This window comes from Mycolicibacterium obuense (genome assembly GCF_055397605.1).
The window spans coordinates 1,587,602-1,645,272 of the sequence record NZ_AP043663.1 but is presented as its reverse complement, the minus strand read 5'-3'; the positions used below and the strand labels follow the sequence as shown (position 1 = coordinate 1,645,272).

Genomic DNA, 57,671 nt, shown 5'->3' with positions numbered 1-57,671 from the left:
CGCCGCCAGGGCGAGCGCGAGGGCGGCGTGGCGAGCGAAATCGCTGACCAGTTCGAGATAGTCGTTACCGAAGGGCGGCTGCAGCGGGCGGCGGGCGACGGCTATGACGCCGAGCATCGTGTCGTCGGCCATCAGCGGCATCACGATCGCCGACCGCTCCCCCACGTCGGTGAACCCCTCGATCGGGTACTGGAACGAGTCGGTGATCAACGGCAGTCCGCGGCGCGCCACGCCGCCCGTGGTGGAGCCGTCCATCGGGACCTGACGGCCGATCACCTCGGCCGCGTACCGGCCCGCGGTCGCGGCCACGACGAGGGTCGCGACGTGATCGGCGGGGAGGTCGGATTCGCTGGGGACCAGCAGGATGGCCTGCTCGGCATCGGCCAGTTCCAGTGCCAGGTCGACGATCAACTGCAACGGTCCGGTCTGCGGGTCACCGGAGAGCAGCGCCGTGGTGATCTCACGGCTGGCTTTTGTCCACTTCGCCGCTTCCCGTTCTCGCTCGAAGAGCCTGGCGTTGTCGATCGCCGACGCGGCTGCGGTGGCCATCGCCCGCACCGCGGCATCCTGCAAGTCGGAGAAGGTTCTTCCTGGTTCATCGTGGAGCAGGTAGAGCGTGCCGAATTGATTGTCACGAATCATGATCGGCACGGCCAGCAGGGCACTGGGCGGCTCGGTGGCGATGCGCAGATCCAGGTAGCGGTTCTGCCGCGAGAGGTCGTCGAGCCGGAGTCCGTCGCCGACCGAGATCAGGGTGAGCCGCCGGAGCACATCCTGGTGAGCGCTCTCGTCGATGCCCGCGCAGACGAACGTCGGCGTCCTGCTGTCACTTTGACGGATCGCGAACACCCCGTAGCGCGCTTCGCTGAGCTCGACGGCCGCGCTCACGATCCGGCGCAACGTGACTCCGAGATCCAGGTCGGAACCGATGCCGACGATCACACGCACCAGCTGCGTGGCGTCGTCGCGCGCTGCGACGAGTTCACGTCTCGTGCTCACCGGTCACCGCCCTCGAACTGCGACGTCATCGGCCCCACGGTACCCACTGCACGCGGAGGGAAACCCGCAGGACACGGCCGCCAGGTCACCGGCACATCTGGTCGACCAGCCGCACAGTAAGTTCACCCCATGACCATCGACCTGGGGACCGCGCTGCGCATGGTTGCCGCCGCCCACGCCGAAGCCGACCGGCAGGACGTTCTCGTCTCGGCCGCGGTGGTGGATGCCGGCGGGCACCTGATCGCTTTCGGGCGGATGGACGGCGCGGAGATCGCCGGGCCGACGCTCGCCGTGGACAAGGCCTTCACCGCGGTCGCGAACCGGATCGCCACATCCGAACTGGCTCGATTGGCAGCGCCCGGCGGCGAATTGTTCGGACTGCATGCCAATGCCGGCGGACGGTTCGTGATCTTCGGTGGCGGGGTGCCGGTCACCGTCGACGGGATCATCGTGGGCGGCATCGGAGTCAGCGGCGCGAGTGCGGCACAGGACGAGGCGTGCGCGATCGCGGGTCTGGCGTGCCTGAGGTGACGGTGCTCGTCACCGGCGGCTTCGGGCTCAGGCGACCTCGGCGTAGATCTTCTCGACCTCGTCAGCGCTGAACTCCGACGTGCCCGGTGTCTGCAGTTTCGCTGCGGCAGCGGCGATCCCCAGCCGCACCGCCTCCGGCAGCTCCCACCTCTTCGACAGACCGACCACGATGCCGGCCACCAACGCGTCACCCGCGCCGACGCCGCTGACACCGAGCACCTCGACCGCCGGGAACGTCTCGCTCGCGGTAGCCGTGACCAGCAGAGCACCATCGGCCCCGAGCGACACCACGACGGCGTCTGCGACACCTCGATCGACGAGTTCGCGCGCAGCAGCCCGCTGGTCTGCTGCGGTGTCCAGGGTGCGGCCCACGCATTCGCGGAGTTCGCGCAGGCTCGGCTTGAGCACGTGGACGCCGGAGGTGACATGGGCGAGTCCGCCCCCTGAGGTGTCGAGGATCAGGGCGGCGTCCTGTGCGGCGCAGATGTCGGCCACGCGTTGATAGAAGTCGGGCGGCACGCCCGGCGGGAGACTCCCGGAGGCCACCACGTAGTGGGCCCCTCGCGCAGCACGCCGTACCGCGTCGAGGCACTGGATCTGCTCGTCAGGTGTCAGGAACGGCCCGGGCAGCACGAACCGGTACTGCTCGCCCGTCGCGCGCTCGTTGACGGTGAAACTCTCGCGCGTCGCACCGAGGATCGGGACCGGCGTGGCCGACACCCCGGTGGCAGCGACGATGTCGACGATGCGGGCGCCGGTGAAACCACCTGCGGTGAAGATCGCCGTGACGTCGGCACCGAGGACATGCGCGAATCGCGCCACGTTGACCCCGCCGCCACCTGCGTCGTAGCGCGGTGTGCGACAACGGATCTTGTCGGTGGGACGGACGGTGTCGGCATCGACGGTGACGTCCAGCGCCGAGTTCATCGTCAACGTGACGACGCGCGGCTCGCTCACAGGCCGGACGGATAGGTCTCGGGCGTTTCCCCGGCAACCCACATGCTGGTCACCTCGAGCGGCTCGAGCGCCGTGGTCCGATCGATGTGGATGATGGCGTCGAACTGATCGCGGGGTCGCACGTGGTAGTAGTGGCTCTGCCGTTCGGTGGCCGGCACATAGATGACACCGATCGCCCGTCCGAGCCTGACGGCGTCCAGCGGTTCGGCGGCCGCCCGGCTGATGAGCGGCGATATCAGGAACTCGGGCGTACCGACTTCGTGGAACAACTCTTCGACGCTGCCGTTCAACGCCGGGCGAACGACCTTGCGCTCCGCCGGACCGCCCCACTCGCTGGCGGCGGTGACCGAGCCGGAGTGCGTGGTGAAACCGATCAACCGCACCCGCTCGCCCCACGTCTGCCGCGCCAGCTGTCCGAGGGTGAGCTGACCATCCGCTCCGACCTCGGTTGCGCGCGCATCACCGACGTGAGAGTTGTGTGCCCACACCACGATCCGGGCTGGCGCCTGATCGCCGTGACGGTCCAGATGGGCCAGCAATGCCTCCAGGGTGTGGGCCATGTGGCGATCCCGCAGATTCCACGAGGACACCCGTCCGCCGAACATCGCGCGATAGTAGACCTCGGCGTCTCGGACCGTCTGCGCGTTCTGTTGGGCGTAGAAGTGCTCATCCTCGGCCGACATCCCGTCGCGGCGAACGTAGTCCAGCATGCTGCGCTGCATCTCCACCAGCTGTTCGACAGCCTGACGTTCGCATGACAGGCCGGCACCGAACGCGGCGGCGAATCCGTACGCCTGGCCGTCGTCGGCCGAGGCGTGGTCGAAGCATGCATACCGATGGCGCGCCCGTTGCGCCGCTGCCGGATCGACATTCTCCAGATATGTCACGACCTCGCGCATCGATCGGTGCAGGCTGTACAGATCGAGGCCGTAGAAGCCGGTTGCCCGGTGCCCGCCGCCTCGCTGCGCAGCGTTGTGGGCCCTGAGCCACCCGACGAAATCGCGCACGGCAGTGTTGCGCCACATCCAGCCCGGGAAGCGTTCGAAGCCGCTCAGCGCCTCGTCAGCCGATCCGTCTGTACCCTCGCCCCGCACGTAGCGATTCACCCGGTAGGCATCCGGCCAGTCTGCTTCAGCGGCGACGGCGCAGAAGCCCTTCTCCTCGATGAGCCACTTGGTGATCTCGGCCCGCGCCTCGTAGAACTCCCGCGTGCCGTGCGTGCTCTCTCCGATCAGCACGATGCGGGCGTCGCCGATCACTTCGTCGAGCGCTTCGTGCGGCGGCACACCGGCGGGAGCGTCGACGGCGGTGCGCGCGATGACCTCGGCCGGCGTCTCGGCCAACCGGATACGCGCGGTCGCGAATCCGGTGGTCGGCGTCGCGAGAAGGTCGCGAACCTCGTCGTCGCTGACCTGGCTGAAATCCCAGAACGATTCTCCGACAGCGTGAAACGGTGTCGGCATGGTGGCGCAGACGACGTCATCGACGAGTCCGGCGAACTCGCGGCACGTGGACTCGGGTGCGGCCGGCACCGCGATGACGAGCTCGCCCGGGTCCATCTCGCGCAGCGCGGACACGGCAGCCAGCATGCTCGATCCGGTGGCCAGCCCGTCGTCGACGAGGATGACCGTCTTGCCCGCCAACTCCAGTGGGGGGCGCCCGCGCCGGTAGGTCGCCTCGCGCCGGAGCAGTTCGCGGCCCTCTCGTTCGGCGATGTCGCGCAGTTGCTGCGGGGTGACGCCCAGTGCGCGGACCACATCGTCGTTGAGGACGACGCGGCCGCCGCTCGCCAGCGCGCCCATGGCGAATTCGTCGTGGCCCGGAGCGCCGAGCTTGCGCACGATGAACGCGTCGAGCGGAACCCCCAGGGCAGCAGCCACTTCCCACGCGACGGGGATGCCCCCGCGGGCCAGCCCGAGCACGACGACGCCCTCGCGGCCGCGGTACGCGCCGAGCAGCCCGGCGAGAACCCGGCCGGCTTCCCGCCGGTCCCGGAACACGCGATGCGGTTGGTCCCTGTGGGCCTCGCGGGTAACGGTCATCCACCGAATGTAGGCACCGTCGTCCCGCATGATCTGCGGGCCAAAGTCCTCACTTCATCCGTCCGTTGGACACGAGCGTCAGTGGCTGAAATGGACGGTGCCGCCCGCGACGAGGGTCTGCTCAGCCCCGCGGCACTCGACCACCACAGGCGGCACGTCGCCCGGTTCGGCGCCGAGAGTCGCGCTGCGTCCGCGGACACTCAGCCGGAGGCGATGCCCGCGGTATCGGAACGGAAAAGTCAGGCGGCCGAGCGATTCCGGCCACAGCGGTCCCACCACGATGCGGTCCCTGCGCAGTTCCAGACCAGTAAAGCACCGTTGCAGCAGATCGATACTGCCCGCCATCGCAGCGAGATGGATCCCTTCGGCGGTGGTGCCGCCCTGGATGTCGACCACATCAGAATCCAGCACCTGTCGGAAGTACGTCATCGCCTCGGCGCGGTCACCGCGAGCCGTCACCCAGGAGTGCACGACGGCGCTCAGCGTCGAACCGTGCGAGGTCCGCGCCCGGTAGTAATCGATGGTCGCCGGAATCTGGTCCGGAGTGAAGGCGTAGCCGAGTCGCTCGAACAACTCGTACAGTTCGTCGGCCGACAACAGGTAGAACAACATCACGGTGTCCGCCTGCTTGGCCGCCCGGTAGTTGTTGACGTTGTCGTTCTCGGCCTCGAGTATCCGATCCAGCCGCTGAAGGTTCCCATAGCGGATCCGGTAGGCGTCCCAATCGAGTTCGCGCAACGTCTCGTATCCCTCGAACTGGCTGATGACACGGTCGTGGAACGGAACGAACATCCTGCGGCTGACGTCTTCCCATCGCACGATGTCGTCATCTCCGATGTCCAACGTCTCCAGCAACGTCAACCGGAAGGACAGCGGTACCCGGTCCAGCGTTTCCAGCGCCCGCAGGATCACCCAGACGACCATCACGTTGGTGTACGCGTTGTTGTCGATCCCGTCGTAATCAGCCCCGGGATAACCGGAGTGGAACTCGTCGGGGCCGATCACGCCGGTGATGACATAGCGGTTGCGGGTGCTGTCGAACCTGGCCAGACTCACCCAGAACCGCGCGATCTCGGCGAGCATCTCCGCGCCGTAGTCGATCAGGAAGCCGGAGTCACCGGTCACCTGGTAGTACTGCCAGATGTTGTAGGCGACCGCGATGCCGACATGGTGCGCGCGATTGCTGGCATCCGGGTTCCACCGACCCGACCGGGGGTTGAGGTGCACATGCGGGCTCTCCTCGCAGCCACTGCTGCCCGATTGCCACGGGAACATGGCGCCCCGGTATCCGCGTTCGCGCGCGGCCAGTCGCGCCTCAGGCAGTCGCCGGTAGCGATACATCAACAGTGCGCGGGTGACCTCGGGCATGCGCAGGTTCGTGACGGGAAAGACGAACAGCTCGTCCCAGAAGACGTGACCGCGGTACGCCTCGCCGTGCAGGCCGCGCGCCGGCACACCGACGTCGAGGTCGGCAGTGTGGTCGGACAACGTCTGCAGCAGGTGGAGCTTGTGCAGACGCGCGATCCGCAGCATGTCGACGTCACCACTGACGTCGATGCTGAAGTACTCCCATAACTGGGCCCAGGCCAGCTGGTGCCTGTGGTGCAGGTCGGCAAAGCTGCCTGCACGCTGGATCTCTCGGACGGCCGCCTCCACAGGTTCGGAGATCCCGTGGTCGCGGCTGGTGAACACACACGCGGTCTTCTCCACGATCGTCTCGTCGCCCGCCGACACCTCGACAGAGAAGTGATGGCCGACGCGGTCGCCGCCCACGATCGGCATGCGCCGGACGTCGCGCGCACCGGTGAGCCGCCCGGCGCATCGCGCGACATCGCGCACGGAGATCGCGATCCGAATCTTCGATTGAGTGGTCTCCGCAGCCAGCATCACCGTGTCGTCGGAGAGTTCCCGCATGTCGGTGACGGCGACGTGGCGCGACGACAGTTCGCGGTAGCGCTCGACGCCGGTGTTGGCGACGCCCCCGTCCACGGTGGATCGGATGTCCAGCAGACCCGACCAGTCCACGGCTCGGATGACCGTGTGCATGGCCGCCACGTGCGGTTGTTCCATCGAGACGAAGCGGCGTTGCGTGACCTCCGTCGTGCGCCCCATGTCGTCGCAGACAGTGAATTCCCGCACCACGGTGGCCCTGCGCAGATCGAACGTCACACGGTAGGACATCGGCGGGCAGCGGTCGACGTCGAGCCAGGCTCCCCCGTCGATGCGATAGGTGACAGGGAGCCAGTTCGGCAGGTTGACCAGACTCTCATTGGTCACAGGTGTGCCGGCCACCGTGTCGGCGAGGCGGTTGTACACGCCGGCGACGTAGTGCCCGGGGTAATGGAACTGTCCGGCGTCGGCCTCGGGCGCCGCGCCACGCAGGCCCAGGTACCCGTTGCCCGTCGTACACAACGCTTCTCGAAGCCGTTCCTCGGCCGGGCGGTAGCCGTCGAACACCAGGCTCCAGGAGTCACCGGCGGTGGCTTCGTCGTCGGCAGCGAGTCGCTCGCCCAGGCGAGACAAGAAGGTGCACACCGCGTCTGGATCGGCGAGACAGAACCGCGCAGAAGATCGCCGTGCGTCATCGACGCCCTGCCGAACGGCGATGCCGATCCCGTTGTGTCGCAGCGCATCGAAGGCGTCTTCGTCGGTGCTGTCGTCGCCGATGTAGATGGGCAACGTCAGGTCCGCTCCGTCGATCTGGGTGAGCAGCCAATCGACTGCTCGCCCCTTGTCCCAGTCGACATCGAGACGGAGTTCGATCACTTTGCGGCCCTGCGAAATCCGCAGACCCTGCGAGCGCCCGATGTCGCGGACCGCGGCGATCACGGCATTGACGGATCCGTCCGGGACGTGGCGGTAGTGCACCGCGAGCGCGAAACCCTTGTTCTCGATGGACACGCCCTGCACGCCACCGAGACGTGCGGTGAGGTCGGGGACGACGGAGGTCAGCGAGCGCAGCGCCGCTGTCGCGCAGGGATTGGTGTAGGGGATACCGTCCGCGGAGGCCAGTTCGACGCCGTGGTTGCCACCGAGCCACACCCCCGTCAGGTCGACGCGCCGGCGCAGATCGTCGAGACGGCGGCCGCTGAGGAACGCGACCGGGCAGCGCGAGGCCAACGCCGCGACGGCCTGGGCTGCGCGCGGCAGCAGGACGGCCTCGTCCGGATCGGGGACGATCTCGGACACCGTGCCGTCGAAGTCGAGGAGCACGACGGGGCGCCGCAACGCCACCAGAGAAGCGATCTGGTCGAAGGACGTGAGGGCGTCGGGCATCGTGGCGACCGAGTCGAAGCCGCCGCGGATGTTGATGACCGTGACATCCGGCACCACCGCATCGGCGTCGGTGCTCACCCGGTGGTCGGCATCCTCTGACCTGTCCAAGGCGATCACGAGCCCGAATCCGGCCTCGCGGGCGGCGGTGATGCCCTGCGGTGTCGGGTCGACGACGACACATCGGTTCGGGGACAGCCCGAGATCCCGTGCTGCAGCCAGCGCCGGACCGTCGCACACCGCCGCGAAGAAAGAATTCAGCCCGGTCGACCCGAGCTTCTCCGCACCACCACCTGCCGAGCAGTACAACGCGGCGCGCACCCCGGCTGCGCGCAGCTCACCCACGAATTGACTGACCCGGCGGTACGGATGGCTGTGGGCCGGGGCGCAGAGCAAGCCGTCGAGTTCGATCAGCACCGCGTCGTGATCCCTCGGGTCGATGAAGATCGTCATCGCCAGTTGCTCCCCTTCGTCGCGCTGCTCATGCCAACAACCAGCGTCGGCCGAGGGAAAGAGGCCGAAGTCCTTCCGCAGGGAAGTGATGTCCAACGGCCCTGCCCATGAGGGACTTTGGTCGAGGCGCCAACTGCCCTCAGGCGCTAGGGCGATCCCGTGGCGGAGGCGCAGGCTCATGCCATGGACGAGGTGATCCCCGATGCCCACATCCGAGACATTCGCACGCTGTCGATCCGCGACGCCGAGGAAGCGGGCGGCAAGGGAGCCAACCTCGGTGAGCTGATGGCGGCGACGCTGCCTGTCCCGCCGGGTTTCGTGCTGCTGCGCAGCTGCTACCGCGACTCGATGCGCACAGGCGGCGTCGACGCCGAGCTCGCCGCACTGCACCGTGAGGCGCTCTCGGCCGTCGCCGATGGCGCGCGCCTGGAGGACCTGTGCGAGCGGATGCAGGCGCTGGTCCACAAGGCCGGCGTCGACAGCGCTCTGCGTGATGGGGTGCTGGCCGCCTACCACGGGCTCGGGCCCCACGCCCGGGTCGCCGTCCGCTCCTCCGCGACCGGCGAGGACGGCGCCGACGCCTCGTTCGCGGGCATGAACGCCACGATCACCAACGTCACCGGCGACACGGAGTTACTCGACGCCGTGATCCGTTGCTGGGCATCACTGTTCAGCCCTCGGGTGATCTCCTACCGGGCCAGCCGCGGCTTCACCGACGATCCCGCCATGGCGGTCGTCGTGCAGCAGATGGTCGACTCGGAGAAGGCCGGGGTGGCGTTCACCGCTGATCCCAGCACCGGCGCGCGCGACCGGGTGGTGATCGAGGCTGCGTACGGGCTCGGCGAAGTCGTGGTGTCCGGCGAGGTGGAGCCGGACACCTACGTCGTCTCCAAGGACACGCTCACACCGCTCGATGTTCGGCTGGGCCACCAGAAGTTCCAGATCGTCCGCGGCCCCGACGGCAAGGACATGCCTGTCGACCTCGACGATGCGCAGGCCGACAGCCGCGTCCTCACTGACGACGAGATCCGCGCGATCGCCCGCATGGCGATCGCCATGGAAGACCACAGCGGCTGCCCTCAAGACACGGAATGGGCGATCAGCGGTGCGGCCACGTATCTCGTCCAGGCTCGGCCCATCACAACGCTCGGGCTCGCGACGCGGCCGGTCGAGGCGCACGGTTCCGTGCTCGTGCGGGGCCTCGGTGCCGCCCCCGGTGTCGCGTCGGGACCGGTACGCGTGCTCACCTCACCGGAGCACGGCGATCAACTCCGGCCAGGCGAGATCCTCGTCGCGCCGATGACGAATCCGGACTGGCTGCCTGCGATCCGGCGGGCGGTGGCACTGGTCACCGATTCCGGGGGGATGACCTGCCACGCCGCCATCGTGGCCCGAGAGCTGGGTGTTCCGTGCATCGTGGGCGCCCGCACCGCGACCACCGTCCTGCACGACGGCGAGTCCGTGACCGTCGACGGCGCCCGCGGCGAGGTGCTCTCCGGACGCGCCGCCAGTGTCGTCGCCCGCCCGCGTCCGAGTGTGGAGGCCGCGGCGCCGGAGGTGACGGCCACCCGCATCTACGTCAACCTCGCGATGCCCGAGTCCGCGGAGAAGGTGGCGGCCACGACCGTGGACGGGGTCGGCCTGTTGCGCGCGGAATTCATGTTGACCGACGCCCTGGGCGGCCGGCACCCGCGCGATCTGATCGCCCGCGGCGAGCAGCAGAGCCTCGTCGCGCACATGGTGTCGTCGGTCGGGCGAATCGCACAGGCATTCGCGCCGCGTCCGGTCGTGTACCGCGCGACGGACTTCCGCACCAACGAATTCCGCAATCTCACCGGCGGATCCACCTACGAGCCCGTGGAACACAATCCGATGATCGGCTACCGCGGCTGCTATCGCTATGTCAAGGAGCCCGACCTGTTCGCCCTCGAACTCGAGGCGTTGGCGAGGGTGCGGGAGCAGTCGCCGAACGTGGCGTTGATGATCCCGTTCGTCCGGACCCGCTGGGAACTCGAGGAGTGCCTGGGGTTGGTGGATGCGAGCCCGCTGGGTCGGCAGCGCGGCCTGCACCGCTGGGTGATGGCCGAGGTGCCCTCTGTCGTGCACTGGCTGCCCGAGTACATCGGCATGGGCATCGACGGTATCTCCATCGGCAGCAACGATCTGACGCAGCTGGTGCTGGGAGTCGACCGGGACTCCGAGGAGTGCGCCGAACTGTTCGACGAGGCCGATCCCGCCGTGCTGCACGCCATCCGACGAATCATCGGCATCGCCAACAAGTTCGGCATCACGTCCTCGCTGTGCGGGCAGGCCCCCTCCACCAATCCCGCGTTCGCCGAGCATCTCGTCCGGTACGGCATCACGTCGGTGTCGGTGAACCCGGACTCGGTGGAGACAACGCGGCGCGTCGTCGCCGCCGCTGAGCGCCGCGTACTGCTCGACGCCGCACGATGACGGCCGTGCCGGCGGCGCCGGCGAGGAGTCGGGACACCATCGCCGGCGTGCCGGCCACCGAGGCGCTCGCAACGCTGCACACCTCGTGGGACGGGTTGACGGGCTCCGAAGCCGCGACGCGACGTGCCCGATTCGGACCCAACGTGGTCCGCACCCATCACGTCAGCGCGCTCGCCGTCCTGCGCCGTCAATTCGCCAACGCGGTGCTCGGCCTGCTGGCCGCGACAGCTCTGCTGTCCTATTTTCTCGGCGACGACGCACAGGCCACCATCATCGGTGTCATCCTCGCGCTCAGCGTCGGGCTCGGCTTCGTCAACGAGTACCGCGCGGAAAGAGCCTCCGCAGCGCTACATTCCGCGATGCGTCACGCCGCCGTGGTGATCAGAGACGGCCACGACGTGCGTGTCGACGTCGCAGACCTGGTGCCCGGTGACGTGATTCGCCTCGCGCTCGGCGAACTGGTGCCTGCCGATGTCCGACTCCTGGAGGTCAACGGCCTCGAGTGCAACGAGAGCATCCTGACCGGCGAGTCCACCCCGGTCGAGAAGACGGGCGAAGCGATCTGTTCGGGTGAGCAGAGTCCGGCCAACGTCGCGTTCATGGGGACGGTGGTCAGCGCCGGTGAGGCCACCGCCGTGGTGTTCGCGACCGGCGCCGAGGCCGAGTTCGGTCGCATAGCAGTGGGATTGGGTGAGCGGCAGCCGGAGACGGCCTTCCAGATCGGTCTGCGCCGGTTCTCCTACCTGCTGCTGCGCGTGGCGCTGACACTGACCGTCGTCATCGTCGTGACCAACCTGCTGCTGGGCCGTCCCGTGATCGACTCGGCGCTTTTCGGGCTGGCCATCGCCGTCGGAATCACCCCACAGTTGCTGCCCGCCATTGTCAGCACCAGCCTGGCCACCGGATCGCGGCGCCTGGCGGCGGCCAAGGTGCTGGTCAAACGTCTCATCTGCATCGAAGACCTCGGCGACATCGACATTCTCGTCACGGACAAGACCGGAACCCTGACCGAGGGGCGGGTGGAATTCGTCGATGCGGTCGAGCCCTCGGGTGAGCATTCCGACGCGGTGGTCGACCTCGCACTGATGGTCACCGATCTCGACCCGTCGACCGGCGGGGTCAGTGCCAACGATCTCGACGCGGCGCTGTGGTCCGGACGGCAGCCGCTCACCGATGTCTGCCGACTGGCATATCTTCCGTTCGACCACACCAGCCGCGCCGCAACGGCTCTCACCGAGTCGACGCGCGGCCGACTGCTGGTGGTCAAGGGCGCGCCGGAACAGGTGCTGGAGCGCTGCGATGGTGTCGGGGCGCAAGCCCGTCACACGTTGGCCGCGTTGTTCGAGGACGGCAGACGCGTCGTCGCCGTCGCCTCGAAGGACGCCGCGGGGGCCAACGGAATCAGAGCCGAGGACGGCACCGGGCTCAGACTGGATGGTTTCGTCGTCTTCGCCGACATCCCGAAGGCGGCGGCCCGCGAATCGCTGAACCGACTCGCCGGCCTCGGCATCGAGGTCAAGGTCGCGACCGGTGACAACCCACGAGTTGCCGAAAAGGTCTGCGCAGAGCTGTCGTTGACGTCGAAGGGGACATTGGTGGGGGCCGATCTCGCACAGCTCAGTGATGCAGAATTGACCAAGGCAGTGCGCGAGCACACGATCTTCGCGCGTATCACACCGACGCAGAAGGCCCGCATCGTCTCGTCTCTGCGAGCCACCGGACGCTCCGTCGGCTTCCTGGGTGACGGAGTCAACGACGCGCTGGCTCTGCATTCTGCGGACGTCGGTATATCGGTGGATTCCGCGACCGATGTCGCCAAGGATGCCGCCGACGTGGTGCTTCTCGAGAAGGACCTCGGGGTCCTCGCCGCCGGGGTCGCCGAGGGACGCCGAATCTTCGCCAACACCGTCAAATACGTGCTGATGGGCACCTCGAGCAATTTCGGCAACATGTTCAGCGCGGCTGCGGCCTCGGCTGTGTTGCCGTTCCTGCCCATGCTGCCCAGCCAGATCCTGCTGAACAACCTGCTCTACGACGCCTCGCAGCTGGCCATCCCCGCCGACCGGGTGGACGACGCACAACTGCGTGCACCATCGCACTGGAACATCGCGTTCATCCGTCGCTTCATGCTCACGTTCGGTCCCGTCAGTTCACTGTTCGATTTCCTGACGTTCGGACTGCTGCTGGGCGTACTCCACGCAGGGCCCGTCGAGTTCCGCACCGGATGGTTCGTGGAATCGCTGGCCACGCAGACTCTGATCATCTTCGCGATCCGCACCAGGATGGTGCCGTTCTTCCGAAGCCGACCGGCAGCGGCGCTGGTCGCGACCACCAGCACGGCGATCGCCGCGGGCGTGCTCCTCACGCTGTCCCCCGTCGCCGGCCACCTGGGATTCACGCCGCTTCCGTGGCAGTTCTTCGCTGCGCTGGCGGGGCTGACCGTCGGCTATCTGGTGCTCGTCGATGTCACCAAAACCGTGTTCTACACCGAGCCCACTCGACCGCCGGGCGAACCTCTCCGCACCCGTGGACACGCACATCGGGTACATCGACGCGCCTCGCGGTTCAGTCACTCGGACAGACTTCCGCGGTCTCAATTCTCGCGGCGTTCGGCGATGAGTGACCAACGGCCCTGAACAACCGCCGAGGATCGTCTTAACCTGCTCCTAGAACGGAGACCACTGCCGAATCACTCGGTGCGTCATCGTGATTCTCAACTCACGAGGGAGGAAACGGTTCATGTCGTCGAACCGGGAATTCGGAATTCTGGTCGCCGTCGACGGGTCTCCGGAGTCGCATGCGGCCTTGCGCTTCGCCGCACAGGAAGCGACCCTTCGTCGCCGGCCCGTCACGGTGATGCACGTCGTGTCGCCGATAGTCGTCACCTGGCCGATCGAACCGGTCGTCACCGACTTCTACCAGTGGCAGGAGGACAACGCCGCGGATGTGCTGAGGCGCAGCCAGGAGACCCTCCAATCGCTCGGAGACACGGAGCTCGACGTGCGGATCGAAGTGCGTCACGACGGCATCGTGACCGAGTTGTCGAACGCATCACGCGACGCCGACATGATGGTGATCGGCAGCCGCGGCCTCGGACCAGTGGGCGGTGTGGCTCTCGGTTCGGTGAGTCGCGCCATGCTGCACCACGCGGAGTGCCCGGTCGTCGTCGTCAAGGAGGGTGCGGTACGGGCAACAGATCGCAAGCTCCCCGTCCTGCTGGGAATCGACGGGTCACCTGCGTCCGAGGCGGCGACGGCGTTCGCGTTCGAGGAGGCGTCCCGGCGCGGCGTCGACCTGATCGCCTTGCACGCATGGAGTGATGTCGCGGTGTTCCCGATCGTCGGAATGAGTTGGCAGCAGCGCGAAGACGAAGGTCACGAGGTTCTCGGCGAACGTCTCGCAGGACGGCAGGAGGCGTATCCCGACGTCCGTGTCGTTCGCCGCATCGTGTGCGACAAGGCGGCCCGCTGGCTCATCGACGAGGCCAAACAGGCTCAACTGGTGGTGGTGGGAAGTCGTGGCAGAGGCGGGATTCCGGCCATGCTGCTGGGCTCGACCAGCGCCGCCGTCGCCGAGTGTGCGACGACCCCTGTCGCAGTGGTGCGCGACGGACGACACCGTGCGTGATCGGTACCGGCCCCACCTCGAGCCGGCACTTGTCGTCGCGACTGTCGCCGCGCTCGGCGCCGGTGGCATCTCGTGGCTGCTCGGCGCGCATGCCACGGCTGAGTACTGCTGGGCGGCCGGTACCGCGATCGCGATCGTGCCCGCCGTCGTCTGGGTCCTGGTGGCGTTGCGCCACGGGCGGCTCGGGGTCGACCTGATCGCCGTCCTCGCCCTCGGTGGCACGCTGCTCGTCGGCGAGTATCTCGCCGGGGCGCTCATCGCGGTGATGCTCGCCGGCGGGCGGGCTCTCGACGCCGCGGCCACCCGCCGCGCCTCGCACGACCTGCGGGCGCTGCTCGAGCGCGCACCCCGATTCGCCCGGCGCCGAATCGGCGACCACGTCCAGACCGTCGGGCTGGCCGATGTGTGCGTCGACGACGTCCTCGTCATCAGTCCGGGAGATGTGGTGCCGGTCGACGGACGCATCATCGACGCGCCGGCCGTGCTCGACGAGTCGGCGTTGACCGGCGAATCGGTGCACGTGGAACGCGCGGTCGGCGACAGCGTCCGCAGCGGGGTCGTCAACGCCGGTGGTGTGTTCGAGCTGCGCGCCGGCGCCACTGCCGAGGAGAGCACCTACGCGGGCATCGTCCGGCTGGCAGAGCAGGCGAGCGCGGAGAGCTCACCCGTCGTTCGCCTCGCCGATCGGTACGCCGCGTACTTCCTGCCCCTCGCGCTGGTTGTGGCGGGGACCGCGTGGCTGGCAAGCGGATCCGCGGTGCGAGCAGTCGCGGTCCTGGTCGTCGCCACGCCGTGTCCGCTGCTGCTGGCCGCGCCCGTCGCGATCGTCTCCGGGCTCTCGCGGGCCTCCCGCGCGGGTGTGGTGGTGCGCAATGGCGGAGCGTTGGAAAACCTCGGGCACGCAACGACATTGGTGATGGACAAGACCGGGACGCTGACGATGGGCCGACCCGCCGTCACCGATGTCATCGCCGCGCCGGGTGCCGATACACATGACATCCTGCGCGTCGCCGCATCGGTGGATCAGGTGTCCCCACACGTCCTGGCCGAGGCCATCGTTGCCGAGGCGCTGGCACGCGGTGAAACGCTGTCTCTGCCCTCGGACGCCGCGGAAGAGCCCGGGCGTGGGATCACCGCAACCCTGGACGGTCGACGGGTCGCGGTGGGCAGACTCACCGACGACAGGGTCACCGCGGTGTGGGCGCAGGGCGCGATGAATCAGGCCCGCCTCGACAATGCGGCGATCTCCTGGGTGTGCATCGATGGAGAACCCACGGGGGCGATCCTGCTTCATGATCCGCTACGGCGGCAGGCCCCCCGCACCATGCGGCGGCTCAGGCGCGCAGGGTTCGACAGGCTGGTGATGCTCACCGGCGATCGCCTGGAACCGGCCCGCGAAGTGGGGACCGTCCTCGGCCTCGACGAGGTGTACGCCCATCAGACACCGGCGGACAAGGTCGCTGCGGTCCGCGCCGAAAGGGAACGGGCGGTCACGGTGATGGTGGGTGACGGCATCAACGATGCGCCGGCGCTGGCGGCTGCGACCGTCGGGGTCGCGATGGGGGCCCGCGGCGCCACCGCCTCCTCCGAGGCCGCCGACATCGTGCTGACAACCGACCGGCTCGACCGGTTGGCCGACGCGATGGACATCGCGCGCTGGTCACGTCGCATCGCCGTGCAGAGTGCAGGGGTCGGCATGGCGCTGTCGCTGCTGGCGATGAGCATCGCTGCGCTGGGGTGGCTTCCGCCGGCACCGGGCGCGCTGCTGCAGGAAGCCATCGACGTCGCGGTGATCCTCAACGCTCTGCGCGCGCTGCGGGGCGATCCGCGTGCGCAGGAGAGGCTGACTGCAGACACCGAAGAGATGGTGCAGCGGTTTTCTGCAGAACACGACGAGCTCCGGGACAGCCTGGGGCAGATTCGCGCCGCCGCGGATCTGCTGGTCAGCACCGCCGATGGCACTGCACTGCAATCACTTTCACAGGTTCAGGAACTGCTGACCGAACGAGTCCTGCCTCACGAGCACGCCGAGGAGTCGACCCTGTATCCCGCGTTGGCCGCGCCGCTGCACAGCAGCGAAGCCACCGCCACCATGAGTCGCACCCACGCCGAGATCCAGCGGCTCTGCGACCGGGTCGGTGAACATCTTCGATTGGCGCAGGCCGCCGGCGGTGTTCAGCCGCAGCAGCGCGACGATGTTCTCGCCTGCCTGTACGGCCTCTACGCCCTGCTGCGCCTGCACTTCGTGCAGGAGGAGGAGAACTACTTCACCCTCGTCGACGAGGATGCGCCGCAACGGGGGGGTGCACGGCCTGCTCGATCGCACTGATGCACGCGTTGCGCGCTTCGGCCACACTCGCTGCCAGCTCGCGCGTGGTGTCGATCGGCGTGGCGGTGGTCCACTGATCCGTCCAGCCACCCAGCGCACCGGCCATCGCGGGCGTCGCATCCGACACCGTCGTACCCCTGTGAGCGATTCTCGCCGCGGCATCACCGACCGGAGAGGTGCAGACGAGTTCGACCAGTGGGCAGCACGTCTGGGCAGCGACTGAGCGGACCCGATCACGCTGCGCCGCATCGCGCCAGGTGCCGTCGAGAATCACCGAATGGCCTGCGGCAAGCCAGGTGCGCGCTCTGGTGAGCACCTCGTCGTACACCGCGGCGACGTTGGTCGGCGAGTACAGACCTCGGTCGAGATCCCCCGCTGCGCCGCCGATCTCACCCGCCGACCGCAGCTCGCGCCGCACGTCGTCGGTCGAGATGACCACAGCGCCCACTGTCACCGCCAGGGCGCGCGCCAGGGTGCTCTTTCCCGTTCCCGGGCCACCTCCGACCATGACGAGGCGGACGCAGCCCTCCTTCAGATGTGTCAACGCCAGAGCCAGGTGCGCACGCGCGTCCTGGCCGGCCTCTGCGTGCCCCTGCTCGACCCGCACACCGTCGACCTTGGCGCGGACGACGGCGCGGTAGGCGATGCAGACGTGCTGCAGCGATGCCGGCGCATCGTCGCCGGCCCGCCGGGAGTACTCCGCGAGAAATGCCTCAGCGAGGTCGCGACGCCCCAGGAACTCGACGTCCATGGCGAGAAATGCGGCGTCGTCCACCCCGTCGACGTACCGCAGCCGGTCGTCGAACTCCAGGCAGTCGAGGAGAACCGGCCCCTCCGGTGTGCAGAAGATGTCCTGACTGAGAAGGTCGCCATGGCCGTCGACGATGCGATTGTCCGCAATGCGGTTCTTGTACAACGATTCTCGGCCGGCGAGGAATCGCATCGCCAGGCTTTCCACCTCGTCGAGTGTGTCAGCGGCGATCACCGTACCCACGAACCGCCGCAACTCGTTCAGGTTCTGACGCCAACGGTCGGTCACGGCCGACAGGGTGGCCTCGGCGTCGATGGCGGGGCCGCGACGCGCGCCGGCGTGGAATCGCGCCAGGTCTGCCGCGATCCTCATCAACCACGTGCCGTCAGCACCTCCTGTGCCGACGAGATGGGCCAGCCGCTGGGCATCGGGATACCGGCGCATGACGACGACCGGCTCCTCGGTGCCGTCGGGCTGGCGGAAGTGCCCTACCCCCAGATAGCTCGACGGGGCGAGGCGGCTGTTGAGGTCGACCTCGCGGTGACACACCCGCTCTCGTTGCTCGACCGTGCTGAAATCGAGGAAGTCGGTGTGCACGGGTTTCTTCGTCTTGTATGCGCGATCACCGACCAGCACGACGAGCCCGGTGTGGGTCTCGCACACCTCTGCCGCCATGTTGCCCGGAGTGGTCCAGGGCGCCGCGGGCAGTCCGTCCGCTCCGTCCTGCCTCGCTGTCATCCTTCGACTGTGCACCCCCGCGCGGGCCGAGAACAGGGCACCGATGTCCGACAACTGGGGACCATCGACCCTGTCTGCTCGGCCATGTCGAGCGGATCGTGGGTTCGACACACAGGAGGAGATCTGACGATGCACGGCGTGACAGTCGACCTCGACGTCCTCACCGACGCAGTGGCACTCGCGTGCCGCGCGCCGTCCCTGCACAACAGCCAGCCCTGGCGCTGGATCAGCACCGGCGATGTCGTGTCCCTGTTCCTCGACACGGAGGTGGCTCCGCGCTACACCGATACCTCGGGTAGGGAACTCGTCGTCAGCTGTGGCGCCGTGCTGGACCACTTTCGGGTGTCGATGGCCGCCGCGGGCTACCGCGCCACGGCGGACCGGTTACCCAATCCGAACAATCAGAACCATCTGTGTGACATCGATTTCCGGCCGGCCGGGTTCGTCGCCGAGGCGTACCGGGAGCGGGCCGAGGCGATCCAGCGACGGCGCACCGACCGGCTGCCCTTCGCCGCCCCGCCGCACTGGGACGGTTTCCTCGAGTTCCTCGAGCAGCTGCCCGCGGCGCACGACTGGCCCGGCGTGGACATGGTCGTGCTGCCCGACGAATCCCGAGCGGATCTGATCAGGGCCTCCGAGCTTGCTCGCTCGACGCGCCGCTACGACTCCGCGTATCACGCCGAACTCTTCGGGTGGACAACCCCTCTGGCGATCAGTGAGGGCATTCCGACCGGTGCGCTGCTCTCGCCGGCCGAAAGCGAGCGCGTGGCGATCGGCCGTGATTTCCCCACTGCCGGCACCGGAGATCGTCTTCCCGACATCGCCACGGACGACTGCAAAGTCGTCGTGCTGTCCACCGAGGACAACACCCGGGACAGCCTCTTGCGGTGCGGAGAGATGTTGTCGTCGATCCTGCTCGACGCGACGATGGCGGGGCTGGCGACGTGCACCCTGTCCCACCTGACCGAGGTGCCGGCAAGTCGTCGCATCGTGTCGGCGCTGACCGGTTCGAAGAATATCCCGCAGGTATTGATCCGCATCGGATCCTCCTGCGGTCATGACGATCTCACGCCGAGGACGCCGCGCCGCCCGGTGTCCGAGGTCTTGAGTTTCAGGGATTGAGGAGCCATGCATCAGGCGCCAGCCGTGGTCGTCGGGGTCGACGGCTCCTGTTCGGCGACAGCCGCCGCGCTGTGGGCGATCGACGAGGCGGTGAGTCGCGACATCCCCGTTCGGCTGCTTCACGCCGTGCCACACCGTGACGGACCGACGACGACAGACGACATCGACCGCGCATCCGACATCGTCGACACCGCGGCCGCAGCCATCGAGGCCACCGGAAAGCACGTCAAAGTCGAGACCCAGATCGCCTCAGGCGATGTCGCACAGGTGCTCCTCGACCAGGCCCGGCGAGCTGCCATGCTGTGCATCGGCTCCTCGGGACGTGTGCACGCGGGAATCGGCCACCGGCAGTCCACGGCGTTGGCCGTGGCGCGGTCGGCGAACTGCCCCGTGGCGGTCATTCACTCCCCTACCGCCGCCGCCGGCGTGAGCTGTGTGGTGGCCGAGGTCGACGACACCGCGGCCGGCGATCTGGTACTGCGACGCGGTATCGACGAAGCACTGCTGCGCGCGATCCCATTGCGCGTCGTCACTGCCTGGCCGGCAAGCTATCCCGATGTCCAGGGTGGTTCGTCGGCCACGATGACGCGCATGGTGCGGACCCGCCTGCAGCGGCGCCTCTCGGCGTGGCGGGAACACCATCCCGGTCTCGACGCCCGCGCCGTCGCCGTACCCGGCAACATCCTCAACTACCTCGCCAGACACCGGGACGAGATCGCGCTGGCGATCGTGCCGCACGGTCGTGGAGCCGGGATCGCCGAACTCGTGTCGACCACACCGCCGTCATCCGCGCTGGATCTCAGCTTCAACGTCTTGATCTGCGAACCCGCCGACGACCACTGACCGCTGAGCAGTCCGTCACGTCCGGACGAGCAGCAACGAGCAATCCGGATACCCGAGGATCGGATGGCAGTTCGGCGCGGCCATCGTGGCGAGCCGACGCGCGTCCCCCGGTCCGACCACAGCCAGCCCGACGCCGCCATCTGCTTCGTCGCCCCTGTCGTAGTGGCCGCCGGTGCCGGCGGCGACCGTCTCGACATGGACATCGGGATAGCGCCGAATCCAGCTCAGCGCTCGTCGATCGATCTGGCGCACCGTCGCGTGCCGCAGCCGGCCCTCGTGCATGGCGAAATGGACGACATCGTCGTTACCGGCTTCGTCCGACAGGACGACCGAGATGACACCGTCGGTCTGCGGCGTGCCGTCTCGACGCGTCCGGATGATCGCCACCGGACAATGGGCTCCCTCCGCCAGAGTCAGGGCGGTCGGACCGATCGGCGCCGCGCCACTGTGGTGCTCGCGGTGCCGGGACCCGATGCACACCATCGACGCCCGCTCGGATTCGCCCACGAGAATCGCACCGGGAACGCCGATCACCGACGCCAGTTCGACCCGCACCGACCCCGCGGCGTCCACGGCAACGCGTTCCGCCCGAATCAACACCGGGTCCGCGTCGGGTGGGTCGGGCGCCTGCGCGGTCACGTGGACAAGACGGAGAACGGCATCCTCGGCGACGGCTTCTGCGGCGGCCCAGCGCACGGCGTTCAGCGATGCCAGCGAGCCGTCGACTCCGACGACGACACAGCCTTCTCCGCCATGGACCGTCGCGTCCGGCGTCATGACTGTCGGGCGACGATCACCGGGATCCTCGCCGATTGCACCACCGCCCAGCTCACCGAGCCGAGCAGGAGACCGGCGAAACCGCCACGGCCATGGCTGCCGACGACCAGCAGCTGCGCGGACGCGGACTCCTCGATGAGCCTGTGCGCGGCGCTGTCCTGACCGACCACCCGACGCACCGCGACATCGGGATAACGCTCCCCCCACCCCGCAAGTCGTTGCGCCAGTTCCTCATCCGCCTGCTTCGCCACGTCCGCGGCGGTCACGTCGGCATAGAAATCAGCGCTGTTCATCCAGGTGTGGACGGCGATCAACTCGACGCCGCGCCGCGACGCCTCGTCGTAGGCGATCGCGACCGCCAGTTCTGACGCCGGCGAGGCGTCGACGCCGACCACGACCGGCGCGGTGACCGCGGTCGCCGCATCGGATTGCTCGTGGACAACGGCGACCGGGCAGTGTGCGTGATGGACCAGCGCCGAACTCGTGGACCCCAGCAGCAGACCTTCCAGAGGTCCCAGCCCTCGGCAACCGACCACCATCATGTCGGCGTCCTTGGACAGGTCGAGCAGGGAAGGCATCAGCGGGCCTCGCAACACGGCCCTCTCCACCGGAACGGATCGACGCCCCGTCAATGCAGCGGCGGCGAGACCGACCGACCTGGAGACGATGTCGTTGGACTCGCGGTCGCGTTCTTCGAGGTACTCCTCGGAAATGGGCAGATCGAGCCACGGGCCGACTTCGTCGGAGTGCTCGACGTACACCACGGTCAGCGGAACGTCGCGCAGCGATGCGTCGCGTGCAGCCCAGGCCACCGCCGTGTCCGACGTCGGTGAGCCATCCACTGCCGCAACGATTCCGCGGGGTCTTGACATTTCTTGAGAAGTCATCGCGCCACCTTTCGTCTGCTGTCTCGACGCTAGGACCGGCGGTGTGCCGATGTCTCGGGTCCTTGGTCACCTCAGCGAGGAATGAGGACCTCAGTCCGTAGGCTGTGGATCCACCGCCGCTGACCGTTGGCGTCGCGGTGATCGCAACTCTCCCCCGACGGTCGACGACGCGGTTGACTTCACGCGGTGTTCGACGTGCGCCGCCTGGCGTCCCTCGCAGATCGCCTGCGCCGGACCGCACCCCTGACGATCAGCTGATCCCGAGGAATTCCCATGACAGACATCGCAATACCCGACGCCCCACCGACCTTCCACGACCCCGCGGCATCCAGCGATGCGGACGTCCGCCCAGGTAACCCCGGCCTTGTCGCGCTCCCGCTGATCGTTGCCGGCGGCTTCGGGCTCGGCGTGACCAACACCGGCATCCTCGATGTCGCGGCCGCGGCGATACCCGTGCTGTTGTCCGCCACCTCCGTCGGGCTGCTGATCGCCACGATCTGGGCGGCGGCTCTCGGACAGAACGTCAACGCCACCGTCTACGGCACGTTCTTCGGCTTCTACGGCAGTTACGGGGTGCTGTCACTGGGCCTCACCCACGACTGGTTCGGAATCGCCCCGGCTGATGCGGCGGGGACGGTGGCGCTGTGGCTGACGAGCTGGCTCGTCACGATCGGGCTACTGACCGTCCTGCTGCTGCGCCTGCCCTGGACCTATCCGGTCCTGCTGCTGGTTGTCGATGCAGCACTCGCCGCACTGCTGGTCGGCAATCTCACCGGGAGCACCGGCGCCACGCACGTGGGCGGTTGGCTGGTCTTCGTGTTCGTCGCGTTCGTCGTCTACTTCTATGCGGCATCGCTGTGGGAGGAGACGGGCGGACGCGCACTTCCGCTCGGGCGGCCTCTCGTCGAGTGAGCCGGGGAGTTCTGTTGCGCAGTGCGTACCGCTCCTACGGCGGCAACCGTCACCAGCGCGATGGCCACATAGTGCGTCGGAGCCAGGTGCTGGTCGAGCATCACGAGTCCGACGAACGCCGCGATCGCGGGCGTGAGACTCGTCAAGACGGCGAAGGTGCCGGGGGGCAGTGACTTGAGCGCTTTCATCTCCATCGAGAACGGGATCACCGAACTCATGAAGGCGACGAGGACGACAAGAGCCGCGACATGCCCATCCATGACTGCCCGCAATCCTCCCGACGTGATCGCGAGCGGAGCGACCAAAAGTGCACCGAAGAACGATGCGAGGGTCAGTGCATCCAGCTGGTCGAACATTCCCGCGGCCCTGGCTGATAGCTGGATGTAGACCGCCCAAGCGACTGCTGCTACTGCAGCACAGAGGATTCCCAGAGCGTCGAGGCTCCCGCCCAGGTTTTCCGGGGTGAGGCCGAGCAGGGCGACGCCCCCGAAGGCCGTCACCGCCCAGAGGATGGCCTCCCCTCGCCGTGCAGCGATGACCGAAAGAACTAGTGGGCCTATCACTTCGATCGTCACAGCGATACCGAGTGGGATCCGGCCCGTCGCGTTGTAGAACGCCAGACTCATGGTCGCGACAGCGACTGCCAAGGCCGCAGCCGTCAGCCAGTGCACCCGGCTCAGGTGAAAGAGTGGCGGCCGGCGCACGGTCACCATCACCAGCGTCGCCACCGTGAACCTGACGAACACGATGCCGGTTGCGCCGAGCATCGGCCAGACCGTCACGGCGACTGCGGCACCGATCTGCTGCGCACACGCGGCGCCCACCACCAGAGACACCGCGACTGCGGTGCCGCGGGAGCGTGTCATCCCCGTAGGCCGACCTCGCGCCGCACGTAGTCGGCCAGCAGTTCGTGCGCGTGGGTCGTGAAGTGTTCGGATGCCGCGAAGACGTAGGTGCGATCGGCATCAGCCTGCTTCAACGAATCCGCGGCGCAGTAGTCCTGTCCGGCTTGTGCACACGCATCCGCGTTCGCGCCGTGGGTGAATCCGTATCGATCGAGATTGGTCAGCACGTCGGTCACGAACGCGTTCATGTCGAGTGTCTGGATGCGCGGATCGTCGGGCAGCTCGGCGCGCAGCGCACTGTTGTACGCCGCAGTCAGGTCGTTGACGTAGTCACGCGCGGCCGCCGTGTCGAACCACGGAAGAACGCCGAGGTCGAACAACTCGAAGACGACAACACGCTGCGCACCGTGGGCCAGCATCGTCGACGCGAGCGCGGCTTCAGCGCTCGCCGCCTGGCGCACGCGAGCCCGGTCCACGTCCAACTGCTGCGGTGTGGCCGGCCGATCGGCACGCAGACCGTCGGCCAAGTTCTTACCGAATCGCGGATCGAACTTCAGCGCAACATCGTTGGTCCCGATCCACAGCGTCACCAGCTGGTCGGGACGGAAGCCACCGTGCTGCGAGAGATAGCGTGCGAGTTGTGTCTGCGCCGAGATCGGCGTTCCTTCCGGGTTGTCGGACACCACGGAGTAGGGCAGGCTGGCGCGCGCCCCGCCTTGCGCGTAGTTCAGTCCACCCGGCCCGGGAAGTCCCGGAATGCCCTGGTAGACATCGTCGTACCGGGCCACATGCTCATTCGGTGTATCGGGCTGAGCAAGGCCATCGGCGATGTGTTGCGCCCACGTCTTGCCTGGGTTGGTGGTGAACCGAAACCCGTAGGTACCTGCGTCGGTGAGGCTGTCACCGAAGAACACGGCCTGCGTGATCGGTTGGTCGTCGGGAAAGGCGCTGGCGTATGGCGCTGAACTCACGCCGATAGCTGCCGCAAGGGTGAGCGCGGCGATCCGTGCCGTGTACGTGTTCACTGGCGTCCTTTCTCCTCGATGTCAAGCCTCCCGCATCGAGTACCAGTCCGGGCATACACATTTCGTGCCGAGTGTCATCCACTTGGTGCACAGGATGCGCAATGGCCGCTGCCCCACCAGTTGATACGCTCGAGTGGGCAATTCATCTGTCCAATCGCGGCAAAGCACTGTTGCACAACGGCATTCGGCCGCATCACACATATCCTTCAGATCGGAGTCCACTATGGGCACACTCGACGGCAAAGTAGCGTTCATCACCGGAGTCGCACGGGGGCAGGGACGTTCACACGCCGTGACGTTCGCGCGCGAGGGCGCGAACATCATCGGTCTCGACCTGTGCGGCAAGCCGTCGACGACGGCGTACGACGGCGCCACCGACGACGATCTGCAGGAGACCGTCCGGTTGGTCAAGGAGGCCGGTGGTGAGATCTTCGTCGACGTCGCCGACACGCGCGACTACGACCAGGTGAAGTCGGTGTTCGACGGCGGACTCGCGCAATTCGGTCGCGTCGACATCGTGATCCCGAACGCCGGCATCTGCTCGGGTGCGAAGACTTGGGAGATCACGCCCGACGCCTGGGCCGAGATGGTCGGCATCAACCTCAACGGGGTGTTCCACACCGTCAAGGCCGCGATCCCGACAATGATCGAGCAGGGTGACGGTGGCAGCATCGTGTTCATCGGCTCCACCGAAGCACTCAAAGGGGCGGAAAACATCTCGTCCTACGCAGCCTCCAAGCACGGCGTCACGGGTCTGATGACCTCGCTGGCAAGGGAACTCGGCCAGTACAACATCCGGGTCAACTCGATCAACCCCACGTGCGTCGACACGCACATGATCAACAACGACTTCGTCTACGGGCTGTTCCGCCCCGACCTCGACGCCCCGACGCGCGACGACGTCATCGACACGTTCAGCAACACGCACATCCTGCCTGTGCCGTGGATCGAGCCCAAGGACGTCAGCGAAGCCATCCTGTATCTGGTCGCCGATACCGGCCGCTACGTCACGGCCTCGGCGATGGTCATCGACGCCGGTTTCATCGTGAAGTCCTAAAAGACCCGCCAGCACAGCCGGGCCCTCCCCTCCGCCACACCGCGGACGGGAGGGCTTGGCATATGCGTCCCGATCAGTTCGCGACCGGCTGGGCACAGCAGAACGCCGCCAAAGCCTTTCGGCCTTGGCGGCGTTCCTGTCGTGCGTCAGTCCGTGGAGGAGACGGTGTCGCGCCGTTCGGCGTGGGTCGTGTGTCGCGACGGTGCCACCGGGGGGCTGGGCTCGGCGAGCGGCACGTGCTCGGCGTAGGACGCCAGATCGTGCGTGGCGCGGTGCTCCCGCAGCAGGTTCGCAATCGCGATCGCATCCCCCTCGGGCGCCGTCGATTTCCGGTACGGCTTGGCCACCCACATGTAGACGAGGCCGACGCCCGACACGACGACGAAGCCGATCAGCGCGATCCACCGGTCGTAGAACGGCAATTCGGTGTCGCCGTTGGGCCGGGCGAGCACGATCATCGAGAAGATGCCGTAGACGAGCGCACCGATCCCGACGGGCCAACCCCACTTTCCGAGCGTCCAGTTACCACCGGGCTGCCAGCCCTTGGCACGTGCCCGGAGTGCGGCGAAAACGACCATCTGGAAGGCGAAGTAGCCGGCCAGCATCTGGAATGCCGCGACGCGGAACAGCGCATCGGGAAGGAGGAAGAGCAGCAGGAAGAGCAGGATGCACAGCCCCGCGACGAAGCACAGTGCGTTCAGCGGAACCTTACGGCTGGAGATCTTCTTGAAGATGTTGCTGCCGGGGAACATGTCGTCGCGGGCGAAGGAGAAGATCAGGCGGCTGCCCGCAGCCTGCTGCCCCATGACGCACGCCAGGAAGGAGGTCAGCGCGATGATCAGGAAGACCTTGGTGCCGAAGACGCCGAACGTGTCGGTGAGGATCGCCGTGATGGGGTTGGCCACCTCACCGTCGACGATGGCCTGCAGATTCGGCGCGGCGAGGATGTAGCCGACGAAGGCGAAGATCGCTGCGCCGCCACCCAGGATCACCGTGAGCATCATCGACCGCGGAATGGTCCGGCTGGGATTGGGCGTTTCCTCGGCCACCTCACCGCACGCCTCGAAGCCGTAGTACAGCACCAGGCCGATGATCGCCGCGGTGAAGAAGGCGCTCGTGTAGTCGCCACCGCTACCGGTCTTGAACGTGTCGAACAAGACTGAGAAGTTGTTCTTGCGGGCGAAGATCAGCAGATACAGACCCACCACGACGATGCCGGCGACCTCGGCCGCCAGACCGATCTTCGCGATGGTCGCCAACGTCTTGGAGCCGGTCGAGTTCAGGCCGATGCAGACCACCACGACGATCGTGGCGATGATGAACTTCTGCAGCGGCGTCGAGGAGATGGTCGAGTCGGAGTGGAACAGGGCGAGCACGAAGTCTGCGCTGAACATCGCGGTCGTGGTGCAGCCGACGACGATGCCGGCGATGTAGATCCACGACATGATCCAGGCATAGGGTCCGTTCCACAGTCGGCGTGCCCATTGGTAGAGACCGCCGGCGATCGGGAACTGCGACACGATCTCGCCGAACACCATGGCCACCAGGAGCTGACCGAACGCAGCGATCAGCAGCCATCCGATCGCGGGCGGTCCTGCCGTGGTGAGTGCCTGGGTGAACATGGACAGCACACCCACCAGAGGGGACAGATACAGGAAGCCGAGCGCGAAGTTCGACCACTGGCCGATCTTGCGGTCGAATTTTTCCTCGTAACCGAGGACGCGGAGGTGCGCGTCGTCGCCTGCGAGCGACCTTCCTCCGCCGTTGGTGATGGACATTGCTTCTCCTTCGAGAGTCATCGACACCCCTGTGTCGACCGGTGAGCGCGTGGTCTTGTCAGTGCCCTGTCAATGCCACGGTGCAGTGACGGTGGCGGCCGCGCTGTGACTGCGACCACACATGAAGTGTGGTCGAACGACGGCGCACGGGAATAGACGCACACCGTGCAACAGATGCGCCGCGCATTTCTCGACGTGGATAACGAACGCGCGAGCTAACACGGCCGCAATACAGCGGAAAACAGCTGGTCATCGGTGTGCGGCGCACCCACGCCGCCGACATGTGTTGGTTCGCGAACAATGCTGTCGGCGCACTGCGTGGTGCGGTCCCACACGTGCAATGACGCGGTCCATGACTACACATGTTGGTCATTGGCACGCCCTCTCGACTGGCCCTAGCGTCGAATGATGAACGAGACGGATCGATGGCAGGCGGCCTGCGAGCACGCGCTCGCCGACGAGAACACCCTCGATTACGACCGGTTCGGCCACGACGATGCCTGGGCACTCGGGTCCAGGATCGTCGAATTCGCCGCTGCGCAGCGCCATCCGATCGCGGTGGCCATCGTGTTCGGCGAGCAGCGCGTGTTCCACGCGGCCCTCGCCGGCTCGGCCGCGACCAATGATGACTGGCTGGCCAGGAAGTTCAGGACCGTGGCCAGGCACAACTGCTCGTCGTGGGCGATGGCCTGCCGTGTGCGTGCGAACGGCGGTGACTTCTTTGCCGAAAGCGGCTATGCACCGGCCGATTTCGCTCTCGCTGGCGGGGCCGTGCCATTGCGGGTGCGCGGCTCTCTGATCGGGGCGGTTGGCGTCTCGGGTCTGGCCGAAGAGGACGATCACCGCGTGGTGATCGACGCAATGCGGGCCCATCTGATCACGTGTGGTGGATCAGGCGCCCGGTGACCGGCGCGCGGCCCATGCCAGGCCCTGCTTGGTCAGGCGTCGCACATCGGCCCCGGCCAGGTCCTGCGGTGCATGGCCGATCGAGTGGTAGAACACCCGCCCCTTGCCCCACTGTCGGACCCACGCAACGGGGCTCGTCAGCCCGTCGAACCAGGCGAAGTGCTCGCCGGAGAACGACGTCTGCGCGAGCACCCGGTTGTTGGGGTCGACGCTCATGTAGTACTGCTCGGACGCGACAGGAAAGTCGTTGACCCCCTGAGTCACCTCGTGGTCGGTGTCGACGATCGTCACGTCATAGGGCTGCGGATACCCCTCGCCGGCCGGGTGGGCCAGGAAGTCGCCGCCCAGCATCAGGTGGTACCGCAGGCTCGACCGGAACGCGGCGGCTGCCCCGTGCCATGCCGCCACCCCGGTGCCCGCCTCGACCGCGGCCAGCAAATGGTCCTCCTGGGAGTCCGACAGGTCCTCGGTGGTCAGCGCATTGTTCCAGCCCAGGATGATCAGATCGTAGGCGCTCAGATCCCGGTCGAGGGTGAAGATGTCCTGCGACTCCTCGATGTCGAATCCCAGTTCACCGACCAGGTTTCGCGTCCACTCCGCGATGTTGTAGGGGCTGTGTCCGGGCCAGCCTCCGTAGAGATAGAGGACGTTGGTCATGGGTTGTCGCTTCCTTTCCTGGTTCCCCGGTTGGCGATCTCGCGCTCGAGCACCAGCAGTTCTCTCGGCCCGATCAAGGCCTCCGGTGTGAGAAGAGCATTGACCTGATCGGCGGTGAGTAACCGCTCGGCCACCACCAGATCCGGGATGGCCCGACCAGTGGCCAGTGCCTTCTTGGCGATGCGCGCCGCCTCGCCGTATCCGATGTAGGGACTGAGCGCCGTGACCACCCCGATCGACTGGGTGACCGAGCGCATGAGGTGGTCCCGGTTGGCGGTGATACCGGTGATGCACCTGTCGATGAGCGTCTGGCACGCCCGGTTCAAATGCGTCAGCGACTGGAACAGGCTGTACGCAATGACGGGTTCGAACGCGTTCAGCTGGAGTTGACCCGCTTCCGCGGCCATGCTGACGGCGACGTCGCAGCCGACGATCTGGAAGGCGACCTGGTTCACGACCTCCGGGATCACCGGGTTCACCTTCCCCGGCATGATGCTCGAACCTGGTTGCACGGCGGGCAGATTGATCTCGTTGAGACCCGACCTCGGGCCAGACGAGAGCAGCCGCAGGTCGTTGCAGATTTTGGACAGCTTCAGCGCGGTCCTCTTGAGGACGCCCGACACCTGAACGAAGGCCCCGACATCCTGGGTCGCTTCGACGAGGTCGCTGGCCGTCGACAACGACAGACCGGTGGCGGCGACCAACTTCTCGCACACCAGACCCGCATACCGGGGATGAGCATTCAAGCCGGTACCGATTGCGGTTCCGCCGAGGTTGATTTCGGAGATGAGTCGGGCCGCCTCCCCCAGCCGGTCGGCGTCCTCCGCGACCATCACCGCGTACGTCCCGAATTCCTGGCCGAGCGTCATGGGCACTGCGTCCTGCAGCTGAGTGCGACCCATCTTCAGAACGTCGGTGAACTCATCGGCTTTCACCGCGAAAGCTGAAGAGACCTGGCGGAGCGTGTTGACGAGCACCGCGATCTGCTCCTGAAGGGCGATCTTGACCGCCGTCGGGTAGACGTCGTTGGTGCTCTGACTCATGTTGACGTGTCCGAGCGGGTCCAGTTCGGCGTAGTCGCCTCGGATGAACCCGAGAATTTCCAGCCCGCGGTTCGCGACCACCTCGTTGGCGTTCATGTTCGTCGACGTTCCGGCACCGCCCTGGATCGCGTCGACCACGAAGTGCTCGTGGAGACCGCCGGCCCGGATTTCCTCACACGCGGCGACGATCGCTGCGGCACGTCGCTCATCGAGCAGACCGAGGTCCCGGTTTGCTTGGGCAGCTGCCTGTTTCACGGCGGCCAGGGCACCGACGAACTCCGGATATGCAGCGACCGTCACCCCTGTGATCGGGAAATTCTGCACGGCTCGGGCAGTGTGGATGCCGTAGTACGCCTGCGCTGGAACCGTCACCGCGCCCAGCGAGTCGTACTCGACCCGACCCGCCTCGACCGACGCCGTCATCGCCACGTACTCGCGGGCCGCGCCTGCGCGGCGGCGGGAAGCCCATCGTAGAAGCCTTCTGAGGCACAGGTCGTCAGTTCCAGCTGCATCCCCCACGGCGACTGGAAGTAGAACCATCGCTGCCCCGCGACGGGCGCCTGGGGGTCGACTTCGTTGGGCCCCTCCTGGACGACGACACCGGGGATGGAGGTGACGTAATCGTAGGCCGCGTCGATGTCATCGACGTAGAACGCCAGATGGTGACCGCCCACATCGCTGTTACGCGGCACGTCGACGGCGCGGTCCGGCGCGTCGTACTCGAACAGCTCGACGTTGTGGTGCTTGCCGATCCGCAGCATCGCGATACTGCACTCTGCTGCGGGGTCGACGTTGAGTCGGCGACGCATGCCGTCACCGTCACCGTCGCGGAAGGGTCCGTCCCGGAAGATCAGCTCGGCGCCGAAGTGGTCGACGAAGAACGCCACCCCGGCGTCCAAATCCGGCACCGTGTACGCGACGTGGTCGACTGCTCGAAGCGTCGGGACCCGCGGCAGATCCATTTCGCCCATGCCGCAGCCTAGATCTGAACGGGCGCGTCGACGGCGAAGCGGTGCTCGGTCCACGACAGCGCGTCGCCGCCGAACTTGGCTGAGCGCACGTCGGCCGAGCGGGCGTGACCCTCGAAGTTCTCCAACCGGGACGCCCTTCCGCAGATGCGACCCAGTTCCGCACTCGATGCGGGATCCACGATCTCCTGGTAGGTCACCGTTTTCAGGAACTTGCCCACCCAGAGGCCGCCGGTGTAGTTCGCGGCGCCGAGGGTCGGGAGCACATGGTTGGTGCCGATGGCTTTGTCGCCGAACGACACACAGGTCTTCTCCCCGAGGAACAGGGCGCCGTAGTTACGCATCTCGGTCAAGGCCCGGCGGGGGTCTTCCGTGAGGATCTGGACGTGCTCGCTGGCGTAACGATCCGCCAGCGCGAAAGCGTCGTCCAGCGAATCGACGACGTGCACCTCGCCGTGGTTCTGCCACGACACCGCGGCGATTCCATTGGTGGGCAGGTTCTCGAGCTGCAGCGAGACCTCCTCGATGGTTTCCCGGCCCACCCGCTCGGAGGTCGTGATCAACACGACGGGCGAATCGGGGCCATGCTCGGCCTGGCTCAGAAGATCGGCCGCGACCACGAACGGATCGGCGCTGTCATCGGCGACGATGAGCACCTCGGTCGGACCGGCGAACAGGTCGATGCCCACCTCACCGAAGAGCTGTCGCTTGGCTTCTGCGACGTAGGCGTTGCCCGGCCCGGTCAGGAGGTTGACCGGAGCGATGGTCTCGGTGCCCAGCGCCAGCGCTGCGATCGCCTGAACGCCGCCAAGCACGTAGATCTCGTCGGCGCCGGCCAGGTGCATCGCGGCCACGCTGATCTGGGGTGCGCTGCCCTGGTTGGGCGGAGTCGTGGCGGCGACCCGGTCCACGCCGGCGACCTTGGCGGTGACCACCGTCATGTGCGCCGAGGCGGTGAGCGGGTAGCGGCCGCCCGGGACGTACGCACCCGAGGCGGAAACCGGCACGTGCTTGTGCCCGAGCTTGACCCCCGGCAGCGTCTCGACCTCGATGTCGAGCATCGAATCACGTTGCGCCTGAGCGAAGTTGCGCACCTGACGTTGAACGAATGTCAGGTCCTCGATGACGGTGTCCGGCAGGCCCCCCACGATCTTGGCGACCTCGGCCTCACTGAGGCGGAACGACGAGGGAGTCCACGAGTCGAACTGGTCGGAGTACCGGCGCACCGCCGCGTCGCCGTTCTCTCGAATGTCGGCGAGAACCTGGGCCACCGTGTCGACGACCGCGGGATTGCTTTTGTGCGGCGTGCCGACATCGGTGATCGGGGCCTTGAGGGTGACCGGCACGGCTCGTATCTCCTTGCGCTAGCGATAGTTTGAACGGCATCGCGCGATGGGCGGCGGTGACGTCATTCCAGTGTGTGCTCGGACTCCGCGGCGGGAAAGACACACTGTGTGCGATGGTCCGGCGGACCGATGCACACGTTGTGCGTCAGCGTCGAACGGCCGGGGCCGCCAGCGCGCAGACCACCGCCGCGACCATCGGCAAGATCAGGGCGGTACTCAGATCGGTCACCTCCGCCAGCCAGCCGATCACGCCGGGGCCGGCGAGGATCGCCAGGTAACCGATACCGACGACCAGCGACAGGCGGCGCGCGGACCCGTCACCGAGATTGCCCGCCGCCGAGAACACCTGCGGTACGCCGCCTGCGATACCCAGTCCGGTGAGCGCCCAGCCGACGACGGTCAGGGGCAGCGTCGTGGACATGACGACGGTGGCGAGCCCGACGACCGCGACCGCTGCGCCGCAGCGAACGATGACCACGGGCCCGTAGCGTGCGCTGAGGCGGTCGATGCAGAACCTGCCCATCGTCATCGCACCCACGAAAGAACCGAAGGCGAGCGCTCCCGCGGCAGGCGTTTCGCCGAGCTCCCGTTGCGCGTGCATGCTGCTCCAGTCCATCGCCGATCCCTCGGCGAGCAGAAACAGGAAAGCCAGGAGGCACAGCACCGCGACGCGGCCACGGCTGACCGGTTGCGCGGCACCATGTGCGGCGGTACCGCCCGTTGCCGGCACGGCGACGTCCACGTCCTCTGGGCAGCGACGCATCGCCGCAGCAGCGGCGGTCACCACCGCCAGACAGACACCCGATGCGATGAGCGCCGTGGTGAGGGTCGATGCGTGCAGGGCGAAAGCCGCTGCGCTGAGCAGCGATCCGACGACGTTGCTCGCGGAGAACACCCCGTGGAAGGACGCCAGCAGCGGACGTTCGTAGAGCCGCTCGGCGACGACGGCGGCGGCGTTCATCGCGACCTCGGCCGATCCGATGGCCAGGCCCAGAAGAAAGGCGCCGGCAGCCGCCCATTGCCAACTGGTGGCGGCAAGGGGCGGGACGATCGCCACCGCCATCGCACCGACCGTCCAGACCGCGACCCAGCGCGGACCGAAGCGGTCGGCCAGTCGGCCGCTCACCCGCATGCCGGTGATCGCGCCCGCGCCGAGGATCAGCAGGATGGTCCCGAGCGTCGATGTCGAGATCCCCGTTGCGGTCTGCAGAGCGGGCAGATGCACCGCCCACGTCGCCAGCACGATGCCGAAGGTCGCGAAAAGGCCGTAGATGGCGGCGCGGTAGAGGAGGCGGCCGTCGCGTGTGCTCAGACCGTCACCGGAATTCTGCGCGCAGCGCGCTCGCCTTCGTGCACGGCTTCCATCATGGTCCTACTGGCTACGGCGTCGCCAACCCGGTCCACGCTGGCGCCGGCCTCCTTGAGTGCGAAATACAGATCGTTCACGGGCCGATGCCAGCCGGCGAGGATCACGGTGTCCACGGCGTCGACGGTGGCAGGGCGGCCCTGCTCGGTGATGAGCACGGTGGAGCTCTCGATCGCCGTCACCGTGCTGAACGGATGGCTGACCATCCCAGACTTGTGTATGCGTGGCACTGCGAGGTTGGCGCTGAACGGGCCCAGTTTCGCGCCGACATACGGCAGCGGCGTCACGAATTCGACATCGCGACCGTCCTCGCACAGCTGCAGCGCAAGACCGATTCCTTTCCAGCCGCCTTCGCCGTCGTCGACGATCACGACATGCTGCCCGACCCGGCGGTGCTCCTCGAGGACATTCCAGACCGAGAGCACGTGGTCCTGGTCCAGGCCCGGAGTGAACGGGATGCCTTGGGCGAGGTTGCCGACGATGTCCTGACCGGGCGCCGACCCCGTCGCCACGATCACGTGGTGCGGTTCCAACGCCAGGATCTCGTCGGCCGTCGGGGACTGACCGAGCCGCAGATCCACCTCGTGCTTGGCGATCATCACGTCGAGATGGTCGACGACGCCGCCGATCTCGCCGCGCCCTCTGATGTTCGCCGCGATGCGCAATTGGCCGCCGGTGCGGCTGCGGCGCTCGAACAGGATCACCTGATGCCCCTGGCGGGCGGCGATCTCGGCAGCCTTCATGCCCGCCGGGCCGGCGCCGATGATGACCACGCGCCGAGGCTCGGCGGCCGGGGTCAGGGTGCCGATACCCAGCTCTAGTTCGTAGCCGGCAGCAGGGTTGTGCACACACGAAGAATGCGTGACGTCGAAGAGCCGGTCGATGCAGCCTTGATTGCAGCCGATGCAGCGCCGGATCTCGTCGAGCCGGCCGTCTTTCATCTTGTTGACCGTCTCCGGATCCGCGATCTGCTGACGCGTCATCGCGACCATGTCCGCATGGCCCAGCGCCAGAATGTCCGCGGCGTCGCTCGGGTCGTTGATGCGGCCCACCGCGATCACCGGGACCGTGACGACGGCCTTGACGGCCGCAGCCAGGTCTTCCCAGATCCGCTTGGGGTGCTGCATGTCCGGCACGTTCTGATGGGCCTCGTTGTAGGTGGCCGCCTTGACGCAGATGTAGTCGATCTTGCCGGTGGCGTCGATCGCCCTGGCGATGTCCTGCGCATCGCCGACCTCGAGTCCGCCGGGGCTGAAGTCGTGGCCCTGCAGGTTGATGCCGACCAGGAAGTCAGGACCGACTTCATCGCGAACGGCGTCGATCACCCGTATGACGATCCGCATCCGGTTCTCCAGTGAGCCACCGTAGTCATCGGTGCGGTGATTGGAGAACGGCGAGAGGAACGAGGCCAGCAGGTATCCACCGTAGCCTGAATGGATTTCGACACCGTCCATGCCGCCCTGTTTGGCGTGCCGCGCACCGATTGCGTGAGCGGCGACGATCTCATCGATGTCCTCGAGTTCCATCGCTTTGGGCATCTCGAGGTTGAACGGGCACGGGGTGTTCGACGGTGACCACAGCGCGCGCTCGGTGAACGTCGAATGCCCCTGTCGCCCACCGTGTCCGAGCTGCATCACGATCCTGGCCCCGTGCTCGTGCACGGCATCGGTGATCTTGCGCAGGCCCGGCACGATCTCCGGCAGCCAGGCGCGTGGTTCGCCCGGCACGTCTTGAGAGGTCGGGTGGATCTGCGGGAATGCCATCCCGATCAGGCCCGCGCCGCCGATCGCGCGTTCGCGGTAGTAGGCGACGTGCTGTTCGGTGGGCAGGTAGTCCTTGGCCATGCCGGTGCCGTGGCCGGTCATCACCACACGGTTGCGGATCTCGACGGTGCCGAGGGTGATGGGTTCGAACAGTGGCGCCAGGGTGGCACGGGTGTCTGCCGTGACGGTCACGCGGGTGCTCCTTGAGTGGGGTTCGGAGAATCAGTGGGTGAGTGCGGCCGAGTGCCCGAGCCGCAGCGCCAGCGCTGCTGCGGTGATGGCAGGGTTCACCGCGCCAGAGGAGACGAATGGCGAGGTGTCGGCGATCCACATGTTGTCGAGATCGTGCGCCTTGAGGTTCGCATCGACGACGCTGTTCGCCGGGTCGTCACCCATGCGCGCGGTGCCGCATTGGTGCGAGGTCGCCTCGACACCGAGGCTGCGCGTCATCACCACCGGGAAGCCGGCCTTGCGGACGACCTTCTTCATCCGGCGGATCAGGTCGTGATGCGCGGCGAGGTTGGTTTCCTGCCGATAGATGCTGATTTGGCCGTTGGGCCGGAGTGTCACACGGCTTTCCGGCAACGGAAGGTCCTCGGTCTGGATGAACAGATCGAGTGTGTACTTGGTGACTTCGTCGAGGACGGGCATCGGAACCCAAGGCTTGCCCATCTTCGCCTGGGGTCCGCGCAGCTTGCCCAGCCCCTGCACATTGCCGAGCGGGTAACGGTTGTCGGGTCCCGGCTCATACCAATCGTTGATTCCGATCGTCTTCTGGAAGACTGCCTCGTTCTTGCGCCGGGGATCGGCGGCCAGGAAGAAGGTGGTGATGTGTGCCATGTAGTTGCGACCCACCTGGTCGGACGCGTTGGCCAACCCGGCGGGATGCGCACTCGAGGCCGAGCGCAGCAGTAGAGCTGCGGTGTTGACCGCGCCGCAGGCCAGGACGAACTTCGCGGCGCGGACCTCGATGCGCCTGCCGCGGTGGGCGATCTCCGCCGCGATTACGGTCCGGCCGTCCTCGGTGGTGCGCAGGCGCGTCACTTCGGCGTTGGTGAGCATCTCGACGTTGCGTCCCGCCGCAAGTGCGGGCCGGACGGCGCACATGTCGGCGTCACCCTTGGCATCGACCATGCAGGCGAAGGAATCACACGTCTGACACAGGACGCAGTTGCCGCCGGGGCGGCGGTCGAGCGCCTGAGGTGCCGAGAACGGATGCAGGCCTTGCTGTCTGGCGCTCTCGACCAGCCGGGCCATCGCCCCTTCGTGCGGCACACCCGGGAACGGGTAGTCGCCGGACCGCCAGGGATCGGTGGGATCCTCCCCCTTGTTGCTGTGCACCCAGAACATCTGCTCGGCCTCGGCGTAGTGCGGTTCGAGCTCGGCGTAGTCGATGGGCCAGGCCGGCGAGATGCCGTCGGCATGCTCGATGGCGCCGAAGTCGCATTCCCGCAGACGCGGCAGCGTGGCTCCGTAGAGCTTGGTGCTTCCGCCGACGTAGTGGTAGTTGCCGGGGACGAAGTCATTGCCCGTCGTCGCGTCGTGCCAGACCGCGGAGTTCTTGTACCGACCCTCGGTGTGGACGGCCTCGAACGACCAGTTCTCCCGCTCGACGGGCAAGAAATCGCCCTGCTCGACGATCAGGACGCGAACACCCTTGTCGCGCAGCGCATATGCCAGTGAACCACCGCCCATACCGGAGCCGATGATGGCCACGTCGGTCTCGACGACGTCGGGTGGATCGGAGACGATCTGCGACCGAATGGCCGCAAGCGAAAGTGTCACGGAACAAAACTCCCTGGGCTGAGGGCTGTGGTCCACCGGCGTGTCTGGTGGGTCACTTCACGCTACGAAGTGTGCGTTGCGACGAACAGACTCAACCTGTGCAGGTTTGCGCCTTGTTCACCACAGGGTGTGCAGTCTAGTGCCGCTGCTGCCTCTGGAGCAGGTCGTGACCGCGGACCGCGAAGACGAGGGCCTGACGGGTGTCGGGATCGTCGAGGGACCGTTCGAGCAGATTGGTGATGCGCTCGAGCCGGTAGTACAGGGTGCGACGCTGAACGAACAACTGCTGTGCCGCTTGGGATTTGTTGCCGTCGCAGGCCAGGTAGGTGCGCAGCGTCGGGAGCAGAGGATTGGATGCCGTGGCGTCGTGTTTGAGGATCGCACCGAGCTCGTCTTCGATGTAGCGTGCGAGTTCGGGCCCCCCGGCCAGCGAGGCCAGCAGGCGAAGGACCCCGAGATCGTCGAATCGATGTACCTCCTTGTCGGGTTTGGCCGCCGCGACCGACGCCGCACTCCGAGCCTGCTCGACCGCCGTCGACAGCTGTCCGGCACTCACGGGCCGACTGACGCCCGCACGGATGTCGAGGGCGCGCAGCCGGTCCACGATCTTGCGCTCCGAGCTGGTCCGCGACAGACCCATGATCGCGAGGGTCTGTTCGCCGAGGTCGGCGACGACTGCCGGCACCCGCATGGTGCGGCACAGCTCTTCCATCGCGTCGTCGCTCGTCGCGCCGGCCGGCGACTCCTTGAGCACCGACACCACCACGAGAGCCCGGTCCCGCAGATCACGCCCCAGCCGCAGCGCCCTGGCCACGAAGGCCTCTCCATCGATGTCGCCGAGCAGAAGCCGGCTGACCAACGCGTTCTGCCGTTGCGCCGATCGGGCACCGCTCTCTCTGGCACCCAGCAGCGCGATCGCGATGCCGTCCGTGGCGCGATCGACGGCGTAGCCGGCCGTACCGACCACGGCGGTGCCGCCGTGCAGCACATGCAGCCACCCCCACCGCTCTCCGCGCAGCACCACTGCGCGGCGGGTGCAGTTCGGCGCCTCGCCCGCTGCACCGGAATCGTTCGACGTCTCGTGTTCGACCCGCGAGTGCTGCTCCCAGTGGGAGAGCACCTCGTCACCTTCGGGTGAGTTCGCCGAGTAGGCGACGATCTGGTGCGTCGCATCTTCGAGGACGACGGGGTGGCCCACCTCGTCGGCCAGCGCATCGGTGAACCCCACAGGGTCGCGACCGGCCAGTAACAGCTGCATGAACGTGGCGTTGAGCCGTTCGTAGGCACTGAGATCGAGGACGCGCTGGTCCACGATCGACTCGTGGACTTGGGCGGAGACCTCCACGAACGGCAGCTCTCCCGCCAGCCCGACCACGGGTAGACCGCGGTCTCGAGCGGCGTCGACGAGTGGCGTCGGCATCGTGTCGAACGCACGGCCGCTGAGTTCGATGATGAGCACGGCCGCACCAGCGTCGGCGAGCCGGGCGATGTAGCTCTGTTGCTCCGCGGCGGTGTGCCCGATGCCCAATCCGGCGGTCAGCAACATCTCACCACCGGTGAGAAAGGTTGCGATATCGGGGATTTCGGTAGGATGCACCCAGCGGATCACCCGATCGAGGTTCTCGTGCCCGGCATACACTTTCAACGGCACCCGCTCGAACACCTCGAGCTGAAGGGCCGCCTCGACGGTCATCGCCATTCTCCACCGCCTTTCTGCACGATGTGTGCAGTCATCGGCGAATGTAATTCTCAGATCGGGTCTGACGCAAGTGGTCGCGGATTCGGCAGACTCTTCGGAAGACAGGCGGCATGTCGTTCGCACGGCACGTCGAACGCACCGAAAAGGAGAACCTCCCATGCCACGGCTCAACGGCGGTCAGGTCATCGGCCGAATCCTCAAGGAGTACGGAGTCCCCTATGTGGCCGGCATTCCCGGCCATGGCATTTGGGGTTTGATGGATGCGTTCAACGAAGAGGAATCGAAGATCCCCTTCATCCAGACCTACCACGAGCAGAGCGCCGTCCATCTCGCCGATGGCTTCTACCGGGTGTCGGGCAAGCCCATGGCGGCTGTCACGTCGATTGGCGCCGGAGCATCCAACACCGTGCTGGGGCTGGCGACGGCGTACAGCGACTCCACCAGCGTCCTGGTCATCACCGGCGGTCCTCCGCGACACATGCGCGGCCGCGGTGTGCTGCAGGAGCTGGAACGCCAGAAGGACAACGGTTTTCCGCAGGTTGCCGAGGCGGTGTCGAAGCGCAGCTGGGTGGCCAACAGCATCGAGGACCTGCCGTTCGTCATGCACCGCGCCTTCTCGACCATGCTGACCGGTCGCCGCGGACCCGCCCACATCGAGGTCCCATGGGATCTGCACGCCGAGACCGCGGAGGTGAACTTCCACGACCTCGCCCGCCGGCTGCCTGTCGGCCTGCAGTACCCCGACCCCGAGGCGATCGAACGCGCCGTCGCACTGCTGGGCACCGCGCAGCGCCCGGTGATCGTGGTGGGCGGCGGTGCCATCAGCGCCAACGCCACCGACGAGGTCCGCGCACTTGCCGAGGGGCTCAACATCCCCGTCGTCACGACCTGGAACGGTAAGAGCGCGTTTCCCGAGGACCACGATCTGTTCTGCGGCAGCGTCGGTCAGACCGGCACCATCCACGGCAACTACCTGGCGGCCAACGCCGACGTGGTCGTGTCGATCGGCTGCCGTTTCACCGACTGGTCATCCTCGAGTTACGCCAAGGGACGGTCGTTTTCGTTCCCGCCGGCCAAGCTCATCCACATCGACATCGATCCGCACGAGATCGGCAAGATCTACCCGGCCGAGGTCGGCATCCTCGCCGATGCCAAACCCGCTGTCGGGGCGATCGTCGCGTCGCTCGGCGCCACCCCGGAGCGGGCCGAGTACCTCGCCGAAGTCGCTGAGCGCAAGGCGAACTGGGAGAACGAGCTCTCGTCCCGGCGCGACACTGATCGCTTCCCATTCACGCTGCAGCGCCCGCTGCACGCGTTGCGCCAGGTGATGGACCGCAGCGGCATCGTGCTCGTCGGCTCGGGCAACACTCAGGGCGCGGTCAAGCAGACATTCCCGGTCTACGAGCCGCGGACCCACCTGACGACCGGCGGCTTCTCGGCGATGGGGTGGCCGGTACCGGCCGCGCTCGGCGCCAAGCTGGCCGCCCCGGAACGTCAGGTCGCATGCATCACCGGTGACGGCGACTTCCTGATGACCGCGCAAGAGATCGGAGTGGCGGTGCAGCACGACATCCCGGTCGTGTTCGTGGTACAGGACAACTCCGGCTACATCTCGATCCGCGGCGGACAGCGCAACGCGACCGACCGGATCATCGGTACCGAGTTCAATCGCCCGGACGGATCGCCGTACAGCCCCAGCTTCAAAGATCTCGGAAAGTCGTTCGGGCTCGAGTCGTTCCGCGTCGAGTCGGCGGCCGACCTGGAGCCCACCTTCAAGCGTGCGTTCGATGCCCAGGCTCCGGTGCTGGTCGAGGTTCCTACCGATCGCGATCTCGCGAGCCCGTTCGTGCCGGGTTGGCTGGACTTCCCGCCGCTGCCCCACATCACCGACGAGCGCGCCGACGAGTACCGCGAGATGCGCGCCGCCGAACAGCACCAGTGACCGTGGCGGGTCTCACGGGCAAGGTCGCGCTGATCACCGGGGCCGCTCGCGGGCAGGGCCGTTCGCACGCACTGCGACTGGCCGAGGAGGGCGCTGACATCATCGCTCTCGATGCTTGCCGACAGATCGACTCGGTCCCCTATCCGATGGCCGACCCCGACGATCTGCTCACCACCGTCGACCTGGTGAAAAGCCGCGGCCGGCGGGTGTTCTCCGCGCAGGTCGACGTGCGGGACCTCGCCGGAATGGAAGCGGCGGTCGCGGCGGGCGTCGACGAGCTGGGCAGTCTCGACATCGTGGTCGCCAATGCGGGCACACTGAACGACACAGCACCACTGTGGGAGCTGACCGAATCGCAGTTCCAGGATCAGATCGACGTCAACCTGACCGGCGTCTGGAAGACGATCAAGGCGTGCGTTCCGCAGATGCTGCGCCAGAACTCCGGCGGCGCAATCGTTTTGATCAGCTCGATCTCCGGGTTGACCGTCGAGCTGAACGTCGGGCATTACGCGGCGTCCAAACACGGGGTCAACGGTCTGATGCGGACGCTGTCCGGCGAGCTCGCACCCTACGGTATCCGGGTCAATTCGGTGAACCCGACGAACGTCAACACTCTGATGATCAACAACCCGAGGTACAACCGGCTGTTCGCCGACGGGAAGGACGGCGCCACGCAGGAGGATGCGCTCGGCGCATTGACCGCGATGCATGCGCTGGACATCCCGTTCCTGGAACCGTCGGATGTCAGCAACGCCGTCGTGTACCTGGCGTCAGAGGCTGGGCGGTACATCACCGGCACCGCGCACGTCATCGACGCGGGTGCGATGAACCCCTTCAAGGCGCCCCATCTGTCTGTGCACTGAATGCCGTACCTCGACATCGATCCCAGTCCTGTCTCGTGGATTCGGGGATCAGCGGCGGATGTTCGATCTCGCATCGTCGCTGGGCGGGGCCGGCCGCCGGTGGTGTGCGCGATCGACGGGCACAGCGGTGCGGGGAAGTCGACGCTGGCGGCGGCGATCGCCTTCGGGCAGCCGGACGTCACAATCGTCCACACAGACGATATTGCTTGGCATCACAGCTATTTCGGGTGGGCTGATCTGCTGATCGACGGCATTCTCAGGCCTTTACGCGATCAGTCCTCGGTGAATTTCCGGCCGCCGGCATGGCGTGAGCACGGTCGGGAGGGCTCTGTATCGGTGCCTCTTGGTACCTCCGCTGTGCTCGTCGAAGGGGTGGGTGCGGCCCGTCGGGAGGTGCGGCCGTACCTGGACTACGCGATCTGGGTGTATGTGCCCGAGGAACTCGGCCGTCAGCGTGTGATCGCGCGCGGCGATGACAATGCCGCTTTCAGGCACCAGTGGATGGCCGAGGAGAACGCGTTCTTCGAGGAGGACCAGCCGTGGACTGTCGCCGACCTGTGGGTCGACGGGCGTCAATCTGGCGGGGGCTTGGCGATGTGTGCAATGGGCGGCCACGATGTTGCACGCAACGCGTCTGATGGGCGTCCGTTGCCGCGCAGATAATGGTTGCAGTGCAACGCGTTTGCGGTCCCGCCGAGGGGTCGCAGCGCGGCACGTCACTAGCAGAGGATTCTTATGCAGCCTTCGGCCACGCGGACCCACACCCGCTCAGGGCTCACCTTCACTGCCATCGGGTACGGCGGTGCTCCTATCGGCAATTTCAACGGCGCCTTCACCGATGCCGAAGCGCAGGCGATGGTCGACCAGTCGTGGGATCAGGGAGTCCGGTACTTCGACACCGCGCCCGGCTACGGAAACGGTCTGAGCGAATACCGCCTCGGGCAAGCACTGCGGTCGCGGGATCGGACAGAGTTGGTGCTGTCGACCAAAGTCGGCCGGGTGCTGACGCCGATGATCGGAGCGTCGACGAGAAGCGGTGACTATCTGGATATTCCGCCGTTCGTCGCGACCTACGACTATTCCTACGACGGCGTGATGCGTGCCGTCGAGCAGAGCATGCAGCGCATGCTGACGGACCGGTTCGACGCGCTGTTCATTCACGACTGCGACGTGTACACCCACGGGGACGCGCAGCCGGAGTACTTCCGGCAGGCCATCGTGAGCGGCTTTCCGGCGCTGGAGATGCTGCGCGATCAGGGCGTGGTCGCAGCGATTGGCTTCGGCGTCAACGAGACGAACGTGATGTTCGACGCGGTGAAGGCGGTCGACGTCGACATCTGCTTGCTCGCGGGGCGGTACACGCTGCTGGAGCAGGAACCACTGGATGACCTGCTTCCACTATGCGAGGAGCGCGGCGTGGGGATCGTGCTCGGCGGGGTGTACAACAGCGGGGTTCTGGCGACCGGGGCGATCGACGGCGCCCGGTTCAACTACAGCCCCGCGCCCGCCGATGTGCTCGCGAGAACCTCTGCTCTAGAGGCAGTCTGCGCCGAGTTCGAGGTGCCGTTGGCGGCAGTGGCTCTGCAGTTCGCCTATGCGCACCCGGTGGTGACTAGCATCTGCCTGGGCTCCCGCAATGCCGGTCAGCAGGCACGCAATGCAGAGCTGTTCTCCCTGGAGATTCCTGCAGATCTATGGGATGCGTTGCGCTCTCACAGACTGATTCGCGACGACGCGCCGACGATGTCAGTGGGTCAAGAGGCGGCACCAGCAATCATCAGTGCGGATTGAGCGCAGCTGACGACAGGAGTGGAAGCCGTCCCTGGACCCGAAGCCGGGAGGGTCTGGCCCACGCGACTCCGACTGCCGGCCGCCGGCGAGTCGGGGTGTGCTGTTGTCGTCAGCTGCGCGCAATCTGCGGTGCGGATGCCGCCGCGTGGGGCTATCCACGACTGCAGGGACAACAGGCTCGTTGCAACTTTTCAATACTCTATGGAGGAAATCGGCATAGTCCGAGCTCCGAGCGTTGATTGTCACCTCCATGAGGGTGGATAGTTTCAATGCTCCATTTACTGCCGCGAAACAGTGCAGCAACAGAGCGCGTCTACCGTCTGCCTGGTCAGGACGTCCGTTGTTGGACGTCACAGGAAGCGCCATGGCAACACCCGTCGGTGTGGCTGAGCTTCGCCGAGCAGGATGAGGAGCGCATGCATGACCGCGACGTTGAGCGGGCAGTCCGCGCACACCGACAGCGGATCCGACGTGGCCGAGCGGTTGACCGCGGCGGGAGTAAAGTACGCCGCGATCAGCTTCGTCGACATGCACGGCAAGCCGAAGGCCAAGATGGTGCCGCTGGGCCATCTCGGGCAGGCGTCGCGCGGCTCGGAGATGTTCACCGGCGCCGCCCTGGACGGCGTGCCGCAGGACGTCAACGACGACGAGGTCTCCCCGCACCCCGACCTCGGCGGGGCGATCATCGCGCCGTTCAACCGCGAGGTGGCGTGGTTCCCCGGCGACCTCTACATCGGTGACACGCCGTTCGAAGCCTGCAGCAGAGGCATTCTCAAGCGGGTCACCGCCGAGGCAGCCGCGCTGGGCTACACGTTCAACCTGGGTATCGAGACCGAGTTCTTCCTGCTCAGCGACGCCACCGGCACGCCGGCTCCGGCCAGCGCCGACGACAACCTCGACAAGCCGTGCTACGACCTGCGCGGGCTGCTGCACAACTACCCCGTGGTCGACGAGATCGTGACGGCGATGAACGAATTGGGCTGGGATGTCTACTCGTTCGACCACGAGGACGGCAACGGGCAGTTCGAGACCGACTTCACCTACACCGACGCGGTCGCCATGTCCGACCGGCTGGTGTTCTTCCGCATGATGGTCGGCGAGATCGCCCGCAAGCACGGTCTGTTCGCATCCTGGATGCCCAAACCCTTCGCCGACCGGACCGGCAGCGGAGCGCACTACAACATGTCGCTGGCCGACAACGACGGGCAGAACCTGTTCGCCGAGGCCGACGACGCCCGTGGCTGCGGCCTGTCCGAGCTGGGCTACCAGTTCACCGCCGGGGTCCTGCGCCACGCGTCGGCGATCTGCGCGGTGGTCGCCCCGACGGTCAACAGCTACAAGCGGTTGGTCAAGCAGGGCAGCATGTCCGGGTTGACCTGGGCACCGATCTTCGCCTGCTACGGCGACAACAATCGCACCAACATGCTGCGCATCCCCAGGGGTGGAGGACGCGTCGAATGCCGTGCCGCCGACAGCGCGAGCAATCCCTACCTTGGTGCCGCACTGATGCTGGCCGCCGGCCTGGAAGGCATCCGCGAGGGTCTGGACCCCGGAGAACCCAACCGCGACAATCTCTACAGCCTGTCCGAGGAGGAGTTGACCTCCCGGCAGATCGGGTGGCTGCCTCGCTCGCTCGGTGAGGCCATCGACGCGCTGGAGGCGGATCCACTGGTTCGCAACGTGTTCGGCTCGGCGATGTTCGACTCCTACATCGCCGAGAAGAAGGCGGAGTGGAATTCCTTCACCGCCCATGTCTCTTCATGGGAGACCGACCGCTACCTGAGGTTCTGGTGAGCCCGGTCGTGAGCAATCGTTGGGAGGAACACACCTCGACGCAACTGGCGCAGCGACTGGCCGATGATCCGGAGTGTGTGGCACTCATCCCGGTGGGCGCGACGGAGCAGCACGGCCCGCACCTGCCGGTCGGCACGGACACGATTCTCGCCACCGCGGTCGCCGATGCCGCTGCCGGTGACCTTGCGCTGGTACTGCCGCCGATTGCGTACGGCTCCAGCATGTTCCACGGGTCGGCACTGGCCGGGACGGTGGCGTTCAGTGGCGAGGAGACCGCGGCGACGGCCTACCGCGTCGCCCGGGCGTGCGTCGATTCCGGCGTGCGGCGCGTGTTGTTCGTCAACGGCCACGTCGGCAACGCCGCGGCGCTGTGGATCGCGTGCGATCACTTCCGGCGCGACTTGCCGCAGGCACGCATCGGGGTCATGCAGTGGTGGGACCTCACCGCTGACATCGCGCAGCGGGCTACCGCCGACGCGCTCGACTGGCACGCCAATGCCGCGGAGACCTCGTTGATGCTGGCCGTACGGCCGGAACTGGTGGACGTCGACGCGCTGGCGCATGCTGACGATCCGGACCGCACCGAGGGCCTGGTCTTCCGCTACCCGGTGGGGTCGGTGTCCACCAACGGGGTGACCGGCCACCCGTCGCGCGCGTCCAAGAGCTTCGGGCTGGAATTGTGGCGCGATGTCGTGACCGCAGCGCGCGACGTCGTCGCCCGCGCCCACGTCGAGCAGCCGCCGCTGAACTGACAGTCGTACAGTGACGTCCGTGCCACCACCCGAGCGGCGTGGGCAGGTCCGCGCGATCGGACGGCCCCGGCGTGACGCCGAATCAGCACCCGCGGGATCGCCCCGAACGGGCATCGTCAGCGCCGCGACTCGGCTGTTCAGCGAAAAGGGTTACGCGCAAACGACGATGAGCGACATCGCCCGCGCCGCGGGTCTGCAACAGTCGTCGCTGTACTACTGGTTCCGCAACAAGGAGCAACTGCTGGGCGAGACGCTGGTGGTCAACCGCGCACCGCTGAAGTTCATCGCCGAGGTCGGCGCTGGATCCGGGTCGCCGGCAGTGAAGCTCTACCGGCTGTTGCGGTTCGACACCATGCAGCTGGCGCTCTCACCGATCGACTTCAACGAAATCCAGCGCATCGCCCACACGCAGCGTGCCGACTTCCACCAATTCTGGGCCGACTACGAACGACTCAAGAACTGGGTGGTCGACCTCATCGGCGCGGCGATCAGCGAGGGCAAGTTCATCGAGTGCGACCGCGAGGAGACCGCCGGGCTGCTGCTCAACTTCGATGAGGGCGCGCAGAAGCGCACGCGTCTGCACACCGACCACGGCGACCGTGCGGAGGAAGCGGTACGCGTCGGCGAGCAGGTCGCGATCATCGCGGTGCGCGGTCTGCTGAAGCGGCCCAGTGAGATCGCCCGTATACAGGAGCAGGCGGCTCGATTCGACGATGCGGCGATCGCGATGCGGGCGGCCGAGCCGTCGGAGGACTGAGGACGTGAATGCCTTTGGCACCCGTTCCGACCAGCGATGCAAAACGGCCCCCGGAGATTCCTCCGGGGGCCGTTTCACTTAGTAGCGGGGACAGTGTCGTGGTTCAGGACATCGGCGACAGATGTCTCGCGTCATCGGAGACAGATGTCTCGGGGCATTGGAGACAGCCCGGCTCGGCGTGATGCTCGGGGATGCCGCAGCCCACGTCGAAGGCCCGTCTGGTCCTGACCGCGTTGTTCGTCGACCACCAGAGCCCAGCCGAAGTTTCGGCGCGTTACGGTGTGCACCGTAGCTGGGTGGACAAGCTCAAGGCCCGCTACGAGGCTGAGGGCCACGCTGCCCTCGAGCCCCGCTCGCGGCGACCGAAAACCTCCCCGGGCGCCACCGCACCGCACGTCATCGAGCTGATCGTGGGTCTACGCAGCGAGCTGGCCGCCGCCGGCCTCGACGCCGGACCCGACACCATCGCCTGGCACCTTCACCACCGCCACGGACACCGACTCTCCCGCTCGACGATCAGCCGACACCTGGTGGCCGCCGGCCTCATCACCCCGCAGCCCAAGAAGCGACCCAAGTCCTCCTATGTCCGGTTCCAGGCCGTCATGCCCAACCAGACGTGGCAATCGGACTTCACCCACTACCGACTCACCCGCCCCGACGGCCGACCCGGGACCAGCGTGGAAATCATCAGCTGGCTCGACGACTGCACCCGCTACGCCCTCCACGTCAGCGCCCACCCCCGCATCACCACACCAATCGTTGTCACTACATTCCGCACAACCATTGCCCGACAGGGAATCCCAGCCTCCACGTTGACCGACAACGGCATGGTCTACACCGTGCGATTGGCTGGCGGCAAAGGCGGACGCAACAACTTCGAAGCCGAGCTGCGCCGCCACCACATCGTTCAAAAGAACTCCCGCCCCAGCCATCCCACCACCTGCGGGAAAGTTGAAAGATTTCAACAGACCATGAAGAAGTGGCTGCGCGCCCAACCCAGCCAGCCACACACGATCGCCGAGCTTCAAACCCTCATCGATAGCTTCTGCGACGAATACAACCACCGCCGACCACACCGATCCCTGCCCCACCGAGCCACCCCGGCCGCCCTCTACAACACGATGCCCAAAGCCACCCCCGGACCACCGTCTCACCCCGACACCCACGACCGCATCCGGCACGACACTGTCGACAAAGCAGGGTCGGTGACCCTGCGCCACAACAGCCGCCTACACCACATCGGCATCGGACGAATCCACGCCGGAACCTGCGTCATCCTGCTCGTCCACGACCTTCAAATACGGGTCGTCAACGCCGCCACCGGAGAGTTGCTCCGCGAACTGACCCTCGACCCAAACCGCGACTACCAACCCACCGGAGCGCCCAAAGGACCCACCCGACAATCCCCGAAATGACAACAGCCGAACCTACAAACGTAGGTCCGGCTGTCGCCGATGTCCTGAGACATCACTTAGTAGCGGGGACAGGATTCGAACCTGCGACCTCTGGGTTATGAGCCCAGCGAGCTACCGAGCTGCTCCACCCCGCGACGGGTGAACGCTAGGTTACCGGGGCGGTCGGTAAGGCTCCAAATCGCCAGCTCACCGGCCGGAAACGCGCCCGCGAGCGTGCGCGAACTCGCTGTTTTCGACCGAGTGTTCGCCGCAGACACGCACGCTCGCGTGACAGAAGTCACCCCCGGCGGGTGCGGATGACCTGACCCGTCGCCAGCACCCCTGCAGGGTCGTAGCGGTCCGCCAGCGCGGCGAGCCAGTGCAGCGTGTCCTCGCTGTAGACCCGCGCCGCGCGCGCCGGGTCGTACGAGGGCGCGAAGTTCGGCATCTGCCCGCCCGTCGACCACGGCTCGACGGCCGCGACCACCGCGGCCGCGTGCTCCGCGACCATGTCGACGATCTCGGGCACAGCCAGCCCGATCGTCGCCACGCAGAACGCCGCATCGCGGTGGCAGAACGCGCTGCGATGCCGCGGTTCACGCGCCAACGCACCGCCCAGCATCCGCAACTCCACGATCGCCTGCGGTGACCCCGACCCGGGACCCGCGACAGCCAACAGCGCCTCGACAGCATCCGGCGTCAACTGCGACAGCAGCGCATGATTCTCGGTCACCGGCATCGGGTCCGCCGGATCCCCGTGCACCGCACCGATCGCCGCGTAGGGCATGACACCCACGGTGTCCAGCAGCGGCGTCGCCGCCGCCCGCATCGGCGCCAATAGCTGCTCTGCCTGGGCCACGTCACACAGCGCGGTGTAGCGCACCGCCACAGTCATCTTGCCGGCCAACGCCTCCGGAACACCGGGCAGCGGCGGCAACTGCTGAATGGCGAGCGACGTGTTCACCGTCTCTGGTAGCCCCGCACCCCAGGTCGCCCACGCGTGCAGCACCTCACGAGCGTCGTCACCGTCGAAAAACAGAGCGCCGCCGTAGAACTCGGCGATCGGCAGCAGGTCGATCTCGACGGCGGTGACGATGCCCAGAGTCGCCTTCCCGCCGCGCAGACCCCAGAACAGGTCGGCGTTCTCGTCGGGCGTCGCTCGCAACACCCGACCCTCGCCGGTGACCACCTCGAACGCCCGCACATGATCCGACGACAACCCCACGGTGCGCACCAGCGGTCCGATCCCGCCACCGGTCAGGAAGCCCACGACACCCACGCCGGGCGCCGATCCGCACAGCGGCGCCAAACCGTGCGGCGTCGCGACGTCGAGCACGTCCAGCCAGCGCGCCCCCGCGCCCACGCGGGCGGTGCGGTTCAACACGTCCACCGCGCAGTGCTTCATGGCCGCCGTCTGCACCAGGATGGCGTCCAGGCCGACGCCGACGGCGCCGTGCCCGGTTGCCTGCACCGTGACCGTGAACCCGTGTGCCGCAGCGAACCGCACCGTGCCGGCCACATCCTCGGGTGAGGTCGCCAGCACCACGGCCGCGGGCGTCACCGAGGCAGCCACGTTCCACGGCACGCAGCGTTCGTAGCCGGGCTCACCCGGCAGCGCGACATGGGTGGCGACGTGGTCGCGCAGCGTGCGCAGCACATCGCCGCGCGTCACGTCGGTGGTCATCGTCATCGGAGTCCTCTCGTCAAGCCCTGGTGGCGCGCTCAGCATCACCGAAGGGGCTTGGCGGCGGCTTGGTGCCCGTCACCAAGCGAAATCCAAGCGCCAGTATCGAGCGTTGGCCGCGCGCTCGCCGGCCGTGAGCGTGCGCGGAGTGCACGCGTGTCACGGCGTGGCGGTGTGCAGACACGCGCGCTCGCCGAACTCAGGGCAGGGCGCGGGCCGATGCGGCGACACCGAGCATGCCGGCGCGCTCCGCGTCGGCGGCGAGGGCGGCGGCCGCGGCCGCACGTTCGGGCGAGGGTTCCATCAGCTCGCAGTCCAAGAGCCGGCAGCGCAGCAGCGTCGGCGCTCCCCCGGTCCGCTCGGCCAGCGCCCGCGCCGTGGCCAAGTCCGCCTGCGTCCGCGCCACATCACCGAGCGCAGCGTGCAGACGGGCGGTGGCCAGCGCCACCGGCCCGGCCAGCCCGACCTGGCCGATAGCCGCGATGCGCTCCCGATGCGGCGTCAGCTGGTCCAGCAGGGGCTCGGCGAACTCAGACAGGCCGTGATCGGCCGCCAGGTGCGCGAGCAGGGTCTGATGCCCCAGCGTCGTCCAGATGTGACCCCGGTCGACGGTGTCGCGCCACTCGCGCAGCATCGCCGTCGCGTCCGCGAGCACGTCCGACGTCGGCGTCATCGTCAGCAGCGCCGCGCGCACCACGCCGACCATCCCCTGCCCACCGGTCTCGGTGTTGGCCCGCAGACCGGCCCAACTCGGGTCGAGCGCTTCGCCGGTCTCCCGCAACAGCGACGCCGCCGCCAGCAGACCACTGCCGGCCTCGTAGAGCTCGGTCTGCTCGTGCACGTGCGCGGCGGTGGCGTGGTGGCGCTGCGCCTCGGCGAAGTCGCCCGCCCACATCGCCAGCACCGCCTCCATCCAGCGCAGCTGGGCCCGCAGCACTGGCAACCGCAGTTCCTCACTGCCCGCGATGCCCGCCCGCAGATGCGCGCGCGTGCCGGCGACGTCGCCCAGATACATCGACGCCATCGTCGCCACCGAATGCGCGATCACGGCATCTTCGCGAGAACGACTGTGCCGCAACCCGTCCAGCTGCTCCACCCACGTCAGGATCTGCTCACTGTGACCGCTCACCCCGGAGTAGGTGATGAGACGGCCGATCAGCACGTCGGCCAGCACGTCGGTGTCACCGGTCTGCTCGGCCACCCGCTCGGCTCGCTGCAGCAGGGTTGCCGCCACCTCCGAGTCAGGGTGGTAGCAGTGTCCAACGGCCAGCGCAGGCAGCACCCGCGCCGCAGCGGCCGGATCGTCGCCCGCCAGCGTCGCCGCCTGTGACAGCAGCTCGAGCAGTTCGCCGGGGTCGCGTCCCGGTGCCAGCCACGGCCAGCACCCGCTCGCCCGCAGCAGCGCGCTCGCCACCCGGCCCGCTGTCGCCGCACGCCCGGCCCGCAATGCCTCGCTCAGGAACCGCTGCACGCTGTCGAGCACCAACTGTCCCCGCCCGGCCCGCGAATGTGCTTCCAGCAGTTCGACAGTCAGCGCGTCACGCTCGGCATCGTCGCGCGCCGAGGCCGGCAGCCGGTCGTAGGCATCGAGTGCCGCCTGCCACCACCGCGCGGCGATGTCCGAACTCCACTGTGCGGTCGCATGTTCGGCCGCCAACCGGCACGCCCGCACGACGACCGCCGGTTCCACCAGCGGCTGCGCGGCGACCAGATGCTGCGCCCGCCAGGTCGGCGCATCGGGTTCGGCGTTGTCGGCCAGGACGTCGGCGACCTTGGCGTGCAATCGCTGTCGGCGCAGAGCGGGGATGCCGGCCAGCAACTGATCGCGCAGCAGGCCGTGGGCGAACTCGTAACCGTCGGTGGTGTGCGCCGCGACCACGATGCGCTCGTCAGCCGCCTCGTCGAGGTAGTCGGCCAGCGTGTCGAGATCCAGTCCCGTGGCCGCGGCGAGCACCGGCACGGCAGCGGCGTCGATCACGTCGCCGATCACCGCCGCCGTCCGCAGCACAGCCATCACCGCAGGGTCCAGCGCAGCGAGCCTGCGATCCAGCACCGACCGCACAGCTCGCGGAATCTCGTTGGCGGTGCGCTCTTCTCGCGGCAACCGGGCGTACTCGGAAACGAAGAACGGATTGCCGCCTGTGCGGGCGGCGAGCTCGGCGGCCTCGTCGGCCGTCACCGGGTCCTCGGCCACCACATTCGCCAGCGCCGCAACGTCTTCCGACGAGAGCGCGGGAACGGCGATGTGGCGGTTGTCCTCACCGCGCGCCACCGTGCTCAGTAGCCGCGCAACCTCCGCGGCGTGGTCGCCGTCACGCAGCGTGAGCACCACCAGAACCCGGTGGTCGCGCAGCGCGCTGGCGATGTAGGCAAGGCAGCTCGCCGATGCGGTGTCGGCCCACTGCACGTCGTCGATCACCACGGCCAGCAGCCGGGGCGCAGCCTCTAGGAGCGACTGGACTCGCTCGTAGACAAGGAATCTCGCGGTATCCGGGTCAGCGTGCGGGGGCACTTGCAACGCGTCGTCCGGGTCGCCGCCCAGCGCGCGCACCAGCTGACGCATCGGCCACCACGGCGGCGTGGCCCTCTCATCAGGGCAGTTCACCCACACCACGTCGCCGCCCGCCGACGCGGCCATCGCGCCGATCTCTTCGGCCAGCCGTGTCTTGCCGATTCCGGGCGGACCCGAGAGCACCAGCCATCTCGTCGCACCCGCGCTGACTCGGGCCAGCAGTTCGCCGGCCCGCGACAACTCCCGGACCCGGCCCACCAACGGCGCCCGCGCCGGCACCTCGGCAGTCGGCGCGGTGTCGTGAGTGGCCGGCGCAGGCACCGGGATCGTATATGCACCCGTCCATTTCGCCGGCCGCGGCCACCCCGCCAACTCGGGTGCCTGCCGCAGCACCGCGGTCTGCAACTCCCGCAACTCCCGCCCCGGCTCCAGGCCCAACTCCTCGTCGAGGCGTTGCGCGTGACGGGTGTAGGCCTCCAGCGCCTCGGCCGGCCGCCCGGCTCGGTACAGCGCCAGCATCTGCAGCCGGCAGCCGCGATCGGCGAACGGATCGAGCGTTCGCAGCGCCGCCGCTTCGGTCACCGCCCCCGCCACCCTGCCGAGCGCGAGCAGCGCGACCACGTGGTTGGCCACACACTCGATCCGCATCTCGGCGAACCGGGCCGCATCGTCGCGCAGCCACGGCGCGCCCGCCAAGTCGTCGAGCAGATCACCACGAATCAGGCCGAGTGCCTCACCGGCTGCCGCAGCCGCCTGCTCCCAGTCCTCGGCCTCGATCGCGGCACCCGCCCGCTGGCAGGCGGCTGAAAACACCGCCAGGTCAATGCTGTTCGGATCGACATCGAGCACGTAGCCGGGAGGACGGCGCACGATCGGGGAGGCCATCTGCGTCTCGGCCGACGCGCCGCGCAGCGCACGCCGCAGGTTCGACACATAGGCCTGCAGGCTCGCCGTCGCACTGGCGGGGACGTCCTCGCCCCACACCGCATCGACGAGGCGGTCCACCGAGACCACTCGTCCGGCGGCCAGCGCCAGCATCGCCAGGACCACCCGTTGCTTGGGCGGACCGATGTCCACCAGGGTGTCCTCGTCGACCACCTGCAGGGGGCCGAGCAACCGATACCGCACCGGCCGACGGGGTTAGGGGGCCGACTTGTATTCGCTCACCGCGTCGTCGAGGCGTTGCAGCGCCTCGCCGTACCGCGCGAAGTCACCACTGCGCTGCGCCTCTTGCAGTGCATCCAGCGCGGTGTTGACCTGCTCCAGCGCAGCCGATTTCGCCGCAGAGAGCTGCGTCGGACCCGTGGGCGGCACCGCCACCGGGACCTCCGGCCGGTTCTGCGGGGTCTGGCCCTGCTGGTTCGGCGGCGCAGCGGCCGGCGGCTGACCCGTCTGGGGACGCGACTGCGGTTGCGCCCCGACACTGTCCCCGGTCGGCGCCGGACCCGTCGCCGTGGCGTCAGCACCCGGACCGAACAGATCGGTCAGAGCGTCACGCACCGTCGGGCCGTAGCCGATCTTGTCGTTGTACATCATCGCGACGCGGATCAGACGCGGATACGACGACGCCGCATCGCTGGCACCCGGAGAGGCGTACACCGGTGCCACATAGAGCAATCCACCCTGCCCCAGCGGCAGCGTCAACAAATTGCCCCACCGGATGCGGTTCTGGTTGTCGCGGCCGATGACACCGAGGTCCTGGCTGACCGCGGTATCGGTGCTGATCGCGTTGAACGCCAGCTTCGGACCGTTGACCTGACCGGGGATCGTCAACACCGTGATCTTGCCGTAGGTGTCCGGATCGGAACTGGCGCTGATGTAGGCCGCCAGGAAGTCACGACGGAACCGGTTCATCGCACTCGTCAGCTGGAACGATGTCGAACTGTTGTTCTCGGCAAGGTTTTTCGCGACGATGTAGTACGGCGGCTGATAGCTGCTCGCGGTCGGGTTCGGATCCAGCGGCACGTCCCAGAAGTCCGACGTCGAGAAGAACGTCACCGGATCGTCGACGTGGTACTTGGCCAGCAACGCGCGCTGGACTTTGAACAGATCCTCGGGATAGCGCAGGTGCTCCTGCAGTTCCGGGCTGATCTCGCTCTTCGGCTTGATCGTGCCCGGGAAGACCTTCATCCACGCCTGCAGCACCGGATCGGCTTCGTCCTGGGCGTACAGCGTCACGGTGCCGTCGTAGGCGTCGACGGTGGCCTTGACCGAGTTGCGGATGTAGGAGACCTGCTTGTCCGGCTGCAGCCGGTTCAGCGCCACCTCGTTGGAGTCGGTGGTCAACGACGACAGCGACGTCAACTCCGAATACGGGTAGTTGTCCAGCGTGGTGTAGCCGTCGACGATCCACACCATGCGCTTGTTGACGATCGCCGGGTAGGTCGCGGTGTCGGTGGTCAGCCACGGCGCGACGGCCTTGACCCGCTCGGACGGATCGCGCTTGAACAAGATCTTGCTGTTGTTGTTGATGACGTTGGAGAACAGGAAGTTGCGCTCGGCGAACTTGGCCGCGAACACGCTGCGGTTGAACCAATTGCCCAGCGGCACACCACCGGCACCGGTGTAGGTGTAGTTGCGGGTGTCGGTGTTGGTCTCGTAGTCGTACTCACGGTCGGCGCCGTTCTTGCCGACGATCGCATAGTCGGCCGAGGTGCTCGCGATGACCGGGCCGAAGTAGATGCGCGGCTGATCCAGCGGAGCCGGCCCGGGTGAGATCACCTCGCCGTTCGCGCCGACCACGCTGGCCAAGAACTCCGGGTACCCACCGTTCTGGTTGGGGTCATTGGCCACCCCGCGGACCGTGTTGGCCGGGGACGCGATGAAGCCGTTGCCGTGGGTGAACACGGTGTGCCGGTTGATCCAGTCGCGCTGGTTGTCGATCAAGCGGTCCGGATTGAGCTCGCGCGCAGCCACCACGTAGTCCCGCAGATTGCCGTCGGCATCGGGATAGCGGTCCATGTTCAGCTGATCGGAGAAGAAGTAGAAGTTCTTGCCCTGCTGGAACTGCGTGAACGCCGGCGCGACGATGTTCGGGTCGAGCACCCGGATGTTGGAGGTGGTGGCGCGGTCGGCAGCGACCTGCTGCGCGGTGGCCGGTGCATTGCCCGGGTAGTCGCGGTAGGTGACCTCGTTCTCGGTCAGCCCATAGGCCTGTCTGGTCGCGGCGATGCTGCGGCCGATGTACTCGCTTTCCTTCTGCGCGGCGTTGGGGCGCACGCTGATCTGCTCGACCACCAGCGGCCAGCCCGCGCCCACGATCAGCGACGAGAGCAGCAGCAGCACCACACCGATCGCCGGGATCCGCAGATCACGCAGCACGATCGCGGAGAACACCGCGGCGGCACAGATCACCGCGATCGCCATCAGGATCAGCTTGGCGGGCAGCACCGCGTTGATGTCGGTGTAGCCGGCGCCGGTGAACGGCTTACCGCCGCGGGTGTGACTGAGCAGCTCGTACCGGTCGAACCAGTAGGCCACCGCCTTGAGCAGCATCAGCACGCCGATCAGCGTGATCAGCTGGATGCGTGCGGCACGGGACAGCGCGCCGGTGCGACCCGACAGCCGAATCCCGCCGAACAGATAGTGGCCCAACAGGTTTGCGATGAACGCCAGGAACGTCGCGACGAACAGATACGACAACACCAGCCGGTAGAACGGCAGGTCGAACGCGTAGAAGCCGAGGTCGATGCCGAACTGCGGATCGGCGATGCCGAAGTCACCGCCGTGCAGGAACAGCTGCACCTGCTCCCAGTAGCTCTGTGCGACGAACCCCGACAGCAGACCGATGAACGCCGGCACCCCGAGACCGATCAGGCGCAGGCGTGACATCACCGCGGTGCGGTACCGCGCGATCGGATCGTTGGGGCCGGCCGTCGGCACGAACACCGGACGGGTCCGATAGGCCAGCGCCAGCGCGGCGAACACGACCGCACCGATCACCAGCCCGACGACCAGGAAGATGAGGAGCCGGGTGACGATCTGGGTGGTGAACACCGACCGGTACCCGAGCTCACCAAACCAGAGCCAGTCGACATACGCGTCGACGAGGCGAGGCCCGATCAGCAACAGCAGGACCACCACCAGCGAGATGGCGATCAGAATCCTGCTTCGCCGCGTCAGCTTCGGCATTCTCGCGGCCGGCCGCATACTCACTCGACTACTCCACTCTCGGATGTTCCCAGCAGTTGTCCAGTCACTCTACTGATCGAGATCCCCGACCGGCCTCAGCAGCGAGGAGGTTCACCACCAGCGGAAAGTGTCCGCAGGCCGTCGATGGCGTGCGTGAGGGTGTCCACCTTGATCAGCTCGATGCCCTTCTCGTCGGCTGACGTCGCCTCGTCGCAGTTGTCCGCGGGAACCAGGAACACCGAGGCGCCGGCGTCCTTGGCCGCGGTGATCTTGTGGGTGATGCCGCCGATCGGACCGACCTCGCCGTCACCGGTGATGGTGCCGGTGCCCGCCACGAACTTCCCGTCGTTGAGGTCGCCCGTGGTCAGCTTGTCGACCACGGCGAGGCTGAACATCAGACCGGCCGACGGGCCGCCGATGTTGGCCAGGTGGAAGTCGATGGAGAACGGCGCCCACGGCGCGTCGAGCACATTGACACCCAGGACGCCGTGCGGACGGTCCGGCCGGGAGCCCAGCGTGACCTCGGCGATGCCCGCGGGTTCGTTCTTGCGGCGGTAGTCGACGACGACCTTCTCACCGGGTTTGGTGGCCTGGATGATCTTGCTGAACTCGTCGAGGTTCGCGACCGGCGTGTTGTTCACCGCGTCAATCGCATCGCCGGCCTGCAGCTTGCCCTTCGACGGACCTTTCTCGTCGATGCTCTGCACCGTGATCGCCATCGGATACTTCAGGTAGGACAGGGCCGCGTATTCGGCGCTGTCCTCCGAGTTCCGGAAGTCGGTGGTGTTCGCCTCGTCGATCTCTTCGCGCGACTTGTCCGGCGGATACACCAGTTCGCGCGGGATGAGCTGATCGCGGCCCGAGGCCCAGAAGATCAGCGCCTGCCCCAGCGTCAGCCCGTCCATCTGCGAGACCGTGGTCATGTTGAGGTGCCCGCTGGTGGGCTTCACCTCGGTGCCCTCGATGTCGACGACTTCCTTGCCGTCCACCTGGCCGAGCGTGTTGAACGTCGGCCCGGGCCCGAGCGCGACGTAGGGCACCGTCACCGTCGTCGCGAGCACGCCGAACACGATGATCGGCACGAGCGCCACGATCAGAGTGGCAATCCGCCTGTTCAC

General features: G+C 67.2%; 40 protein-coding genes and 1 tRNA gene (1 of these 41 cut by a window edge). 18 read left to right on the top strand and 23 right to left on the bottom strand.

Features of this window, described 5'->3' with window-relative positions:
- Positions 1-999 carry the 5' end (the start) of a SpoIIE family protein phosphatase gene (locus tag ACZ50N_RS07855; RefSeq protein WP_464475088.1) on the bottom strand. 1,503 nt of this gene lie to the left of the window's left edge, so the window shows 999 of its 2,502 coding nt (coding positions 1-999); its start codon is at positions 997-999; its stop codon lies beyond the left edge, outside the window.
- Positions 1,000-1,128: 129 nt separating this feature from the next.
- On the opposite strand from ACZ50N_RS07855, the gene ACZ50N_RS07850 reads away from it, so the two are divergent.
- Positions 1,129-1,530 (top strand): GlcG/HbpS family heme-binding protein, encoded by a 402-nt coding sequence (locus tag ACZ50N_RS07850; RefSeq protein ID WP_464475087.1) that lies wholly within the window; start codon positions 1,129-1,131, stop codon positions 1,528-1,530.
- 27 nt (positions 1,531-1,557) lie between these two features.
- Here ACZ50N_RS07850 and ACZ50N_RS07845 read toward each other — a convergent pair whose 3' ends face one another.
- The 3 genes from ACZ50N_RS07845 to otsB all read right to left on the bottom strand — a co-directional run bounded on the left by ACZ50N_RS07845 (position 1,558) and on the right by otsB (position 8,255).
- Positions 1,558-2,487, bottom strand: coding sequence for a 1-phosphofructokinase family hexose kinase (locus tag ACZ50N_RS07845; protein WP_464475086.1), 930 nt, complete (start codon positions 2,485-2,487; stop codon positions 1,558-1,560).
- Positions 2,484-4,529, bottom strand: a complete 2,046-nt coding sequence (locus ACZ50N_RS07840) for an erythromycin esterase family protein (protein WP_464475085.1) — start codon at positions 4,527-4,529, stop codon at positions 2,484-2,486. The genes ACZ50N_RS07845 and ACZ50N_RS07840 overlap by 4 nt, the downstream gene beginning before the upstream one ends.
- A 78-nt stretch (positions 4,530-4,607) precedes the next feature.
- Entirely contained in the window at positions 4,608-8,255 is a 3,648-nt protein-coding gene (gene otsB, locus ACZ50N_RS07835; RefSeq protein ID WP_464475607.1) for a trehalose-phosphatase, read from the bottom strand.
- A 183-nt stretch (positions 8,256-8,438) separates the two neighbouring features.
- On the opposite strand from otsB, the gene ppsA reads away from it, so the two are divergent.
- The 4 genes from ppsA to ACZ50N_RS07815 all read left to right on the top strand — a co-directional run bounded on the left by ppsA (position 8,439) and on the right by ACZ50N_RS07815 (position 16,665).
- Positions 8,439-10,709 (top strand): phosphoenolpyruvate synthase, encoded by a 2,271-nt coding sequence (gene ppsA, locus ACZ50N_RS07830; protein ID WP_464475084.1) that lies wholly within the window; start codon positions 8,439-8,441, stop codon positions 10,707-10,709.
- A complete protein-coding gene (gene mgtA / locus ACZ50N_RS07825; protein WP_464475083.1) occupies positions 10,706-13,345 on the top strand; it encodes a magnesium-translocating P-type ATPase in 2,640 nt (879 codons plus the stop codon). Before ppsA ends, mgtA begins: the two co-directional genes overlap by 4 nt.
- 103 nt (positions 13,346-13,448) lie before the next feature.
- Complete coding sequence (locus ACZ50N_RS07820; protein ID WP_464475082.1) at positions 13,449-14,336, top strand: universal stress protein; 888 nt, start codon at positions 13,449-13,451, stop codon at positions 14,334-14,336.
- Positions 14,329-16,665 carry a heavy metal translocating P-type ATPase gene (locus tag ACZ50N_RS07815; RefSeq protein ID WP_464475081.1) on the top strand — a complete coding sequence of 779 codons (2,337 nt, stop codon included), beginning with the start codon at positions 14,329-14,331 and terminating at the stop codon, positions 16,663-16,665. Before ACZ50N_RS07820 ends, ACZ50N_RS07815 begins: the two co-directional genes overlap by 8 nt.
- Here the strand turns inward: ACZ50N_RS07815 and ACZ50N_RS07810 are convergent.
- Complete coding sequence (locus ACZ50N_RS07810) at positions 16,604-18,154, bottom strand: bifunctional aminoglycoside phosphotransferase/ATP-binding protein (protein ID WP_464475080.1); 1,551 nt, start codon at positions 18,152-18,154, stop codon at positions 16,604-16,606. The genes ACZ50N_RS07815 and ACZ50N_RS07810 overlap by 62 nt on opposite strands.
- A gap of 129 nt (positions 18,155-18,283) precedes the next feature.
- Between ACZ50N_RS07810 and ACZ50N_RS07805 the strand changes: the two genes are divergently transcribed.
- Together ACZ50N_RS07805 and ACZ50N_RS07800 are read left to right on the top strand one after the other, a co-directional pair.
- Complete coding sequence (locus ACZ50N_RS07805; protein ID WP_464475079.1) at positions 18,284-19,276, top strand: Acg family FMN-binding oxidoreductase; 993 nt, start codon at positions 18,284-18,286, stop codon at positions 19,274-19,276.
- 6 nt (positions 19,277-19,282) lie between these two features.
- Entirely contained in the window at positions 19,283-20,119 is an 837-nt protein-coding gene (locus ACZ50N_RS07800) for a universal stress protein (RefSeq protein ID WP_464475078.1), read from the top strand.
- A 15-nt stretch (positions 20,120-20,134) separates the two neighbouring features.
- Here the strand turns inward: ACZ50N_RS07800 and ACZ50N_RS07795 are convergent, their stop codons facing one another.
- A complete protein-coding gene (locus ACZ50N_RS07795) occupies positions 20,135-20,896 on the bottom strand; it encodes a universal stress protein (RefSeq protein WP_464475077.1) in 762 nt (253 codons plus the stop codon).
- The gene (locus ACZ50N_RS07790) at positions 20,893-21,783 is read right to left on the bottom strand and encodes a universal stress protein (RefSeq protein ID WP_464475076.1); all 891 of its coding nucleotides are present in this window, start codon (positions 21,781-21,783) and stop codon (positions 20,893-20,895) included. Before ACZ50N_RS07790 ends, ACZ50N_RS07795 begins: the two co-directional genes overlap by 4 nt.
- Before the next feature lie 273 nt (positions 21,784-22,056).
- Here ACZ50N_RS07790 and ACZ50N_RS07785 point away from each other — a divergent pair, with 273 nt between their 5' ends.
- Positions 22,057-22,695: a GPR1/FUN34/YaaH family transporter gene (locus ACZ50N_RS07785; protein ID WP_464475075.1), complete on the top strand. Its 639-nt coding sequence runs from the start codon at positions 22,057-22,059 to the stop codon at positions 22,693-22,695.
- On the opposite strand, the gene ACZ50N_RS07780 is transcribed toward ACZ50N_RS07785, so the two are convergent.
- Together ACZ50N_RS07780 and ACZ50N_RS07775 are read right to left on the bottom strand one after the other, a co-directional pair.
- Positions 22,626-23,561 carry an EamA family transporter gene (locus tag ACZ50N_RS07780; RefSeq protein ID WP_464475074.1) on the bottom strand — a complete coding sequence of 312 codons (936 nt, stop codon included), beginning with the start codon at positions 23,559-23,561 and terminating at the stop codon, positions 22,626-22,628. The genes ACZ50N_RS07785 and ACZ50N_RS07780 overlap by 70 nt on opposite strands.
- Positions 23,558-24,565, bottom strand: a complete 1,008-nt coding sequence (locus tag ACZ50N_RS07775; protein WP_464475073.1) for an SGNH/GDSL hydrolase family protein — start codon at positions 24,563-24,565, stop codon at positions 23,558-23,560. Before ACZ50N_RS07775 ends, ACZ50N_RS07780 begins: the two co-directional genes overlap by 4 nt.
- Positions 24,566-24,788: 223 nt before the next feature.
- Between ACZ50N_RS07775 and ACZ50N_RS07770 the strand changes: the two genes are divergently transcribed.
- A complete protein-coding gene (locus ACZ50N_RS07770; protein ID WP_464475072.1) occupies positions 24,789-25,622 on the top strand; it encodes a mycofactocin-coupled SDR family oxidoreductase in 834 nt (277 codons plus the stop codon).
- A gap of 146 nt (positions 25,623-25,768) precedes the next feature.
- Here the strand turns inward: ACZ50N_RS07770 and ACZ50N_RS07765 are convergent, their stop codons facing one another.
- A complete protein-coding gene (locus ACZ50N_RS07765; protein ID WP_464475071.1) occupies positions 25,769-27,400 on the bottom strand; it encodes an APC family permease in 1,632 nt (543 codons plus the stop codon).
- 408 nt (positions 27,401-27,808) lie between these two features.
- Between ACZ50N_RS07765 and ACZ50N_RS07760 the strand changes: the two genes are divergently transcribed.
- Complete coding sequence (locus ACZ50N_RS07760) at positions 27,809-28,306, top strand: heme-degrading domain-containing protein (RefSeq protein WP_464475070.1); 498 nt, start codon at positions 27,809-27,811, stop codon at positions 28,304-28,306.
- On the opposite strand, the gene ACZ50N_RS07755 is transcribed toward ACZ50N_RS07760, so the two are convergent.
- From ACZ50N_RS07755 to ACZ50N_RS07720, 8 genes are all read right to left on the bottom strand, one after another.
- A complete protein-coding gene (locus tag ACZ50N_RS07755) occupies positions 28,292-28,963 on the bottom strand; it encodes a ThuA domain-containing protein (RefSeq protein ID WP_464475069.1) in 672 nt (223 codons plus the stop codon). The genes ACZ50N_RS07760 and ACZ50N_RS07755 overlap by 15 nt on opposite strands.
- Positions 28,960-30,429, bottom strand: a complete 1,470-nt coding sequence (locus ACZ50N_RS07750; protein ID WP_464475068.1) for an aspartate ammonia-lyase — start codon at positions 30,427-30,429, stop codon at positions 28,960-28,962. Before ACZ50N_RS07750 ends, ACZ50N_RS07755 begins: the two co-directional genes overlap by 4 nt.
- Positions 30,426-30,977, bottom strand: coding sequence for a VOC family protein (locus tag ACZ50N_RS07745; protein ID WP_464475067.1), 552 nt, complete (start codon positions 30,975-30,977; stop codon positions 30,426-30,428). The genes ACZ50N_RS07750 and ACZ50N_RS07745 overlap by 4 nt, the downstream gene beginning before the upstream one ends.
- An 8-nt stretch (positions 30,978-30,985) precedes the next feature.
- Positions 30,986-32,320, bottom strand: coding sequence for a histidinol dehydrogenase (hisD, locus tag ACZ50N_RS07740; RefSeq protein ID WP_464475066.1), 1,335 nt, complete (start codon positions 32,318-32,320; stop codon positions 30,986-30,988).
- A 145-nt stretch (positions 32,321-32,465) separates the two neighbouring features.
- A complete protein-coding gene (locus tag ACZ50N_RS07735) occupies positions 32,466-33,593 on the bottom strand; it encodes an MFS transporter (RefSeq protein ID WP_464475606.1) in 1,128 nt (375 codons plus the stop codon).
- Between the two features lie 35 nt (positions 33,594-33,628).
- A complete protein-coding gene (locus ACZ50N_RS07730) occupies positions 33,629-35,641 on the bottom strand; it encodes an oxidoreductase (protein WP_464475065.1) in 2,013 nt (670 codons plus the stop codon).
- Between the two features lie 30 nt (positions 35,642-35,671).
- The gene (locus tag ACZ50N_RS07725) at positions 35,672-37,234 is read right to left on the bottom strand and encodes an FAD-dependent oxidoreductase (protein WP_464475064.1); all 1,563 of its coding nucleotides are present in this window, start codon (positions 37,232-37,234) and stop codon (positions 35,672-35,674) included.
- Between the two features lie 136 nt (positions 37,235-37,370).
- Complete coding sequence (locus ACZ50N_RS07720; protein ID WP_464475063.1) at positions 37,371-38,933, bottom strand: PucR family transcriptional regulator; 1,563 nt, start codon at positions 38,931-38,933, stop codon at positions 37,371-37,373.
- A 157-nt stretch (positions 38,934-39,090) separates the two neighbouring features.
- Here ACZ50N_RS07720 and ACZ50N_RS07715 point away from each other — a divergent pair, with 157 nt between their 5' ends.
- From ACZ50N_RS07715 to ACZ50N_RS07680, 8 genes are all read left to right on the top strand, one after another.
- Positions 39,091-40,875: a thiamine pyrophosphate-binding protein gene (locus ACZ50N_RS07715; protein WP_464475062.1), complete on the top strand. Its 1,785-nt coding sequence runs from the start codon at positions 39,091-39,093 to the stop codon at positions 40,873-40,875.
- 2 nt (positions 40,876-40,877) lie between these two features.
- Complete coding sequence (locus tag ACZ50N_RS07710; protein WP_464475605.1) at positions 40,878-41,738, top strand: mycofactocin-coupled SDR family oxidoreductase; 861 nt, start codon at positions 40,878-40,880, stop codon at positions 41,736-41,738.
- 102 nt (positions 41,739-41,840) lie between these two features.
- Complete coding sequence (locus ACZ50N_RS07705) at positions 41,841-42,401, top strand: uridine kinase family protein (RefSeq protein WP_464475061.1); 561 nt, start codon at positions 41,841-41,843, stop codon at positions 42,399-42,401.
- Positions 42,402-42,473: 72 nt separating this feature from the next.
- Entirely contained in the window at positions 42,474-43,529 is a 1,056-nt protein-coding gene (locus ACZ50N_RS07700; RefSeq protein ID WP_464475060.1) for an aldo/keto reductase, read from the top strand.
- A 420-nt stretch (positions 43,530-43,949) separates the two neighbouring features.
- Positions 43,950-45,323: a type III glutamate--ammonia ligase gene (glnT, locus tag ACZ50N_RS07695; protein WP_464475059.1), complete on the top strand. Its 1,374-nt coding sequence runs from the start codon at positions 43,950-43,952 to the stop codon at positions 45,321-45,323.
- A gap of 8 nt (positions 45,324-45,331) precedes the next feature.
- The gene (locus tag ACZ50N_RS07690; protein ID WP_464475058.1) at positions 45,332-46,075 is read left to right on the top strand and encodes a creatininase family protein; all 744 of its coding nucleotides are present in this window, start codon (positions 45,332-45,334) and stop codon (positions 46,073-46,075) included.
- A gap of 19 nt (positions 46,076-46,094) precedes the next feature.
- The gene (locus ACZ50N_RS07685) at positions 46,095-46,832 is read left to right on the top strand and encodes a TetR/AcrR family transcriptional regulator (protein WP_464475057.1); all 738 of its coding nucleotides are present in this window, start codon (positions 46,095-46,097) and stop codon (positions 46,830-46,832) included.
- Between the two features lie 191 nt (positions 46,833-47,023).
- The gene (locus tag ACZ50N_RS07680; protein ID WP_464475056.1) at positions 47,024-48,247 is read left to right on the top strand and encodes an IS481 family transposase; all 1,224 of its coding nucleotides are present in this window, start codon (positions 47,024-47,026) and stop codon (positions 48,245-48,247) included.
- Between the two features lie 60 nt (positions 48,248-48,307).
- Here the strand turns inward: ACZ50N_RS07680 and ACZ50N_RS07675 are convergent.
- The 5 genes from ACZ50N_RS07675 to ACZ50N_RS07655 all read right to left on the bottom strand — a co-directional run bounded on the left by ACZ50N_RS07675 (position 48,308) and on the right by ACZ50N_RS07655 (position 57,671).
- A tRNA-Met gene (locus tag ACZ50N_RS07675) sits at positions 48,308-48,381 on the bottom strand.
- 143 nt (positions 48,382-48,524) lie between these two features.
- A complete protein-coding gene (locus ACZ50N_RS07670; RefSeq protein ID WP_464475055.1) occupies positions 48,525-49,916 on the bottom strand; it encodes an FAD-binding oxidoreductase in 1,392 nt (463 codons plus the stop codon).
- 193 nt (positions 49,917-50,109) lie between these two features.
- Complete coding sequence (locus ACZ50N_RS07665; RefSeq protein ID WP_464475054.1) at positions 50,110-53,550, bottom strand: ATP-binding protein; 3,441 nt, start codon at positions 53,548-53,550, stop codon at positions 50,110-50,112.
- 12 nt (positions 53,551-53,562) lie between these two features.
- Positions 53,563-56,577, bottom strand: a complete 3,015-nt coding sequence (locus ACZ50N_RS07660) for a UPF0182 family protein (RefSeq protein ID WP_048422215.1) — start codon at positions 56,575-56,577, stop codon at positions 53,563-53,565.
- Between the two features lie 71 nt (positions 56,578-56,648).
- Positions 56,649-57,671: a YlbL family protein gene (locus ACZ50N_RS07655; RefSeq protein WP_046365204.1), complete on the bottom strand. Its 1,023-nt coding sequence runs from the start codon at positions 57,669-57,671 to the stop codon at positions 56,649-56,651.

Excerpts from the sequence above, each read along its gene's own strand:
- ACZ50N_RS07850 (WP_464475087.1), top strand. The coding sequence starts at position 1,129 with ATGACCATCGACCTGGGGACCGCGCTGCGCATGGTTGCCGCCGCCCAC.
- ACZ50N_RS07840 (WP_464475085.1), bottom strand. The coding sequence starts at position 4,529 with ATGACCGTTACCCGCGAGGCCCACAGGGACCAACCGCATCGCGTGTTC.
- otsB (WP_464475607.1), bottom strand. The coding sequence starts at position 8,255 with ATGACGATCTTCATCGACCCGAGGGATCACGACGCGGTGCTGATCGAA.
- ppsA (WP_464475084.1), top strand. The coding sequence starts at position 8,439 with ATGGACGAGGTGATCCCCGATGCCCACATCCGAGACATTCGCACGCTG.
- mgtA (WP_464475083.1), top strand. The coding sequence starts at position 10,706 with ATGACGGCCGTGCCGGCGGCGCCGGCGAGGAGTCGGGACACCATCGCC.
- ACZ50N_RS07820 (WP_464475082.1), top strand. The coding sequence starts at position 13,449 with ATGTCGTCGAACCGGGAATTCGGAATTCTGGTCGCCGTCGACGGGTCT.
- ACZ50N_RS07810 (WP_464475080.1), bottom strand. The coding sequence starts at position 18,154 with ATGACAGCGAGGCAGGACGGAGCGGACGGACTGCCCGCGGCGCCCTGG.
- ACZ50N_RS07805 (WP_464475079.1), top strand. The coding sequence starts at position 18,284 with ATGCACGGCGTGACAGTCGACCTCGACGTCCTCACCGACGCAGTGGCA.
- ACZ50N_RS07800 (WP_464475078.1), top strand. The coding sequence starts at position 19,283 with ATGCATCAGGCGCCAGCCGTGGTCGTCGGGGTCGACGGCTCCTGTTCG.
- ACZ50N_RS07795 (WP_464475077.1), bottom strand. The coding sequence starts at position 20,896 with ATGACGCCGGACGCGACGGTCCATGGCGGAGAAGGCTGTGTCGTCGTC.
- ACZ50N_RS07790 (WP_464475076.1), bottom strand. The coding sequence starts at position 21,783 with ATGACTTCTCAAGAAATGTCAAGACCCCGCGGAATCGTTGCGGCAGTG.
- ACZ50N_RS07785 (WP_464475075.1), top strand. The coding sequence starts at position 22,057 with ATGACAGACATCGCAATACCCGACGCCCCACCGACCTTCCACGACCCC.
- ACZ50N_RS07780 (WP_464475074.1), bottom strand. The coding sequence starts at position 23,561 with ATGACACGCTCCCGCGGCACCGCAGTCGCGGTGTCTCTGGTGGTGGGC.
- ACZ50N_RS07770 (WP_464475072.1), top strand. The coding sequence starts at position 24,789 with ATGGGCACACTCGACGGCAAAGTAGCGTTCATCACCGGAGTCGCACGG.
- ACZ50N_RS07765 (WP_464475071.1), bottom strand. The coding sequence starts at position 27,400 with ATGTCCATCACCAACGGCGGAGGAAGGTCGCTCGCAGGCGACGACGCG.
- ACZ50N_RS07760 (WP_464475070.1), top strand. The coding sequence starts at position 27,809 with ATGAACGAGACGGATCGATGGCAGGCGGCCTGCGAGCACGCGCTCGCC.
- ACZ50N_RS07755 (WP_464475069.1), bottom strand. The coding sequence starts at position 28,963 with ATGACCAACGTCCTCTATCTCTACGGAGGCTGGCCCGGACACAGCCCC.
- ACZ50N_RS07750 (WP_464475068.1), bottom strand. The coding sequence starts at position 30,429 with ATGACGGCGTCGGTCGAGGCGGGTCGGGTCGAGTACGACTCGCTGGGC.
- ACZ50N_RS07745 (WP_464475067.1), bottom strand. The coding sequence starts at position 30,977 with ATGGGCGAAATGGATCTGCCGCGGGTCCCGACGCTTCGAGCAGTCGAC.
- ACZ50N_RS07720 (WP_464475063.1), bottom strand. The coding sequence starts at position 38,933 with ATGGCGATGACCGTCGAGGCGGCCCTTCAGCTCGAGGTGTTCGAGCGG.
- ACZ50N_RS07715 (WP_464475062.1), top strand. The coding sequence starts at position 39,091 with ATGCCACGGCTCAACGGCGGTCAGGTCATCGGCCGAATCCTCAAGGAG.
- ACZ50N_RS07700 (WP_464475060.1), top strand. The coding sequence starts at position 42,474 with ATGCAGCCTTCGGCCACGCGGACCCACACCCGCTCAGGGCTCACCTTC.
- glnT (WP_464475059.1), top strand. The coding sequence starts at position 43,950 with ATGACCGCGACGTTGAGCGGGCAGTCCGCGCACACCGACAGCGGATCC.
- ACZ50N_RS07680 (WP_464475056.1), top strand. The coding sequence starts at position 47,024 with ATGCCGCAGCCCACGTCGAAGGCCCGTCTGGTCCTGACCGCGTTGTTC.
- ACZ50N_RS07670 (WP_464475055.1), bottom strand. The coding sequence starts at position 49,916 with ATGACGATGACCACCGACGTGACGCGCGGCGATGTGCTGCGCACGCTG.